Consider the following 48,951-nt stretch of genomic DNA (forward strand, 5'->3'; position numbering starts at 1 on the left):
ATCGGTCGAGGGCTTATCCTACAAGCTTTCCGAATAATTTTCGGGAGCGACTAAGGTTTGATTACCAGTGAAGATATATCTTTTAGGAGCGACTTTTGACGAAGTCAACGGAGTGAAAAAAGATATATCGGAGCGCTTTGTTTCGATCCAGTTTTCAGGGTGCAAGCCTTGAATATATTCCCTGATAGCTCAGTTGGTAGAGCACTCGACTGTTAATCGAGTTGTCACAGGTTCGAGTCCTGTTCGGGGAGCCATTATGGAGAGGTGTCCGAGTTGGCCGAAGGAGCACGATTGGAAATCGTGTAGGCGTCACAAGCGTCTCGAGGGTTCGAATCCCTCTCTCTCCGTAGAGTTTCATCATTGCAAGTATTTAATAGCATGGCCCGTTGGTCAAGGGGTTAAGACACCTCCCTTTCACGGAGGTAACAGGGGTTCGAATCCCCTACGGGTCACCATTATCCCATGGAGGCTTAGCTCAGCTGGGAGAGCATCTGCCTTACAAGCAGAGGGTCGGCGGTTCGATCCCGTCAGCCTCCACCATAAATTTACTTACTGACGCGGGGTGGAGCAGCCCGGTAGCTCGTCGGGCTCATAACCCGAAGGCCGCAGGTTCAAATCCTGCCCCCGCAACCAATTTCATTTGTGTGGAGCCGTGGTGTAGAGGCCTAACATGCCTGCCTGTCACGCAGGAGACCGCGGGTTCGAATCCCGTCGGCTCCGCCATGATTTACAATTTGCAAGAAATGCGATACAATAAATAAATACGGCTCGGTAGCTCAGTCGGTAGAGCAGAGGACTGAAAATCCTCGTGTCGGCGGTTCGATTCCGTCCCGAGCCACCACTCGCCGCTGTAGCTCAATTGGTAGAGCAACTGACTTGTAATCAGTAGGTTGGGGGTTCAAGTCCTCTCGGCGGCACCACTGCAATTTCATATGGAGGCTTAGCGAAGTGGCCAAACGCAGCAGACTGTAAATCTGTTCTCTGACGAGTTCGGTGGTTCGAATCCATCAGCCTCCACCAGTTTATAGGGGCATAGTTTAAAGGTAGAACAGCGGTCTCCAAAACCGTTAGTGTGGGTTCAATTCCTGCTGCCCCTGCCAAAAACATTTTCATACTGTGGCGGTCGTGGCGAAGTGGCTAACGCATCGGATTGTGGCTCCGACACTCGAGGGTTCAATTCCCTTCGATCGCCCCATTTACACATTTATTGGGGATTAGCCAAGCGGTAAGGCAACGGACTTTGACTCCGTCATGCCTAGGTTCGAATCCTAGATCCCCAGTTTATATGCGGAAGTGGCTCAGGGGTAGAGCATCGCCTTGCCAAGGCGAGGGTCGCGGGTTCGAATCCCGTCTTCCGCTCCATGTGGCGCCATAGCCAAGTGGTAAGGCAGAGCTCTGCAAAAGCTTTACCCCCAGTTCGAATCTGGGTGGCGCCTCCAATTTTATTTCTTCGCCGGAGTGGCGGAATCGGCAGACGCACAGGACTTAAAATCCTGCGGTAGGTGACTACCGTACCAGTTCAAGTCTGGTCTTCGGCACCACTCCAACAATTTAAAATGTGTGCCCTTAGCTCAGCCGGATAGAGCGTTTGACTACGAATCAAAAGGTCAGGAGTTCGAATCTCTTAGGGCACGCCACTTGCCGATGTGGCGGAATGGCAGACGCGCTCGACTCAAAATCGAGTCCGAAAGGGTGGAGGTTCGAGTCCTCTCATCGGTATAAATAAGCCTTAAAGATCTTTTTGGATCTTTAAGGCTTATTTTTTGTATTGAACTTGTTTATGCTTCGGGAGAATTATTTTTGTATCCTCAACATTTTTTGTCCATTCTTCACATTGTGATATACAAATCGGGTAACTTTTAGTATCGTACTAAAAGAAGAACTATATCCTAAATGTTGGAGGAATAGGGTCATGACAAAGATCGAAGATGGGGCGGTTGTCTTGTTTCAAGGAGACAGCATTACGGATTGCGGAAGAAACAGGGAGACCGGGGCGGATTTAGGCCGAGGCTACGCTTTCATCGCTTCTGCGTTATTCGCCAGCAAATATCCTGAGAAACAAGTTCATTTCATCAACCGCGGAATCAGCGGCAATCGGGTAAAGGATTTGCAGCAGCGCTGGCAGGAAGATTGCATCGATCTGAAGCCGACATGGGTTTCGATCTATATCGGTATTAACGATACATGGCGGCGTTATGATCGTAACGACCCGACTTCGGTGGAAGCGTTTGCGGAAGGGTACCGTGATCTGATTGTGCGTACCAAGGAGACGCTTAATGCGAAGCTAGTTTTAGTCGAACCGTTTGTGCTGCCGGTGCCGGAAGACCGGAAACAATGGAGAGAGGATTTGGACCCGAAAATTAACGCCGTCCGCGAGCTCGCTCGGGAATTTGAGACGCTGTACGTGCCGCTAGACGGGTTGTTCGCGGCGGCGAGTACCAAAGCACCGTCCGCCTATTGGGCGCCTGATGGCGTACACCCGTCACCGGCAGGCCACGCGCTTATTGCCAATGCTTGGCTGGAAGCTGTGCAAGCATAAAATCATGTTGCTGATACAAATAGCAATTCAAGGGATGCCCTTCAGCTGGTGCGAGGGCGTCCCTTTTTAGGTGGAACCGTTCTGATTGTTGAAGGCATAATTCAATTCAATTGCTTGGATACTTGCAATAGCTCGGGCAAGGTAACCATCTTCAGGTTGCGGGATTTTAAAGTCTGGATCACGGTCGGGAGCGCTTTGACGGTACCGTTCAAATCTTGCTCCGGCCCGCCGCCGGAATGCTGCAAAATGATGGAACCAGGCTTAACATGAGTGAGTATGTTCGAAGTTACTTTCTCTTGCCCAAGCTGCTTCCAGTCAAGCGAGTCGACATTCCAGTTCACAATGCGATAGCCGTGTTCCGATGCCCACAGCAGCTGGCTTTCGCTGATCTCGCCATAGGGTGGCCGCAACAAGCGGGGGGAATATCCAATCAGCCGCTTTAAGGCTTGCTGTGTTTGAAGCACCTGCGACTGGAACAAATCGTCGGACAGCTTGGTAAACAGCTTGTGACTGTACGAATGATTGCCGATCACATGCCCTTCGCGAACGATTCGTTTAACCATCTCCGGATGCTTCTCGGCTTGTGCGCCAACTAAGAAGAAAGTGGCGCGAACCTGATATTTTTTCAATACATCCAACACCTGCGGCGTAAATGTCGTGTCGGGGGCATCGTCAAACGTTAAGGCGACCTGCCTGGAAGCGCCTGACCCCCGCAGCAGCAGCAGTTCGGGATATTTGCGCACAAGCTGGGATAAAGAGAGCCGTTGGCTTTGCCCGGATGTTTCTTTGGACGCTTTGGTGGGTTGCGGCTTGGATTTGTGCTGCTTGTGTGCCTTGGGCTCCGCCGGCGGAACGACTGTCGGTGCGGGAGCAGGTGGTGCCGGTGCAGGTGGCGCCGAAGGGGGCGGGACCTGCTGCACAGTGGAAGGGGCCGGAGGCCCAGCCAGAGAAAGCGGACTGCCGGTGCCCGTATCTGTTGCTTTAGCCGTGTGCTGAGGTGCAGCTTCGGCAGGCCCGACCCCCGGAGGCATCGCTTGCGGCGAATTTGCGGCAGGCGTACATGCCGTTAAAGCCAAGCATAAGCTTAACCTGGACAAAGATAAACTTTTTCTGATTCGAAGCGAGATGAACCGATGAGCGGATAATAGCAAAAAAGCCGCAGGCGTTCGCTTTTTCATGGGGGCTTAATCTCCTTTGGGCAACAGGATTACGTTCCCTTAGTTTGGGATAAGGAGAGACGAATTATCCGCTCATGAAAATGATGTTACGAACGCCGCGGCGAATAGTATGGAGCTAATGAAATCAGGCAAGGACCAAGCCTTCCCAGATCATTTTGAAGGATACGATAACGAAGGTGACACGAAGTACCCAAAGCAGCTTTTTGCTGCTCAGCCGACTGGCGATTTTCGCGCCGAGCCAGCCTCCCACAATGGCGCTAGGCGCCAAACCCAGCACCATCCACAGGTTCACTTCCCCTAAGGTAAAATGCGTGAAGCTTCCCATCAGGGATGATAGCAGGATAACGAACATGGAGGTCGCTGTCGCTACATGGGGAGGATACCGAAAAAGCAGCACCATCGCCGGGACGAATAGAGAGCCGCCGCCGATCCCGAACAGCCCCGAAATGAATCCGACCAAAAGTCCGATGATCAAGGCAGGCAGTACGCTGTAGCCGTAATGATATGTATTTCCATTGCCGTCCGTATACGTGCGCTGAATGTGCCACTTCACTTTCAACGGCTTCAAATAGTCGCGCAGCACGAGCAATATGGCCATCAGCAGCATGAAGAGACCGAAGCTGAGCTGGAACGATTTGGCATTGACAAATTGTGTGGTATACGAGCCGAGCATGGCTCCCGGACCGCATGTGATGAACAAGAGCCAGCCGCTTTTGAAATCGACCCTTTTCTGCTTGACGAAGGTCAGGGTCGAAGACAATGCCGTGAAGATCAGGACAGCCAGCGATGTGCCTACCGCCGTCGATACCGAAATCGTTTCTCCGACGAACGTAGGCCCTAAGTAAACCAGAGCGGGTACAATAATAATACCGCCGCCGAGACCGACCAGACTCCCGAAGGTGGCAGCGATCAGCCCGACAGCGGTATAAAATAATATACTCATGCGCAAACCTTCTTCCGTGTCGAATAGTTACTTTATGGTAATATTAACACAGGAAGAAAATAGTTCAATACCGGGTTATCCGATATCGTTAAGAATATTTTTATTAGGCAAGTAATGAATCGATTGAATAAATCGGATCGTTTTTGTTTTTGCCCGCATGACGATCGAATGCGTTTCTGCCCGGGAGTCGGACAAGTAGCGGACACCGTTTAAAAATTCCCCGGGGGTAATGCCCGTTGCGGCAAAAATAACGTCTTCCCGGCCGATCATATCCTCCATCGTCAAAACTTTGTGCGGGTCGGCAAGTCCCATGGCGATGCAGCGGTCGTATTCTTCCTGATTGGAAGGCAGCAGCTTCCCTTGCAGCTCGCCGCCCAGACATTGCAGCGCCGCGGCCGCCAGCACGCCCTCAGGTGCGCCGCCTGAGCCCACATACATGTCAATGCCGGATTCGGATAAAGCAGGAGCCATGGCCCCTGCGACATCGCCGTCGCTAAGAAACTTGATCCGTACGCCGACTTGACGGAGGGTTTCAATTTGCTTACGGTGCCTGTCGCGGTCAAGAATCATGATCGTAAGATTGCTCAGCGGCTTATCCAAAATGTCGGCGGCCCGTTGAAGCGTCGTTTCCAGCGGGTCCGTCAAGCTGAGCTTGCCGGCGAGAGCCGGTCCGACAGCCAGTTTTTCCATATACATATCCGGCGCATGCAGCAGATTGCCTTTGTTGGCAATGGCGATGACGGCCAGCGCGTTGTTCAATCCTTTGGCAACCAGTTCCGTTCCTTCGAGCGGGTCGACGGCCACGTCCACCTCTGGACCTTGCCCGTTCCCTACTTGTTCGCCGATATACAGCATCGGCGCTTCGTCCATTTCTCCTTCTCCGATGACGACGGTCCCGCGGACGGAAACGGAATCGAACATGGCGCGCATGGCGGTCGTCGCCGCACCGTCGGCTTGAATCTTATCGCCCCGGCCCATCCATCTTGCCGCGGACAGCGCCGCCAGCTCCGTTACCCGGACGATCTCAAGTGCCAATTCCCTTTCCACCAGCTCAGCCCCCTATAAAATAAATGGTCATGTTTCAACATATATAGTATAATTAATAAATAAATAATGCGCAATAAATACTTGATCCAAATCGAGTAGTGCGCTTGATTGGAAATGGAAACATCGAATGAAAAACGGTTCTATGAGTTTCGGACTATTTTTGGTACAATTGGATTGGAATGCGGCACAGCGATAAACCGCAAAGGCTGCTTGAGTGAGGAGGGACCGGTCATCGAACTGACTGCGCGCCAACTGCAGATCGTAGAATTGGTAAAGGCACACGCGCCTATTACGGGCGAACAAATAGCGGAGATGTTAGGTCTAAGCCGCCCGACCCTCCGGTCGGATCTGGCCCTGCTTGTCATGCTCGGGCTTGTGGATGCCAAGCCGAAGGTGGGCTATACGCCGGGCTCGGCCATGACGCCGGGCTCCCAGGTTTCCCGTAAACTGCTGGGCATGAAGGTAAAGGATGTCCAATCGATCCCCGTCGTCGTCCGGGAGAATGCTTCCGTGAACGACGCGGTCGTGATGCTGTTTATGGAGAACGTCGGCAGCCTGATCGTCGTGGATGACGAGGCTTGCCTGTCCGGCGTCATTTCCCGTAAAGATTTGCTTAAATTCACGCTCGGCAATACGAATGCGGCATCCATGCCGGTCAGCATGGTCATGACCCGCGAGCCGAACGTCATTCATGTCTCTCCCGACGAATCGGTGATCGACGCGGCGCGGAAGATGATTCTTCATCAGGTCGACAGCCTGCCTGTCGTCGTGGAATCCAAAGCTGCCCAGGTGAGCGGAAGATCCCGGTGGGACGTTGTCGGACGGGTGACAAAAACGATTATGACGAATATTTTAGTCGATCTGGCGATGGACCGTTAGGGCATTCATGAACAAAGGAGAAGAAAACCGGATGAAGGAAGAGCAACAGTACGAGATCACCATATGCTCGGATTCCGTCGGGGAAACGGCAGAGGCGGTCGTCAGAGCGACTATTCGCCAGTTTGACGCCCACCAGGTGAGAACGAAGCGGATCGGCCATATAAAAACCGAGGATGAAATCCGTACCATTATGGAAGAGGCGGCCAAACGCGGCGGCTTTGTGGCGTATACGCTGGTACAGCCGGAGCTTCGGGAAATGATGAAGGAAGAGGCCGTCCGCCTCGGCGTCCGCGCGGTCGATATCATGGGTCCGATGATGCAGGCGTTCATCGATACGTGGGGCGATGCGCCGAAGCGGAAACCGGGCTTGCTTCATCAGCTCGACGAAGATTATTTCCGCCGTGTAGAGGCAATCGAATTCGCCGTCAAATGCGATGACGGACGCGATACGAGCGCCCTGTTGAAGGCGAATCTCGTCTTGATCGGAGTCTCGCGGACGTCGAAGACGCCGCTCAGTATCTTTTTGGCGCATAAAGGGATAAAAGTATCCAATCTGCCGCTTGTACCGGAGGTTAAACCGCCCAAGGAACTGTTTCTGGTGCCGGGCAACCGGATTGTCGGCTTGACGATGGATGCAGACAAGCTGTACAAAATTCGGACAGAGCGGCTGAAAGCGGTCGGTCTGCCGTTCGGGGCGAAGTACGCGGCGATGGAGCGAATCGACGAAGAGCTCCGCTACGCGCAAGCGTTGATGAAACAAGTCGGGTGCCTGGTGATCAACGTAACAGATAAAGCAATTGAAGAAACGGCCGGCATTATTATGGGGTACTTGAATTGATAGCAGACAAGAGGCTTGAACCGACGGGTTCGGGCCCTTTTTGCCTTTGGGAATAAAAAAGCCTTCCCCGGCAAACCGGAAAGCCCTCAGCATGCGTATTCTCAAGTAGACGTAAGCGAAAGGTGGCTGGGCAATGAAACCTAAACGGGTATGGACGAATTGGCTTTCCGGCGTGCCGTACGGAAAAAGGCTGGTCAAGCTCCACCGCTGGAACGCATGGCTGCTGGCGCTGCTTGCGGTGACCGGGATATTGCTGTTTATAGAGCCGGTACGGGCACTGGGAGCAGGCCGTGTGTGGCTGAAGGAAGGACATCTATGGATCGGCGCGGCCTCGATTGCGGTGATAGCTCTCTATTTGCCGCTGATCCCCCGGCATTGGAAGCAGCTGCGGACGAAACCGGCGCAGCGTTGGAATTTGGGACTCGTTCTGTTTCTGCTCGCAGGTTGGAGTGTCACCGGTGTGCTGCTCTGGCTGGTGCGAAGCTTGCCTTCCGGTTGGGGCAACGCCGCACTGCTGCTCCACGATCTGTTCACCTGGGTCGGGGTTCCTTACACGATCTACCATTCGGTATCCCGCAGCCGATGGGTCAAAGCGGCCCAAAGCCGGCCGGAAAACCGCGAGGAAGAAGAAGCGGCGGAAGCGCGCGACGTACCGTCGTCCGAGCCTGGACGAATCGTACAGATGCTCAGGAACGCTCCGATCTCCAGAGCAACGTTCCTGCGGACGGCGGCGGGCTTGCTGCTGGCGTTCGGCCTGGGACCGTCATTTTACCGGTGGCTGATGACCGCTTCCGATACGGGAGGCGCGGAGCTTGAGCGGTTGGCCCGGGAGGATGCGAACCGGATGCTGCCGCCGCCGGTACCGTCTGCAGAATCCAACCCTCCGCTCGGCGGAGGCGGACAAGGGCAGTTTCGGGTGTATACGGTGACGCCGATCCCGGCTTTTTCGAGCGAGGATTGGAAGTTCGCCCTCACCGGACTTGTCGACCGGGAATATGCGTGGAATTGGGAACAGTTTCTGGAGCTCAAACGAACGGTTCAGGTTAGCGATTTTCACTGTGTGACGGGTTGGTCGGTGTACAAGGTCACTTGGGAGGGGATCCTGCTTAAGGAGCTGCTGGAGCTGGCCAAGGTAAGGAACGAGGCGAAGTTCGTCAAATTTTATTCCGGGGACCGCATCTATACGGATTGCTTGTCGCTGGAGCAGGCGCGGATGGATGATGTCATGGTGGCGGTCTTGATGGACGGAAAACCGATTCCCCAGCAACTGGGCGGCCCGGTAAGGCTGGTCGTTCCTCAAATGTATGCGTATAAATCGGTAAAGTGGCTCCAAGGGATCGAGCTTATCGACAAAGAGCATATCGGGTACTGGGAGCAGCGGGGCTACGATAACGACGCTTGGGTGCCGAAGGGAAGAGAGCAGGCGTAGCCAGTACATCTGACATTGGAGGATGGGGCGTATTGTGGGGTTATAAGGCCGCAAAAGTAAGATAGGATAGACGGGCCGAATGATGCGGTCCGCAAAATATAGGGATGGGAGACGGAGCGCAGCAGCTTCGTCCGAGTTTGGAAGGAAGGGTTGAAGGCGATGGAGCGGTACGGCGGGCAAAGGCTTGCCATGACAGGCGTAATCTTGGCAGGCGGGCAAAATCGGCGGATGGGCGGACAAAGCAAAGCGCTGCTTATGTACGAAGGCGATACGTTTTTGGCCAGGCAGTTGGCCGAGCTTGGAAGCTTGTGCGCGGAGCTGCTTATCGTAACGCAGGAGCCGGAACGGTACGAGGCTGTCGTTCACGCGTTCTCCGGGGAGTCTCCGGTGCGGATCATTCCCGACCTGCAGCCGGGCCGGGGGCCGCTAGCCGGTTTTCAAGCGGCCATGAGAGCTGCGTCGTACGAGGAGCTTTGGATCGTCGGCTGCGATATGCCGTGGGTCGACGCCAAAGCGGCGAAGGCCCTCTCGGAGCTGCGGAGCGGCGTTGACGCAGATGCTGCGATTGCGAAGATCGACGGAAGGCTCCAACCGCTGCACGGCGTGTACCTCAAAAGCTGTCTTCCCGAGGCGGAGCGGATGTTGGCCGCGAACGATCTGCGGTTGATGGGGCTGTTGAATTCGGTCGCTCTGCAGGTGGCGGACGAATCGTTTCTGGAGCGGAAGGGGATCTCAACAAGATTTGCCCGGAATATTAACGACCCGGACGAATATGAGAGACTCACCGGCAAACGACTTAGGTTTTAGCCCCTTTTGGCATGCCTTCTATCGAATGCTTTTTGTTTATGGAAGAAGGGCCTGTTTTGTGACATAATGGTGGGTATAACCTAGAACGGAGGGCATGCAGGATGTCGCAGATATTGAAGGATCGTTTCGGCCGCATTCATGACTATCTTCGAATTTCCGTGACGGACCGGTGCAATTTGCGCTGTGTATACTGTATGCCGGAAGAAGGCATGGAATTCGAGCCGGAGGAAAAGCTCTTGACGTTCGAGGAGATCGCCGAAGTGGTGCGGGTGCTTGCCGGTTACGGAGTTCGCAAGCTGCGGCTGACCGGAGGCGAACCGCTCGTGCGCAAAAACCTGGAGCAGCTCGTGCGGATGCTGAGCGCGATCGACGGCATTGAAGACATCGCTTTGACGACGAACGCGATCCATTTCGCTTCACGGGCGGAAAAGCTGCGCGAAGCCGGGCTCACAAGAATTAACGTCAGCCTCGATTCCTTGCGGGCGGACCGGTTTGCTCTCATTACGCGCGGAGGCGATTTGATGCGCGTGCTGGCGAGTCTGGAAGCGGCATCCCGGGTCGGACTCGACCCGATCAAGCTGAACGTCGTGCTCATGAAAGGCATGAACGACGACGAAATCGAAGATTTTCTGAAGCTGACGCTGGAGCGCAGTTTGCATGTGCGCTTTATTGAATATATGCCGATCGGTCATAACGACGACGGCTGGAAAACGAAATATATTTCGCTCAACACGGTGCTGGAACGCTGCGAAAGAATAGGGTGGCAGGTGGAGACGCTGGAGCAGTCGGTTCGGGGAAACGGGCCTTCGCAAAATTTCCGGATCGCCGGGGCGGCCGGCACGTTCGGGCTGATTCATCCGGTCAGCGACCATTTCTGCGAGACGTGCAACCGGCTGCGTCTTACGGCGGACGGTAACATCAAGCCTTGCCTGTACTGGTCCGACGAGTTCAATGTGCGCCGTTATATCGGCAACGATCAGGCGCTGGCCGAGCTGTTCTTCCGAGCGCTGGACGTGAAGCCGGAAAGTCACGAGATGGCTAAAGCGCTTCTGAGCGAGCAGCAGAGTCATACGCCTACCTCCCGGCGCATGTCGCAGATCGGGGGTTGAAGCGTGAACGACTTGAAATTCGGGCGGCAGACCATCAGCCTTGAAGAGGCGCAGCGGCGTGTACTCCAGCATGTCCGATTTCAGGAGACGGAAGAGGTACCGCTATTCGAGGCTTACGGCAGGAGGCTGGCACAAAACGTTTGCGCCGGCAGCCCGCTGCCGCATTTTCGGCGATCGGGTGTCGACGGCTACGCTTTGCGTGCATCGGATACGGCGGGAGCTTCCCTTGCGACGGCGGTCTGCTTGGAGGTGGTGGAAACCGTTCCGTGCGGCTTGGTTCCGGCGAATACGATTGGCCCGGGCCAAGCGGCCAGAATTATGACCGGCGCTGCCGTTCCCGAGGGGGCGGATGCGGTTGTGATGCTGGAGATGACCAATGCGGTGCATCAGGAGATCGGTCTAGGAGGCACGGTGGCGGTTCACAAAGCGATGAATCCCGGCGACAATGTGACCCCGATAGGAGAAGAGGCTGCTGCCGGGGAGCAGCTTCTGCGGAAGGGCTGCATCATCGGACCGGGGGAAGCGGCGGTGCTGGCCACGTTCGGCCATAGCCTTGTGAAGGTGTACAAGCGGCCGAGGGTAGCGATCTTCTCTACCGGCTCCGAGCTGCTCCCTGTAGACGCGCCGCTCGCGCCAGGTAAAATCCGGGGCAGCAACGGCTATATGCTGGCCTATCAGGTACAGCAGGCGGGCGGAGTGCCGCTGCTGATGCCGTTTCTTCCCGACGAAGCCGACCGGGTGGAACGGGAACTGCTGGCCGCTGCGGAGCAGGCGGATTTGTGGATAACGACCGGAGGCGTGTCGGTAGGGGATAAGGATGTTCTGGCCGAACTGTTCGGCCGGTGGGATGGCGAGCTGCTTTTTAACAAGATCGCGATGCGGCCTGGCAGTCCGACGTCGGTCGGACTGTGGCGGGGCAAGCCGTTGTTTGCTTTGTCCGGCAACCCCGGAGCTTGCTATGTAGGATTCGAGCTGCTGGTACGCCCTTATCTGCGTGCCTCGCAAGGGTCCCCCGACCCGCTGCCCTGCGCAGCGACGGCGGTACTGGATGCCGATTACGGCAAAGGATCGGCGCATCCCCGGTATGTCCGCGGGGCTTCGCGCGTAGAACATGGGACGGTCCGCGTGAGGCCCGCCGGTCGCGACAAATCCAGCATCATGGTTTCCATGAAAGAGACCGACTGCTTAATCTGTCTTCCGGCGGGCGGGCGAGGAGCCCAACGGGGCGAGTTGGTGCGGGTTTTGACGATCGGAGATTGAAGTAAAAACCCCCTGCCAGAGCAAAGTCCATGACAGGGGGGCGGTGCATTAGATGAACAATGAACGGGAAACGATGACGAGCAGAATAAACAGCACTAGAATAACACCAGTGGAAGTAAAGCCGAATCCGCCAACGTGGCTCATGTGACATCCCCCTTTCAGAAGGCATGTTAAATGATATGAACGAATGCGGGATGCTGATTGGACGTACGCCCGATTATTCAACGAAAATACAGCTGTCTTCGAGCAGAAGACAGCACCCTGTCTGTACCGGATACGAATCAAGGGCGCATATCCGCCGTGATTTCTGTCATTTCATCCCCAGCTCCCGGTGAAAACAAGTAAAAAAGGTTTTTTCGGTAGAATTTGTTGGAAAATTGGGCTACAATGGCCGAGACAAGGTGCGAAGGCATGAGAAGCGCCGATAAGCGGAGAACCGGACGAAGTCCCCGGTCGCCGTACAAAAGCGGAGAGGATGGATACGCGTGAACCAGCAGTTGGAAATTCGCAATATTCCGAATGTGCATTTTATGGACAGCCTGCAAATGTCAGCATTCGCCTTTCAATATGAGCTTACTCCCGAAAAAGTGGAGAAGTGGATGACGCTTCTCGATTCGAACCAAATGTGGGGAGCTTATGTGGATGATACGCTCGCGGCGAAAATGACGATTTTCGATTTTCAGACCTGGATTCAAGGCAAGGCGTTCGACATGGGCGGGATCGCAGGCGTCGTCACATGGCCGGAATACCGTCGCGGCGGTCTGGTGGCCAAGCTGCTGTCGCACGGACTGCGGGTGATGCGGGAGAAAGGCCAGACGGTATCGTTCCTTCATCCTTTTCAATTCTCGTTCTACCGTAAATACGGCTGGGAGACGTATGCTGAGTATAAATCGTATGAGATCTCCGTCCAGCAGCTTCCAAAACTGGGCCCGCAGCCGGGGCGGATCGTTCGGACAGGCCACGATATCAAGCTGCTGAACGGGATCTACGAGGCTTACGCCAGCAGGTACAATGGTACGCTTATTCGAAACGAATCCTGGTGGCAGCACCGCATTTTCGGCAATACGCAAGGAACGGTAGCCGTATATTATGATGCGGAGAATCAGCCTGCGGGCTACGTATATTATCAGGTAAAGGACAATATCCTTAAGGTTCACGAGCTGGTTTATCTGCATCATGGGGCTTACTTGGCTTTATGGCGCTTCTTGGCCGATCACGACTCGATGCTGGAGAAGCTGGTGATGAAGGCGCCCGCGAACGACAAGCTGCCGTTTCTGCTCGACAATCCCCGGATCAAGCAAGAGATCGTGCCTTATTTCATGGCGCGGATTGTCGATGTTACCGGCTTTTTGACCAAGTATCCGTTCGCATCGGGGGCGGAATGGTCGCTGCAGTTGGAGGTCAAGGACGAGCAGGCGGAATGGAACAACGGCTGGTTTCTGCTGCAGGTGGACGAGTCGGGGACGGCGCGTGTGGCGCCTATCGCAAGCGCTTCGCCCGAGCTGCCGTCCGCCAACTGCACGATCCAGACGCTTGCCGCCATGCTGACAGGGTACCAACGCCCATCCTTTTTGATGGACATCGGCAGGCTAACCGGCACGACGGAGGTGTGCGAATCGCTGGAGCGGCTCATTCCCGCACGCCAGACGTATTTGCCCGACTTTTTCTAGACTTCTTCCACAGACAAGATTCAGGCCCCTTCGATATCGTTCGAAGCGGGCTTTTTTGTTGTAAGTGGGCTCAAAACAAGCAGGATTTTGAAAGGGAAACACGAATGTATATTCGTATGTTTACGGATTGGGCGGCACTGGACAGTCTGTATGAGGAGTTCCGCAGCAAGGATGTCGTGATTTCCGGCGAGCCTGCCATTTATCCGGACGGCGGTCCGTGGAAAGAATTCGTCCTTCAGGATTGCGACGGGTACGGCCTCGCTTTCGGCGGGATCGACGGTCCCAAGAAGGAAGGCTGAACCTTAGCCTCCGGGCTGGAAAGAAACCGGAGCAGACCGTGCTTCTCCAAAAACGGCCGCAGTGCCGGGTAAGAACAATCGAATACGTACAACCGATCCTCAGCGCTGAAAGCCAGCAGCTGGGGATTTTGTTTTGGAGAGGAGATCTCGGGGACAAGCACAAGTAATTCCTTGCATTGAAACGTGAGATCGTACAGCCGGACGGGGAGCAAGGGGACGAACGGGATGCGGATCACAATGCCGCTGTCCGTACCGACGCGGAATTTGCCGGACAACCCTCCGGCCTGCTCCAGCCAGCCCGCGGCTGCCTGCCGAATTTCCGCTTTGTTGGAGATCGCGAGAACGACGGCGTCCCGCCGGACTTCATAGACCAGCACGGGCGATGGCGCAGCCGCATCATCCGGAGCGGACCGGGAAGCTGCGCCAGACAGTGGAAGCATCGTTAGCCATGCGAGAAAAACTAGAAGGCTTATACCCGCTCTGTTCATCCCATCCTTCTCCTTTAACCTGGATAATCTTTCAATGCTAGGGTTTCCCGTATCGGGGAAACTCATGAGTCTGTTGAGGCGGGGTCTCCTCTTGTCCAAGGCCGGGTGGCGTACTGGACTTAGGTCCAGTTTCAAAAACCGCCGCAGGTCCGTTTTGGGAAATGGCGGATTCACCTAGAATAAAGACATAAGCAAAACGACAACAAAAACGAAAGGCGGTGAGTCAATCCATGAAAATGAACCGGCATACCGGACTCGCGTTCCTTCTGATCTTCTTCGGAGCGTTGATTCTGAGCCACAAGCTTGGCTTTCAACTCGGGCACCATATCATGAGCTTTTTGTTCCCGGCAGCTATGGTAGGGCTCGGATTCGTAGGACTGAGAAACGGAAAAACGATTATCGGGTGGGGGCTGATCATCCTTGGCGGCCTGTTCCTCTTCGGTAAATTGTCCGGACTGTTCGCCATCCTGATCGCCATCGGCTTGATCTGCTACGGCATCTCGCTGCTGCGTAACAAATCGGTATATTAAATCAAACAAACGACGGATTGAAATTCGGAGAAAAGGTGGTTGAGCAAAGCATGAGTTTAGGAAAAAGATTCCGGGATATTACGGTTGCGCACTTCAACGAAATGCTGGAAAACGCGGAAGACCCGGTTCGCCTGATCGATAAATACCTTGCGTCCCAGTCGGAGCAAATCCGCGAGTCCGAACGGCTGCTGCAGCAGTGCCTGTCTCACGCCGCTTCGCTTCGCCAGCAGTACGTATCGGCGGAGCAGCTCAAGGAGCGCCGCGAGCAGCAAGCGATGCTGGCGCTGAGAGCCGGCGAGGAAGAAGTGGCGCGCATCGCGCTTCAAGAGAAAATGCAGCAGGAGGAAAAAGCGACGCAGTACCGGGCGCTGTACGATCAAAGCAAGCTGGGAATCGTCGAGTTGGAAGAGCAGCTTCAACAGCTTAAGGCCGATTTCGACGAAATCGCCTCGAAACGCAGCTACTATATCGCGCGGCTGGAGTCCGTAAGGCTGCAGCAGCGGATGAACGAAAGGCTGCGTTCGATGGGCGCGGGTCCGAATCCGCGGATCTTCGACCGGCTGGACGAGCGGGTCTCCGATATGGAACTGACCGCGCGCACCTTGCGGGAAGTGAGGGGCCAAGTCCGCGAAGCATGGTCCGCCGTAGGCAGCGCGGCATCGCAAGCACTGGAACAAGAGCTGGCCAAGCTGCGGACGAAACTGAAACAGGAGGGCTGGGATAAATCATGAGCAAACTGTACCGTTCCCGTTCCGATCGCAAAGTGACCGGCCTGTGCGGCGGTCTCGCGGAATCGATGAACATTGATGCCACACTGCTTCGGCTGATCGTGGTGGTAACGGCTTTCTTTTCCGGAGGCGTTGTGATTCCGCTGTACTTCCTGGCAGCGTTGGTCATCCCAAGCGAGCCTTGGACCGGCGGGCCTCACGGCTACGGACCGTCCTACGGCGGCGAGGGCTGCGGACAACCTGGCGGCCACTATCCCAACTGGAGAGAGTGGAGACGCGCCGAGAAGCACTACCGCAGAGCGCAAAGACATGGCTGGGTCCCGCCGCAAGAAGGCAACCGCTATGAAGGCGAATATGCGGCCTCCTCGAATCCGAGCGGTACCGCGGGCAGCGATCTGGACGATATGATGAAAGATATCGAGAAAAAAGCGATGTGGAAAGAAATCGAAGAACTGCGCGGCAAAGTAGCGCAATACGAAAAAAACCAAAATCAGAAACCAACTAAAGGAGATGTTTAACAATGGGAGTATTTTCTAGAATTAAAGACATGACGAAGGCTTCGCTGCATGAACTGCTTGACAAGGTTGAAGATCCGATCATCATGCTGAATCAATATTTGCGCGACATGGAAGAAGAAATCGCTCAAGCCGAAGTGACGGTGGCCCGTCAAATCGCCAGCGAGCGCAAGCTGAAAGAACGTCTGGAAGAAGCGGTTCGTCTGACGGCGCAGTACGAAGGACAAGCGAAGGAAGCGCTGAAGAACGATCAGGAAGCGACGGCGCGCCAAGCTTTGGAGCAAAAGCTGTACTACGAGGGCAAAATCGCCGAGTACACGGAAATGCACGAGCAGGCCAAGGCGCAAGCGGCCGAGCTGGTTCAGCAGCTGCATGAAATGAAAGACGCGTTCTACCAAATGCGCAACAAACGCAGCGAGCTGATCTCCCGCGCTCAATTGGCGAAGGCGAAAAAGCAAATGGCCGAAGTGACGGCAACCAACGTGATCGAAGGCGGCAATGCCGTAAAAGGTTTCCGTCGCATGGAAGAGAAGATCATGTCGCTGGAAGTCGAAGCGGAAATCGCACGCAAGCCTTACGTTGGCGGTGGCTATGCCGGTTCGGTGTACAGCAACGCCGTGTCGGTCGACCCGGCGAAGCAGCAAAAAATCGACGATCAGCTGCAGCTTCTGAAAGAGAAGATGTCCAGCGAGCAGGGGAAATAATCTTCACGAAAAAGCTGTTGGAGCAAAGCGGCACTTGTGATATGCTATGTAAGGCAAAAGCCATGGACGTCCTTCCGTAAGGCGCTGTGGCTTTTGCCGGATCATCCAGAACTTACTGGGAAAGGGGGCGACACGGATGAACCGCAAACGAAACCGCAACATCGCGCTGGTCTTGATCGGCGCAGGACTTTTCCTTCTGGCGGACAATCATCTCGGATTTTTCACCGTGCTTGCCCTCTTTTTGCTTTTGCTGGGAGTGTATAAGGTACGTTCGGGCGCCGAGCGCAAAGGCTACATCATGATGGTGATCGGCCTGCTGCTCCTCGCAGGTGGCAATTTTACGCTGATCTTGGCCATTATCCTCATTTCGCTCGGCTTCTTCTACAATAAATCGCGTAAAATTCACCGCAGTGAGCACCATTACCGCAAGCAAAGCGTAATCGACAGCATCCGGTGGGGACGGGAGCCTTGGGTTCTGCGCAACATGTCGATCTGGAACGTGCTGGGGGAGCTGCAGATGGATTTGACCTATGCGATCCACGAGCAGAAGGAGACGACGATTATTTTGCAGGGAGTCATCGCCGATATCGATCTGATCGTTCCGGAGGATGTAGGTCTTACCGTTACGGCTTCCGTCTTGTTCGGGCAAACGAGCATCGGGTATGACAAAGAGGCCGGCGTGCTGAACAAGATGGTATGGCAGTCGCCCAATTACTGGACGGCGGACCGTCAGGTGAAGCTGGAAATTTCGTATATCGTAGCCGATATTGATATTAAAATCGTTTGATGCACGGAGGACGGCAGGAATGGACGGACATGACAAGCGTTTAACCAACATGATATGGCGAAGCATGGCGGAGTCCATTGGGCTCAGCCTTGTTTTGTTTGCCGTGATCGTCTATTTCCTGCAGTCGAACGGCTACTTGAACGCTTTCACAACGTGGCAGGAAGGCGTGCGCATGAGCCTGACGCTGATTGCGATCGTTGCAGCGGTCGGAGGCTCGTACGGTCTGTGGTACAGCAGCCGGATGAAGCATCGGCTGGAGACGCTGCGCGAGGTGATGCTGTCGCTGGAGAAGGGCAACCTGAGCCGTTCGGTGCCGCCGCTCGGCGAGGATGAGATCGGCCGTCTGGGCGATCAGTTGAATGCGATCACCAAAAAATGGGAAGAGCAAGTTTCCTCGCTGCAGCGCCTGTCCAGCAATAATGCCCAACTGGCGCAAAAAGCGAAATATTCGGCCATCGTGGAAGAGCGGCAGCGGTTGGCGAGGGAACTGCACGACGCCGTGAGCCAGCAACTCTTCGCGATCTCGATGACGGCGACGGCCGTCGGCCGGACGTTGGACAAAGATTTCGAGAAAGCGCAGCGGCAAATCTTCCTCATTGAGGAAATGGCTTCGGTAGCGCAGTCGGAGATGCGCGCTTTGCTGCTTCACCTGCGTCCCGTGCACCTGGAAGGCAAGCGTCTGGCCGAAGGCTTGATCGAGCTGGTGCAGGAGCTGTCTTCGAAAGTGCCGATGCAGATCGATTGCGAGCTGGCCGAAGACGTCAAGCTGCCGAACGGGATTGAGGATCACCTGTTCCGTATCGTGCAGGAGGCGTTGTCCAATGCGCTTCGGCACTCCAAAGCGACAAAGCTGGAGGTGAAGCTGACCCAGCCGTCAAGCGATGCGGTCCGCTTGCTCATTCGGGATAACGGCGTCGGCTTCGAGTTGGATATGAAAAAACAGGCTTCATACGGGCTGGTGACGATGCGGGAGCGGGTGAACGAAATCGGCGGCTCGCTCAACTTAATCACGGCGCCGGGCAAAGGAACGCGCATTGAGATTCGCATTCCGATTATGGCGGAAGGAGGACTTGAGATTGGAAGAGACGACGATTAAAGTGCTGCTGGTCGACGATCATGAAATGGTTCGCATCGGTCTTGCCGCCGTGCTGAGCACGGAGGACGATATCGAGGTGGTCGGCGAAGCGAGCGGAGGACAGGAAGGCATTCGGCTGGCATTGGAATACAAGCCGGACGTGGTGCTGATGGATTTGGTTATGGAGGGCATGGACGGCATCGAGACGACAAGGCGTCTGCTGCAGCAGCACCCGGAGTGCAAGGTGATCGTGCTGACCAGCTTTATTGACGACGAAAAGATTTACCCGGTGATTGAAGCGGGAGCGTTCAGCTACTTGCTCAAAACGTCGCGTGCTGCCGAAATCGCCCAAGCGATCCGCTCGGCCGTAAAAGGCCAGTCGGTGCTGGAATCCCAAGTCGCTTCCAAGCTGATGAATCGCTTCCGCGGGCCGAAGCAGGCTGCGCAGCCGCATGAAGAATTGACCGAACGCGAGATGGAGGTGCTCCGGCTCATTGCCGCAGGCAAGTCCAATCAGGACGTGGCCGACGAACTGTTCATCGGGGTTAAAACGGTCAAGTTTCACGTCACCAACATTTTGGCTAAGCTTGGGGTGGAGGACCGCACGCAGGCTGCCATTTATGCGTACAAGAACGGTTTAGTCGAGTAATATCTGGGTAATAAGCTCTCAAGAGGCCCCGAAGATGTTGGGATTGCCGTCTTGGGAGCTTTTTTATGTCGTATTTTGGAACCTTTTGCGATATTCAATTTTAAAGTTTTCTTAATAAATGTGAGTTTTGACACGTTTCCTGCGTCTATATAGATATAGATGTTCCATGTCGAGGAATCGGTACCGTTTGTCGGATTATAGGAAAAGTAAAATATATACGACGGATCGTGGACATCAAGGAGAGGAGATGAGAGCCGGATGAACGGATTAGCCGTTAAAAACCGGAATGAAACCAACATTCCACTAACGTTCGGGGAAAAAACGGAGCTGTTGAAGCGGTATGAAGTGTATTGCTATCAGGTCGCTTTCTATTTATTGCAGCAGGAGGCGGGAGCGCGCCTCGCGGCCGAGGAAGCGCTGCTCGCCTTATACAAGCTGGACGGGTTCTTTGCTCTGACGGAGCACGAGCGCAAGGAAAAAGTGAAGGCTGCCGCCATCCGGCACGCATTGGCGGTACGAAGCGGGCGCCAGCCTTCTTGATGCACGAACGAAGCTTCTTAATAACGAACATTCATAAGAATGCCCGTGAGCGGCGGAACAGGCCAATAGCTGTGCGGCCGTTTGCCCGGCAGTGCGGTGTAGTGGCCGAAGGCGCGGGCTCCCGCATCGTGCCTCTCCAGCAGGTCCGCCGGAGGGATGGCATGCAGGGCAGCCGCCGCCTGCGTCAGGCGCATTATCCAACCGTCGATGCCTTGAAGCACGGCGTTCGCATGTTTGTCCCCGCCGTCGAGCTGCGTCTGCAGCTTATGCTCGTCCAAGCTTAAGGTGCCGTCGGCCTGCGGGATCACGCCCAGCCGGTCAAACTCTTCCTCGGCAGGGGCGCCGAGCCCATGTTTTCTCCAAGCGGGCCGCAGAAGGACGCCGGCTTCGGACAAAGCGTTCGCCAGCTCGTTGTAGCCTCCGACAAGCCCTTCCACCAGCCGGAGCGATGCGCCGTTGCTTTGCAGGGCGGCTCTTGCGTTCTCCGCCGTTTGTTTCAAGGCGCCTGCCGCCGTGACGATGGTTCTGGCATCCCCTGCCGCCCGTTCCGCAAAGCGGTCGAACGAATAGGAGGGCTGTCCCGTTCCTTTCTGCGGTCGTCCGCGGTAACGTTTGCCTGTTAAGTCATCTTGTCTTCTGTGCCGGTCCTCCAAGGCAAACCACTGCTTATGAATTTGATACGAACGAATCACGCTCTGAATCGGAGCGATCATGCCCGATCACCTCACTGTCAATGGAACATTTTTCTTTACATTATAGCGGAAGACATTCCGTCCGTAAACGGATACATGCTTGACAGGCTGCAAAAGGATGCAGTATGATGATTTATCAATCAAAACCTGGCAAAGGAGCTCGCGTCAGCACATGAATTGGGTTCAATGGATTGTCATCGCCGCCGTTTTGCTTGTCAGCGTGCTGTTTATGATGTTTGTCGGCAAAAAGTACAAAAAGTAACGCGGCATGCTTTTTTTTCGCCTCGCGATCATTTCTTCTTAACGTTCCGCCACCGCCTGTCATACGATAAAGTACTTAAACTTTATGCGCAGAAAGGCGGTCTTAGCCATGCTCCGAAAACGCATTCCCCGGCAGGACGACGGCATGATATACGGATTGGTGGAAAAGCTGCTCCTTCCCTTTGCGCGGCAGACGGTACCCGATCTTCGCGTGAGCCGTACAGATATTCTCAAACGGTTGAAATCCTGTGTCACATACGTCGATACCGCGGCCGGACGCTTGCCGGTCGGATTTATTGCACTGCGCGTGGATCGGGATAAGCGCCTGTCCGTCGATATGCTGGCGGTGAATCCGAAGTTTCAGGGCCGCGGCATCGGCACGCGCTTGATGCGTCAGGCGGAGCGTACGGCGGGGGACCGGGGATGCCGCGAAGTGGTGTTATGGGTGGACGATGCGAATACGCAAGCTCAGACTTTCTATGTACGAAAAGGCTACGATACGGTTCACTACGACGCCAGGCTTCGCTGCTACATGATGATGAAGCGGCTGGGCTAACCGCAGATGCTGCCGACACCAAGGCTCTCCCGAACGATAGCGGGGAAAGCCTTGGTGTTTTTGCGTTATGCTGGCGGCGTTAGCTGGGCACGATCAAGGCCCCTACGCTGGCGACGTCCAATTCAAAGGGACTGCCAAACAGCTCGGAGTCCGGATACGGCACGGGGAACGCTTCGTTCGCGGCGGTTGTTGTCGGCCTGTCGGATTTTTTCGTTTGGGCGCGGGCTTTTCCCAGACTGCTGCTGTTTGCTCCGCTTCGTTTGCTTTTGGCGGACGTGCTTGCATTCGATTGAATGCCGGCCGCCGTCTCGTTCAAATAGAGCTTTCCTTTGTCCAATCGGCTGAGCGTCCCGACAAGCTCCGTACCGTCCTTCAATATAATGAAAACCGGTTGGCCGTAATACGGCCTGCATTGTTCTTCGTTAATCGGATGAATCGGTCTCACGCGAGGTCACCTCCGAAGTTGATTTCTACACTTCAGACTATGCGGCATTTGTGCCGGTTGTACGGGACAAATGTCCTGTATGCGCATGCCTATTTTCCGTGAACGCGCTTGCATTCGACAGAGTATTGAATCTCTTGTCGGTTTTCGATATGCTAAAGGGGTAAAGGGAACGGACAGGAAACAATTGCCGTTCCTTATCTCCTATTCTCTATAGAAAGAACGAGGACCTGAAGCCATGACGAGTGCCGTGTTTTTGATTTTCGGAGCGACCGGGGACTTGGCCCGGCGCAAGTTATTCCCGGCGTTTTACAGCCTGTACCGTGAGCGCAAGCTGGGCGACCGATTTGCGGTAATCGGCCTCGCGCGGCGTTCGCGCACGAACGACCAGTTCCGCGACGACGTCTACGAATCGATTCAAGAATTCGCACGCTACAACGTGACGAAGGACGAGCAATGGGATGCGTTTGCCGAGCATTTTGAATACATGTCGCTGGACATTAATAACGTTGACGGCTTCCGGCAGCTCCGCGAGCTGACCGACCGGCTCGACGTCAAATTCGACATCGGCGGCAACCGGTTGTTTTACTTGGCCTTGGCGCCGGAGCTGTTCGGCAATGTGTCGCACAATCTCAAGGCGGGCGGACTATTGGAAGGGGCCGGCTGGCACCGGCTTGTGATCGAGAAGCCGTTCGGCTACGATCTTCCGTCCGCTGAGAAGCTGAACGCCGAAATCCGCCAGGTGTTCGAGGAGCAGGACATTTACCGCATCGACCATTACCTTGGCAAGGAAATGGTGCAGAACATCAACGTCGTCCGGTTCGCGAACGCCTTTTTCGAGCCGCTTTGGAACAATAAGTACATCGCCAACATTCAAATCACGCTGAGCGAAACCGTAGGCGTGGAAGAACGCGGCGGCTATTACGAGCATTCGGGCGCACTGCGCGACATGGGACAAAACCACATGCTGCAGATGCTGGCCATCATGGCGATGGAGCCCCCGAGCCGGATGCATCCGGAGGATATCCGCGACGAGAAGGTGAAGGTGTTCCGCAGTCTGCGCGGCTTCCAGACGGCGTCGGAGGTGCGGGCCAATACGGTGCGCGGACAGTACACCGCCGGCAATATCAAAGGCGAGCAGGTGCGCGGCTACCGCGACGAAGACAAGGTCAATCCGGAGTCGACGACGGAGACGTATTTCGCCGCACGCGTATTCGTGGACAACTTCCGCTGGGCCGGCGTTCCGTTCTATATCCGGACGGGAAAACGATTGCCGGTGAAAACGACGGAAGTGGTCGTCGAGTTCAAGAACGTGCCGAACAACGTTTACTTGTCACGCAAGCACAAGCTGGAGCCGAACCTGCTCGTGTTCCGCGTCAATCCGATGGAAGGCATTTACTTCAAAATGAACGCCAAACAGCCGGGATCGGAAGGAACGATCGTTCCGGTCGCGATGGATTTCTGCCAGAGCTGCCAGGTCGGGCTGAACACGCCGGAAGCGTACGAGCGGCTGCTCTACGACGCCGCCCGCGGGGATTCCACGTATTTCACCCGCTGGGACGAGGTCGCGCTGGCATGGAAATATGTCGACAAAATCGCCTCCGCCTGGGGCGAGCGTACGGACGATTTGCACCTGTACACGGCAGGCACTTGGGGACCGGAGCAGGGACAGCAGCTCGTTGCCGAAGACGGCTTCCGCTGGTGGCCGGTCAACGGGCAGGACGAAGGCGAAGTCACTTGGGGACATACCCAAATGTAATGGATAGACGAAAGAAACCGAAAGAGCAGATCCGGTTGCGCCGGGTTCTGCTCTTTTTTGCTGGCGCATGTTGCGTCTTTTTTTCACCTCTTGAAATATGGTATGATGGAGTGTACAGTGCCGGCTAACGCAAGGGGGATCTTTACATGTCCAGACGCGCTTTTATACGCTGGATGCTCGGACTTTTGGTTATGATCGGGGCGGCGCTCGCAGGACTGATCAAGCTGCTGCAGCAATCGGTCGACCGGCAGACGGTCGGCGGGGTACAAGCGCCGGACGGCATCGTACTGCCAAAGACGGAACTGGGGACGAATCCCGATCTGGCGGCGGGGAATCCGGCAGCGCCGTTGTTCTCGTTCATGATTCTCAGCGATTTGCACGTATCGCCTGACGATCCGAATACGGTCCGGCATTTGAAGCAAGCGCTTGACGATATGAAGCAGTTCGAATCGCCGGTCGAGGCGCTGGTGCTGACGGGCGACGTGACCGACTACGGGCGGGAGAGGGACTACAAAGAGCTGAAAAAAACGTTGTCCGCTTACAAGCTGCCTCCGGTTTACGCCAACATGGGCAACCACGATTATTATGACATTTGGATCGACCGGAAAGGGGATTTCAATAAAGACACGATGCCCAACGGCAAGACCGACTGGCAATCGCGCGAGCGGTTCCAGAAGTTTTTCGGATTGTCGAAGCCTTATCACGACGCTTGGGAGAAAGGGTACCACTTGATCCTGCTGTCGCAGGAGGCCTATGTGCAGGAGAAGCCTGAGGTAGGCGAAGGGGCATGGTATTCCGACGAACAATTGGATTGGCTGAAGGAACGGCTGGCTTCGCACAAGGACGGCAAGCCCGTCTTCATCATGACCCATCAGCCGCTGCCGCCCGCCGGACAAGACGGGGGGATGCACCAATTGATTCCGGCGAAAAAATTCCGCGAGCTCTTGAAGCCTTACAAAAACGTGTTCGTGTTCTGCGGACACCGGCATCAGGATTTTCAAGGCACGGTGGAGCATTATGTCAAAGAAAGCTTTCACTATTTTCATAACTCCTCGGTCGGACGCGTGCTGAACCGCAGCTATCAAAATGCGGCCAAGGAGAAGGCGCAAGGATTGTATGTGCAGGTATACCGAGACAAAGTGACGCTGCGCGGCCGGGCGTTCGAGTCGGGAACGTGGCTGAAGGAAGCCGACTGGACCGTCAAGCTGACTTGAATAAGATTGAGGAAGGAATTAACTGATATGAGCACCGGATTATCCGAGAAATTAAAAGAAGAAGTACAGAAGCGGCGCACCTTCGCCATCATCTCCCACCCCGACGCGGGGAAGACGACCTTGACCGAGAAGCTGCTGCTGTTCGGGGGCGCGATTCGGCTGGCCGGTACGGTCAAAGGGCGCAAGGCGAACCGCCATGCGACGAGCGACTGGATGGAAATCGAGAAGCAGAGAGGGATTTCGGTCACCTCCAGTGTGATGCAGTTCGATTATGAAGGGCATCGGGTCAATATTCTCGACACCCCGGGCCACCAAGACTTCAGCGAAGACACGTATCGGACGTTAACGGCGGCGGACAGCGCCGTCATGCTGATCGACTCGGCCAAAGGGGTCGAGGCCCAGACGAAAAAGCTGTTCCAGGTATGCCGCAAGCGGGGCATTCCGATCTTCACGTTCATCAACAAGCTGGACCGTGAAGGCCAGAATCCGTTCGATCTGCTCGAAGAGCTGGAGCAGGTGCTGGGTATCCGCTCGTATCCGATGAACTGGCCGATCGGGATGGGCAAACAGTTTCACGGCGTGTACGACCGGAAGCTGACGCAGGTCGAGCTGTTCCAGGGCGACGATCACAAAGAAATCCAAGTGCGCAAAGTAAGCGGCTACGACGACCCGGTCGTGAAGGAAATCGCAGGCGAATTTTTTTACGACCAATTGGTGCAGGACTTGGAGCTGCTCGATGTGGCGGGGGACGAGTTCGACTACGAGAAGGTACAGAAGGGCGAGCTGACGCCCGTATTCTTCGGTAGTGCGATCAACAATTTCGGCGTGCAGACGTTCCTTGAGAATTTCCTGCAGCTGGCCCCGACGCCGACGCCGCGCAAAAGCAACGAAGGCATGGTCGATCCGCTGCACGAGAAGTTTTCCGGGTACATTTTCAAAATTCAGGCGAACATGAACCCGGCTCACCGCGACCGGATCGCTTTCCTGCGGATTTGCTCCGGCAAATTCGAGCGGGGCATGTCGGTGAAGCACGTGCGGGTCGGCAAAGACATCAAGCTGGCGCAGCCGCAGCAATTTCTCGCGCAGGACCGCGATATTGTCGAGGACGCTTATCCCGGCGACATTATCGGACTGTTCGACCCGGGTATTTTCCGCATCGGGGATTCGCTGTGCCAAGGCGGCGGCTTGGAATTCGACGAGCTGCCGACGTTCTCCCCGGAGTTGTTCTCCAAAGTGACGGTCAAAAACGCGCTGAAGCACAAGCAGTTCCAGAAGGGCGTGGACCAATTGACCGAGGAGGGCACCATTCAGGTGTTCAAAACGATCGGCTTCGAGGATTTGATTCTCGGCGTCGTCGGACAGCTCCAGTTCGAGGTGTTCGAATACCGGATGAAAGCGGAGTACAGCAGCGAGGTGCAGCTGTCCCGGATGACCTACCAGTTCGCGCGGTGGCTCGTCGGCGACGACATCGATCCGGCCAAGTTCCGGATCAACTCGCAGCTGGTGAAGGATAAGAAAGACAATTACGTGGCGCTGTTCGAGAACGAATATGCGCTGCGCACGGCGATGGAGAAAAATCCGAACTTGAAATTTCTGGAGACTGCGCCTTAATAGCGCCGATTTGACAAGCAGACAGCCCTTCGCGGTCTTTATAGACCGAACGAGGGCTGTTCTTTTTTTGCCGGGAGTGGCTAAGTTTGATAAAATAGGGATGCAGTGGAAGGAAAATGGGAACGGGAGGGATGCTTATTGGGGTATCTACACCCAAGCGTCTGGATCATTACCCCCGACTCATTAAAAACCCGTTCCGTTTATACGTTATCGTCTCGGTAGGATCGATGGCGGTCGCGCTTGTATATTCCTTAATCCAAAACGTATGGGCTGCCTTGAACGGAGGCTAGACACGCCACGAATTGCCGGTCGGTTGGGACGCGGAGCCCGGCCGGCCATTCACTTTTTTTGGATGGTAAGCGGAAGCGAAAATTTTACTCTTTTCTCATCGAATTTTCATCTTCGTTGTGTATAGTTAAAGCTGCGGCTAAGGGCAATAATAGGATCGATACGATTGCCGCTTTTTTACTATTTCTAGCGCAACCAGAGGGAACAGGATGAAAAAGATTCTTATCGTGGAAGACGAGCGAAATTTTGCCCGTTTTATGGAATTGGAATTGATGCACCAAGGCTATGCCGTTACCGTCGTCGGAAGCGGTCAGGAAGGTCTGGAAACCGCGACCCGCGATGCCTGGGACGCCATTCTCCTTGATGCGATGCTGCCGGGACTGCACGGCTTCGAGGTGTGCCGCGGCATTCGCCGTGCCGGCTTCGCGACGCCCGTCATTATGCTGACGGCCCGCGACAGTATCATGGATCGCGTATCGGGGCTGGACAGCGGAGCGGACGATTATCTGCCGAAACCGTTCGCGATCGAGGAATTGCTGGCGCGGATTCGGGCGGTAATCCGGCGGAGCAAGCGGGGGAGCGGCGCAGCGCAAGCGGCGTTGGCGTACCGCGATCTTCGGATTGATCCGGTTGCCGGGACTGTAAGCAAGGCCGGAATGGTTCTGGAGCTGACCAAGCGTGAATACGAGCTGCTGCTGGTACTTATGAACCATAGGGACCGGGTATTAAGCCGGGATATGCTGCTTGATCTTGTCTGGGGGCACGACTGCGAAGTCGAGACGAACGTGGTCGATGTATACGTCCGCTATTTGCGCAACAAAATCGACGACCCGGCGCAGCGGAGCTATATTCAAACCGTCCGCGGCATCGGCTACGTCATCCGGTCATGAAAAAGCTGCGAATGCGCTTCACCCGGCTGCCGATCAAATGGCAGATGACCCTATGGTCGGCTTTCATGCTGTTCGTCTTGTTTACAGTCTATAACGCCGTTCAATATATAGGCATCAACCAATGGATGAGCAGCCGCGAAGTGGAGTCGGTGCGCAAAACGATGGGCGAGCTGCAAAGTTATTTCACGGAAAAAAGCGATATACTGGATGCCGCCCAAATCGTCAGGAGCAGGCATTTTATCCAGAGCATCAATCAAAAAAATCAATTGATCCGAATTTTGGACGTCGAGGGAGCGCCGGTGCTGACGGTGCTTACGGCGCTGCCGGAGGATTGGGTGGCGCCGCGTCCGGTCACGAAGACCGAGCTTGAAAGCGTGTGGCATCAAGAGGATCATCTGCTCGTTCTGCGCGCCCCGATCGTATCGGAGAAATTCCGCGGCACGATTGAAATCGTCAGCAATCTGGAGACGTTCGACGAGCTGAAAGGGGTCGTCACGCTGGTCATGATTCTGGGCGGCGTCGGGGCGGTGCTGCTGAGCGGCCTGGGCGGCTTGCTTCTGGCCGGGCGGCTGCTGAGACCGGTCCAAAGCATAACGGAAACGATGAGAAGAATCCAGCGGAACGGACTGCAGGAGCGGGTGCCTTTTTACGACAATAAGGATGAGATTTCGGCGCTGGCCCATGTGTTCAACGAGATGATGGATCAATTGGAAACATCGTTCCGCAAGCAAAAGCAATTCGTAGAAGACGCTTCGCACGAGCTGCGGACCCCGATTGCGATCATTTCCGGACATTTGTCGATGTTGAACCGTTGGGGCAAGCGCGATCCGGCTCTCGTAGACGAATCGCTCCGCGCTTCGCTTGAGGAGCTGGAGCGTCTGAAGGGGCTCGTGCAGGAGCTGCTGGAGCTTACCCGTGCGGAAAATGCCAGTCCGGACGGTGCCATCGAGCTGTTCGATCTGGGAGAAACCATCGCTCAAATCGTGAAGAACGTCTCCGTCGTTCATCCCGAATTCGAGATTACGACGGATGTGGATGCGCTGAAAGGCGTCCAAATCCGGCTGGTTCCCAATCACATCAAACAAATCTTGTTGATTTTGTTGGATAATGCGGTGAAATATTCGACCGAAAGAAACAAAATCCACGTTTCAGCCGTCATGGTAGAAGATACTCTGCTTCGCATCGTCATCCGCGATTACGGAATGGGCATTCCGAAAGACGAAGTGGAGCATGTATTCGACCGGTTTTACCGGGTGGACAAAGCCCGCAGCCGCAAACGCGGCGGCAGCGGCCTGGGACTTTCGATCGCCAAGCGGCTCGTCGAGAAATATCATGGGGACATACGTTTGGAAAGCGAAGAAAACCAGGGAACAACGGTGACGGTACAATTGCCGTTCAGCCGTTAACGGAACGGATAACGGGAAGAGGAGAGATCGCGTATGTTATTGAAATGGGACTATGACTTATTCGAAATGATCAACGGGTTGGCTGTCGATCATACGACGCTTAACGTGTGGATGCGCTTTTTCGCGGAATATGCGGAATATTTCTTTTATTTGGGCATCCTCGTGTATTGGTTTACCCGAACACAAGAGAATCGCCGGATGGTGGCGAAAGCGCTCTGTTCCGCTGCTTTGGCGATGGGGATCGGCTCGCTGATCGGTATGTTGTTTTACCGGAACCGGCCGTTCGTCAGCCACGAGGTTCATCAGTTGATCGAGCATGCGGCCAATGCGTCGTTTCCAAGCAGCCATGCCATCGGCGCTTTCGTCATCGCCACCTCGATCTGGCTGTACCGCCGTAAGGACGGGTCCGTCTGGCTTGCGCTGGCCGCATTGATCGCTTTGTCCCGGATCTGGACAGGCGTCCATTATCCGATAGACGTAACCGTCGGAGCACTGCTTGGCATCGGCTCCGCCGTAGCCGTAAACAAGCTGTTCACCCAATGGACGCTCGCCCGGCGCTGGTTGGCCGCAGGCTTGGCTTTTTTTGAAAAAATCGAGCGCAAGCTCGGCTATAAATCGTAGAAGAGCTTTTGGAGCAGTTGCCTGCATTGCGGCAGCTGTCTTTTTTTGCGGAAAATCTCCTTACCGTCGGTGTTTGCTTGCTACGGCCGTTTATCGTAGGCCACTATACCTCACCATGCAGCGGCGGGAGGCATACACTATGATGGATGAATGAGGCAGATTTGGGCTCAGAGGAACCGGATAGCGGGAGCAGAAGGTTCGTCAAAGGCGTTGCAGAGGGAGATGGGGGAAGCTTGGTGCCAGCCGTTCTCCGGCCGAAGGAAGAAAGGTGGATGAAATGAGGAAGAGCAAACCGAATTACAGCAGCTACATCGTGAGCAAATGGGCCAAAACCCGGGTGGTGATTCCGAACCGGAAGCTGGCCAAATACATTCCCGAGACGCGCAAGCTGAACCGCGATAGCTTGCAGAATATGCTGAACCGGTACGGCATGGTTTATGTCAAGCCGAACAGCGGCACGTACGGCATCGGCGTGATGCGGGTGGAGCGGCTGGCGCGTGAAGGGAGGGCGTCTTACCGCTGTCATATCGGAAAGAAAATTCAAACCTTTACCCAATACGATGACTTATACAGGCATATCGCGGGATTGACCCGAAAACGGATGTACTTGGTGCAAAAAGGCATCCATCTGCTCAAATATAAGAAGCGGCGCTTCGATCTTCGCGTCATGGTGCAGAAGACTCCGACCGGGAGCTGGCAGACGACAGGACTGATCGGGCGCGTCGCTGCGCCGGGCAAGGTTGTGACCAATGTGCATAACGGAGGAAAGCTCAAACCCGTAGAGGTTTTGCTGCGGGGGCATGCCGGGAGCGCCAAAAAGTCAAGATTAACCTCAAAGCTGCGCACGCTCGGTACTTCCGTTGCGCGACAGCTTCGTACGAAGTATAGAGGGCTCAAGGAAATCGGGCTGGACGTCGCACTGGACGCGAAGCTGCATCCGTGGATTTTGGAGATTAACACGGCTCCCGACCCTTATATATTCCGAAAGCTGAAAGATAAGCGCATCTTCGCGAGAATTTACCGGTACGCCAAAGCATACGGACGGCTCTGAGCAGCCGTCCGTTCTTTATGAAGGAGGGGCCTTGCGCAGCTCCCGAATCGGTGTTATCCCGCTTCGCCATCCTTGGATGCGGCTCGGTCGGTTTTGGGCAGCGCGATCATGAACGAGGTGCCGATGCCGGGCGTGCTGTCCGCTCCGATCGTGCCCGCATGGGCTTCGACGAGCTGCTTGACGATGGACAGGCCAAGCCCGGTCTCGCTGTTGCTCTTGGACCGGGACGGATCGGCCTTGTAGAACCGCTCCCAGATGAGGGACAGCTCTTCCTTGGACATGCCGCGGCCGGTATCCGCGATCACGATCACGGTATGCGTTTCCGTTTCGGAGCCGGTCAGGCGAATCGTGCCGTATGCGGTAAATTGAATGCTGTTTTTGACCAAATTGATGAGAATTTGCATAAGCCGGTCGTAGTCGGCATACACCTGCAGGTCCGGCTCGCATTCGATAAGAATGTGAAGGCGCTTCTCTTCAATCAAGACTTCGAGCGACTCGTGAACGATTTCGAACAGCTCTTTGAGCGGCGTCCGTTTTTTGTTCAGCGTGATGAGGCCGCTTTCGATTTTTTCCATGTCGAGCAGCCCGTTGATGAGCCGGATCAGGCGGAACGTTTCCTTCTCGATGATGCCGTAATAGTTGGCTCGCTCCTCCGGCGAGGGGACGAGATCGTTCTTCAGCCCTTCGATGATGCCGCGGATCGAAGTAAGCGGCGTGCGCAGCTCGTGCGTCACGTCCATAATAAAATGGCGGCGCCGCGTCTCAAACTGCTGCAGCTTATGCAGGGCGAGCTCGAGCTGCCGGGCCATGGAGTTGAAGTCGCCCGCGAGCTCGCCTAGCTCGTCCGACCGGCGAACGGTGGATCGGGCGGCGTAATCTCCCGCGGCAATTTGGCGGGTCGTCCGGCGCAGCGACAGGATGCTGGCGCTCATGCTCCGGGAGAATAGCCAACTGACGGCGACGGCCAGTACGAAAATAACGACGATCATATAGATCAGCGCTTGGTTAAGCGCCTCCATCGTCTCTTGAATGCCGTGAAGCGGGGAGAAGACGAAGAGGTGAAGCTCGGTTTTTTGCGGTTTCAGCTTCGTTTGCCTGTAAACGACGACCCACGGTTCCTCGGTTCCGCGTTCGACGATAAAGCTTTCGTTGTCCTTGGTATCGGATATGTGCGACCGCAGCTCGTCCAAGAACGCCTTGCCCCGCAGCGCGCCGGGCATCTTCGGATCGCGGTAGGCGATTTCGCCGGCTTGGTCTAACAGGATGAACGACGTCCGACGCTCGGCCAGCAGGGTGCGATACGCTTGCAGCGCGCTGGTCGGGTCATCTCCGTCTTTTGCGAGCAGGCGGACGATCCCCTTGGAGACGCCGGCCAGCTCTTCCGTCTCGTTGTCGAACGTTCGCTGCTTCATGTAATAAGTAAACCCGGCCGCCAGCAGGACGAGAATAAGCATGGATAGAAGGAGATGGGACAGAAACTGCCGCTGGAAAAAAGTAAACCGGAAGCGCGGCCGCAGATGGCTCAGCTTCATCGTCATTCCTCCAGCTTGTAGCCTACGCCCCAGACAGTCACGATCAGCGGATGCTCCGGCGAAGACACTTTATTGCGCAGCCGCTTGATATGGACATCGACCGTGCGCTCTTCTCCCAAATAATCGTAGCCCCATACGCTTTCCAGCAGCTGTTCGCGGGTAAAGACGCGTTTGGGATACCGGACGAACAGCGAGAGCAGATCGAACTCCTTCGGAGTTAAGTTGCTGATCGTATTCCCGCCGACGGTGGCGGTCCTAGAGGACAGGTTGACGACAATCGTCTTGTGCTTGAGCAGCTCATGCGGATCGGCGGCCCCTTCTGCCTCAGCCCCGCCGCCTCGATGGTACCGGCGAAGCACGGCTTTCATGCGGGCGATCAGCTCCATCGGGCTGAACGGCTTGCTCACGTAATCGTCGGCTCCGAGCTCAAGCCCCATAATCCGGTCCTGCTCCTGGTCCCGTGCCGTAAGCAGGATGACCGGCGTTTCCCCTTTACGGCGTATATCTTTGCACAGGGCCAGCCCGTCCTTGCCGGGAAGCATCCAGTCCAGGATGACGAAATCCCACGTATACCGGTCAAGCTGTTCCTGAGCGCTAAGCCCGTCATGAACGAAGGTCGTATCATACTGTTCTTTTTGAAAAAACAAGTGCAGCATCTCGCAAACGGACGTATCGTCCTCCGCGACCAGCAGTTTCATTGCGGCACCTCCATCGAAGTCGGAATGGTTCGCTTAAGTCTGTTATCTCCAGCATAGAGGGTTCCAAGCGGGATAGCAAGTCAAGCGAGAGGCGTTTAGTGCGGGCTGTCGGGAGGGTTTCTGATCCACATTCGTCACCGCCTCTCTCTCCGTATTCTATTCGCTGGAGTCGGCTCCAAGTCAACACCTGGATATCGGTGAAGCCGGATATTGAACCGGGGAGCGTAAACATGCTGGTTGAGTTTGCGAGGCCAGGCTGCGGGAGGCTTTCAAAAAAGAACAGGGATCGGCTACCACAACTGTGGTTAGCGATCCCTTTCACGTAGCTTCCGGTCACGGTACATCGACAGCACACGATGTACCGAAAAGTCGCTGAATCTCCGGAATGTTCACTTTGAATTCGGTTCTTTTCGGATGCGTGATCGAGCACATATAGCGGCCGACGCGGAACGATACGGTACTATATTGGGCGAAGTTCGTGTAGCTGGTGACGATGCAGTCTTGTCTGATGTCCATATGATTGATTTCATATACGGGGAGCGGGGTCATGAGTCCGGTCTTTAAAATCTTCGACAAGGATTCCTTGGAGGTCCACAGCATCGTAAGCGCGGCCTCGTATTCGAGTGTGGTGTCTGCAATCATTTGCTTCTCGGGCGCTGTAATCTGCGATTCGATGGCACTGACGTTGGCGCCGTCGATTTTCTCCAAGTCGATACCTAATGGGTGGGCCTCCGGGAACGCAATAGCAGCCGCGATATGATCGCAATGCGTAATGGTGATCTGAAGAGGATCGGTTTGCGGAAGCATGATGACCGGCTGTTGGAACACCCCCTGCTGCACCCATATTTGTTGAAGCTGGGGTTCCGCCATACGAGCGTATGCGGAGATCGCCTGCTTCGCGCAGTAGCGGCCGAGCACAAAGCTGTGCTTCCTTTTATATTGAAGCTTCCGGAAGTAAGCCAGCTCTTGCTCATGCAGGATGCTCAATGCTTCCGTATCTTCATATGGGTATGTACGGCTGCCAAGGCACAGCTGCGCCTTGAAGCGGTTGTCAGGCCTTACTAATGCCAGTTCCTCCAAGTACAATAAGGTGTCCAACGATACCTCTCCCCTCGTCTTCGTTCGTCGATGAACGTCGTTATGTATTTAATCGTTTCTCATAATTGTGAAGCTGTCAATAGGTGAAAATGTTTACTTTTTATTGAAGTGAACTCCGGTATACAGGGTTGACATACAAAGAGAGAGCATGAGATAATGAACGCGCGTACATTATTTTGAAGGAGGTGGCTGCTATCGTAACCCGAAAGGAAGTTGCAGAGCTGGCGGGAGTATCCGAAGCGACGGTTTCCCGCGTATTCAACGACGTCGGTCCGATGAAGGAGCAGACCCGGCAGCGGGTGCTTCAGGCCGCCAAAACATTAAATTATCATCCGAACGCGATTGCCCAAAGCTTCGCCCGCCGCAGAAGCGGCAACTTGGGCGTCGTGCTGCCTTATGTGCCGAAAGTGCACATTTTCTCGACTTACTATTTCTCCGAAGTGCTTAGCGGAATCGGGGAACAGGTGAAGGCTTCAGGCTACGATATGCTGCTGAAATTTCGCGTTCCCGGAGAGGAAAGCGATTACAGCAGTATTTTTCGTTCACAGAAGGTGGATGCCTGCGTGATTCTCGGAGCGACCGATACGCCCTCGGAGCGGGCCGAGCTGAAAAAATTGGAAGACGGCGGATTCCCGTTTTGCCTGATCAACCAGCATATGAGCGGAGAGCGGTTTAATGAAGTAGATGCGGATCATGAGGGAGGAAGCTACCGCGCGGTGAGGCATCTGCTCGACTTGGGATACCGGGACATTGCATTTTTGAGCGGTTCACCCGAGTTTTCCAACAGCGGCGACCGGCTGCGGGGGTACATGCAGGCCATGCGCGAAGCGGGGCTGCTATCGGCGGATGCCAAGGCTCCGGGCGACCTGCCCGCGCATCTGTACTATGAAGGCAATTACAGCCGAACAAGCGGAATGAAAGCGGCATCGGCCATGCATCCGAACCTGAAGCGGATCGAGGCGGTGTTCGCCTCGAACGACCGGATGGCGATCGGCTTGATGCAAGGGCTCCGCGAGTACGGGCACGTTCCCGGCCGGGATTATGCGATTGTCGGCTATGACGATTCGGAGGCTGCCCGCGTAACCGTTCCTCCCCTAACGAGCGTTGCCGTACCGTTTTACGAGATGGGCCGGCTGGCGGCGGAACGGTTGCTGAGACGCGTCGGCGGGGGAAATGAGACGGGCGGCGCATCGGAGAGCTTCAGACTGAAGCTGGATACGAAGCTTGTCGTGCGGCAATCGTGCCGCATCCTGCGGTAACACTGTCGCGGCGTCCGATTCGATAAGGGATGTCGAAGGGTAATAAGCCACAGGTCCAAGGAGGGAGGAGCCGAAGATGAAACAAGTCCGCGTAGGGATGATCGGGTACAAGTTTATGGGCAAGGCGCACAGCCATGCTTACCGGGATGTACCGATGTTTTTTCCGAAGGTGCCGAAACCTGTGATGAAGACGATCTGCGGGCGCAATGCCGAAGCCGTAGCGCAAGCTGCGGAGCAGTTCGGATGGGAAAGCTGTACGACCGATTGGCGGGAGCTCCTGCAGCGCGAGGATATCGATCTGATCGATATTAATGCGCCGAGCCATGTGCATAAGGAGATCGTACTGGCCGCCGCCGCTGCGGGCAAGCACGTGTTCTGCGAGAAGCCGCTCGCTTTGACGTTAGCCGAATCCCGTGAAATGCTCAGAGCCGTGGAAGCGGCCGGCGTCAAGCATATGGTCGGCTTCAATTACCGCTTCGTTCCAGCAGTTCGGCTGGCGAAGAAGCTGATCGACGAAGGCCGTCTGGGGCAAATTTATCACTTCCGCGCCTGGTTTATGCAGGACTGGCTTATCGACCCGGAGTTCCCGCTCGTGTGGCGGCTGCGGAAGGAAGTGGCCGGCTCCGGCGCTCACGGCGATTTGGGGGCGCATCTGATCGACCTGGCGCATTACCTGATCGGAGATATGACGGAAGTCGTCGGAATGAACGAAACGTTCGTCAAGGAAAGGCCGTTCACGGAATCGGCGTCAGGTGCCGCGGCGGACGGACAACAAGCTCGCGGCCCCGTCACCGTCGACGACGCAACCTTGTTCCTTGCCCGATTCGCGGGAGGGGCGCTGGGCAGCTTCGAGGCGACGAGGACCGCAGGGGGCTGCCGCTGCAGAAATGCATTTGAAATCAACGGAAGCCAAGGCAGCGTTAAATTCGACTTCGAGCGGATGAATGAACTGCAGGTCTTTTTTGCCGATGATCCGGACGACGTGCAGGGCTTTCGGCGCGTGCTGGCAACGGACCCGTCTCATGCGTATGCGGAAGCGTGGTGGCCTCCCGGCCATACGTTCGGCTACGAGCACACCTTAATTCACGAGATGGTCGAGCTGCTGCAGGCGATTGGAGAGGATCGGCAGCCGGTCCCGAACTTCAGGGACGGCGTCAAGAGTCAGCAGGTGCTGGAAGCGGTCGATCTGTCGATCGCGAAGCGCCGCTGGGTTTCTATCCAGGAAGTGTAGAAAGGGGACATCGAGGGATGAAAAAAGCATTGATCGTCCGGGGCGGCTGGTCGGGGCATCAGCCCGAGGAAATCGCCTGCCTGTTCCGGGACCTGTTGATTGACGCGGAATTCGAAGTGGAAATGTCGGATACCCTTGAGACGTTTGCCGATGGGGGAAAGCTGAAGACGATGGATCTGATCGTGCCGGTATGGACAATGGGGGAAGCTGATCCGTCGCTCATCCGGAACGTCTCGGCTGCCGTTCAGAACGGCACCGGTCTCGCAGGCTGTCATGGCGGGATGTGCGACGCGTTCCGCACGGACGTCGAATGGCATTTTATGACAGGCGGACAATGGGTTGCCCATCCGGGAAATAACGAGGTGGATTACGAAGTCAAGCTTATCCCGAGCTCCAATCCGCTGCTGGACGGTATCGGCGATTTCCGCGTACGGAGCGAGCAGTATTATATGCACGTCGATCCTGCGGTCAACGTACTGGCGATCACGCGCTTCCCGGTCGCGATGGGACCCCATTCGCCGAATGGCGCCGTCGATATGCCTGTCATCTGGACAAAATGGTGGGGGGCAGGGAGAATATTCTATTGCTCGCTTGGTCATCTGAAGGACATTCTGGAAATACCGCAAGTGAACGAAATCATGCGGCGCGGCTTGCTGTGGGCTTCGGACGGGCGGACGGAAGCGGCCCGGAGGAGTTGACCTATGAATAAATTGAAAGCGGGTATCGTCGGCTGCGGCAAAATCAGCGGCATCTATTTACAAAATTTAACCGCGAATCCGGAGCTTGAATTGGTGGCTTGCGCCGATTTGAATGTCGCTCGGGCCCGGGCAAGCGCCGAGGCATATGGCGTCCCGAAATCTTGCACGCCTGCCGAGCTGCTGGCCGATCCGGCTATCGATATCGTGATTAATTTGACGATTCCCGTCGCGCATGCCGAAGTATGCCTGCAGGCGCTGGAGGCAGGGAAGCACGTCTACGTCGAGAAGCCGCTCGCCGTAACCCGGGAGGAAGGGCGGGCCATTCTGGGCAAGGCGGCAGAGAAAGGGCGGCTCGTCGGCAGCGCCTCGGATACGTTTCTCGGCGGCGGTATTCAGACCTGCGTCAAGCTGATCGATGACGGCTGGATCGGCGTGCCGGTAGCCGCCTCCGCGTTTATGATCGGTCGGGGCCATGAGCACTGGCACCCCGATCCCGAATTTTACTATGCGAAGGGCGGTGGCCCGATGTTTGATATGGGGCCTTATTATTTAACCGCCCTCGTGGCGATGCTCGGACCGATTCGACGGGTTACGGGCTCGGCAGGCATCTCCTATCCGCAGCGCACAATAACCAGCCAGCCCAAATTTGGCCGAACGATTAACGTGGAGACGCCGACCCATATTGCGGGCGTAATCGACTTCCGCAGCGGTGCGATCGGAACGATCATCACCTCGTTCGACGCGTTCGGGGGAACGGAACTGCCGCGGATCGAGATTTACGGAAGCGAGGGGACGCTTAGCGTACCCGACCCGAACACCTTCGGGGGTCCGGTACGGATCCGACGGCATGACGCCAAGGAATTCAGCGAAATACCGCTTACGCATGGCTATACGGATAACTGTCGCGGCCTTGGCGTACTGGATATGGCCGCAGCGATTCGACAAGAGCGGACCAACCGCGCAAACGGAGAGCTGGCTTATCACGTGCTGGAGGCCATGCATGGCTTCCATGATGCTTCTACGCATGGAAAGCACTATGTAATGGACAGCAGCTGTGAACGTCCGGCGCCATTGAAAGCCGGGCTGGTCGGCGGTATTTTCGAATCATTGCAATGACATGACGGAAAGCGCACAGGGACCGGTTCCCCGCGCGCTTTTTTGGCGTTGCTTTAAGCCAAATGCTCTTTGAGCGTCGCGACCATCTGGTTCTGCGCATCCGCTTCGCTGTGCTTCCAAATAATTTCGAACAATACTCCAAGGCCCGGCAGCACACGTTCTTCCGCATCCATCGAATCCGCAATCACTTCAAAGAGCTCTTCGTTGCTTTTGTCATGCATGCGCTGAATGATCGCTTGCCGCAAATTCAGGTTCATGGCAGTTCCTCGCTTTGTTGTCTTTTCCACTTGGTTGATGCGATTTCGCTTTTATTAATATGCTCTGCTTGGATAAGATTCATGCTTCGACACGAACTTTGGTGAACTACTGCGCTTCTTGATATAATAAAGAAATGATAAGGGGGATGAGCACGGATGAAAAAACAATTCGCCGTCATCGGCATGGGGCGCTTCGGCTCCAGCGTAGCCAAAACGTTATCGAATCTCGGCTTTGAAGTGCTGGCGATCGACAGCAGCGAGCAGCGGGCCCAGGAAGTGTCGAATATTGTGACCCACGTCGTTCAAGCCGATTCCACCGATGAAGAAGCGCTGCGCGCGCTCGGATTGCGCAATTTCGACGTCGTCATCGTCGCAATCGGACAAGATATCCAGGCAAGTATTCTCACGACAATCATTGTCAAAGAAATCGGCGTGCCGAAGGTTGTCGTCAAGGCTCAGAACGAACTTCACGGCAAGGTGCTCTGCAAGGTCGGGGCGGATAAGGTGATTTATCCGGAGCGCGATATGGGTGTTCGGGTAGCCCATCATTTGATTTCATCCAACATTATCGATTATATCGAGCTTTCGGAAGATTACAGCATCGTCGAGGTTCAAGCGTCCGGGCAAATGGTCGACCGCAATCTGAGAGAGCTCGATATTCGCGCCAAATATGGGTGCAACGTGATGGCGATCCGAACCGGGGACAAAATGAACATCGCCCCGCACGCCGAAGATATTATAAAACATAACGATATTCTTATCATCGTAGGGACGAACGAGGATTTGAAAAATTTCGAAAAGACGTTTGCGGAATAGAGGGCCAAAGAAATCGTATGAACGATAAAAAAAAGACAGTTTCCAGTGAATCGGCTATCCTAAGCTCCGTTCAAAATCCGCGGGTAAAGCAGTGGACCGAGCTGCTCAGCCGTAAAGGGAGGGACAAGCAGGGGCGCTTCCTGATCGAAGGCGTCCACCTTGTGCAGGAGGCGCTCTTGTCCGGCGATCTGGTGCCGGAGGTATTGGTTTACGCCGCCGATAAGAAGCAAGCGATTGCCGGGCTGCTGGAGGAGGCGGCGGCTAAAGGAGCGGAATGCGTGCCGGTAACGGAAGCCGTGCTGGCCAAATGCACGGACACCGAGACGCCGCAGCCTGTGTTCGCAGTCGTGCCGAAGCTGCCGTGGCGCGGAAGCGATCTGCTCGCGGCCAGTGAGCCGAACGGGCTGGTCGTCGTCATCGACGGTATCCAGGACCCCGGCAATCTGGGCACGATCATCCGCAGCGCGGATGCGGTCGGGGCCTCGGGCGTACTGCTTGGCAAAGGGACCGTCGATCTTTATAACCCGAAGACGGTGCGCTCGACGATGGGATCGCTTTTTCATCTGCCGATTGTCCAAGGCGACTTGACCGAATGGCTGCCGCGGGCGGCCGAGTCCGGCGTGCAGGTTGTCGCTACAAGCCTGCAAGGGGCGGTTAGCTGCTACGAGCACGATTTTCGCAAATCTACGTGGTTTGTCATCGGCAACGAAGGGCAAGGCGTCTCCGAGGAAGTTCGGCAGCTCGCCCGGCATCAGGTGCTTATCCCGATGAAGGGAAGCGCCGAATCGCTGAACGCGGCGATGGCCGCTACCGTCGTTCTGTTCGAGGCGATGCGGCAGCGGGGGCTGTGAGACAACTAATGTATCAAGTTGTGAGTCGCGGGCAGAGGAAACGGTCGGGGCCGCGATGGCAGCAAGCTGGCACCGGAATAGGAAATTTCCGGTGCCAGCTTGCTGGTGTTCTTAATGTGATGAAGAGCCAATGAGTTGCTCGGCAATGCTTTTGGAAAGAGGCAACGTATTATCAGAAGGCATCGCATTGATATTAAGGGTTTGTACATAATCCCCGCCGCGAGTTCCACCTGTGAACGTTGCGAATCCTGGAACGTTGCCGCCATGCCCCCAAATCGTAATACCATTCGTCAGCTTTATTCCAGCGATCCCCAAGCCGTATTCACCTGCTGGAGATTCAACCCCAGTTAACATCTGATCTAAAGTAGCTGGTTTTAATAGCTTGCCACTAAGTATAGCATGGAAGAATGTATTCATATCATCCGCTGTGGAAATCATAGATCCCGCAGCATCTGCCCAAGAGGGATTCATTTCGGTTCTGTCTATGAATTGACCGTCGAGTACGAAGTATCCTCGTGCATGTTCACCTGGAATAAACGAGTAGTCGTCGGGTACATAAGTGCTCGTTAGCTTAAGGGGAGCTATGAAACGTTTCCTAATATGTTCCCCGTATGTTTCTCCAGTAGCCTTCTTAATAATCATCCCTGCCAGTACCGTATTCGTATTGGAATAAACCCATTTCTCTCCAGGCTTAGAGATTGCCTTCATGTTCAGTCCAGTACGAACTAATTCGTCAGCAGTAAAGGAATGTAACGGGTTTGGGAGAAATTTATCGAGAAAATCCTTGTGGTCTGAATAGTCAGGAATACCGCTTGTTTGGTTTAATAGTTGCCGAATCGTGATATGATCCCCTTCATATTCAGTACCCTTAACAACATCAGGCAGCCATTTTTCTATCGTGTCATCCAGGTTCAGTTTTTGTTCATCAACAAGCTGAAGAACGACCATTGCAGTAAACGTCTTTGTTAGACTACCGATCCGGAAAGTAAAGTTCGTCTTAACCGGGTCAGTACCGTAAATGCTTGCTTCACCGGAAGCATATGCCCATTTTGATCCTTTGTTTGAGGAAGCTACAATTATGCCCGGTATATTTTGATGGTTAGCAGCTTCATCGATAAGTTGCTTGGCTTTGGTCTGCGAATTTTGACTGCAAGTAGTAACGAGGGGATCCGTCTGATTTGCAAAACCAGTTCCTGATAATGGCAGTAATAGAGTCGCGGTAATCATTGTCGATACAGTGAGCATAGAAATTTTGTTCATTTCGTTTCTCCTTTTGATTAAAGAATCGTATTATTCATTCATTTGTGATGGAGTGACCTTTTTGATATAGAAAAAGATGTCAAATGTCTTGCCGAATGCAGCGTCTACAAACAAAGGTATTTGAGGTCCCAATGTTGTTACTCCGGCAAGTAGAGGACGGGTTTCATCTAACCAAGTTTTCACCGAACCGCTTGCTTTGCGCAAGTCTACAAAAAATTGATCATGTTTGACTTGTCCGACGGTATAGTTAATGCTTTTGGGGTCATCGACTTTAACCGTTCCGTAAGGACCGAATTTGCCGCTTTCATTAACAACGTTATATGACCCTGAATGGGTTGAGGTTCCGATGGATACGTATTTGTCGCCGTAATGTTTAGCCAAATGTTGACCTGACATCTCCGGATATACGAATGGAAGAATATTGCTTTTGGCTATATGTCCGTTATGACCCCATACAATGGTTTTCCCCCATTGCTCTTGTGTCCACTTCGCATTTTCATACATTGCAATATCATGTCTTAAGAAGAACTCCGGCTGTTGTTCAGCTGCAAACATATGAATAAATTGCTCGATAATACGGGCGCTATGCAATGCCCATGCGTAATCTTCTTTTTGCTTGCCGGTATTAGCTTTATTTTTTTCTAGCAGATCAATAATAGACCGGGCATTGGAAAGATGCTTTTCTTTCTCATCTTTGGGCAGTTCCGCAAAACTTTGCTCATCTTTTGTTGCGGGAATAAGCTCTTTCATTTTGCCATTTAATTGAGAAATCAAATTCGGATGATATTGTTGGATATAGTCCGAAATTTTGTTAAACACATGTTCATCTAATTTTTGTTGATCCATCCCGATTACACGTACTTTGTTGACATGTTTGGGATTGGCATTGTAGTCACGAATCCATTCCAACATCTGTGTCTCTTCTTTATTGTTAAACACGGGGCTGAGATTTTTGCTTGGATGCCCTTCACCTGTAAGAACATAGTGATCAAGCATCAATCCGTTCCCCCAGTTCTCTTCTAAGACAAGGTTTGTAAACCCTAATTCCGTAACCATATACTGTACGATACGGTGTTTCATTGTGAAGATTTCATGCATGCCATGAGAAGCTTCGCCTAAACCAACAATAGAAGCGGATCCTATCATCTCTTTAAGTGGTTGTAAATCTTCCAAAGAAGCACGAGGCTCAGTTGTTGTTAATTTGATTGCATTCTTCTCCAGCCACTGTAATGGAGTCTGGTTGTCCTTCATGTCAGTTTCAAGTTTAGATGCAGGCGTATTGCCCGAACTGGATGGTGTTGATGGGATTTCTTCTGTGGAACAACCGGCCAAACTTATACTACATATTGTAGTAAGCGCCAGCCTCGTTAATAATTTCTTGTTCATTTTTTTCCTCCCCAGGGTTATTGTTTGACATTCGTTGCGAAGCGATTTGTCTCCCCGAGTATTGCAAAGTAATTGTCATACTGCCAAGATGCATTATGTCACCATGATGCGTATTTACTGTCATATGACGGCTTATCGCTTAATGCTTTCTGGGACCGAAGTGAGCAATTCGGCTTCACGAACAGAAGCTTATTCCTTGGATGAAGCGTTACAAGCGGCGGCAGAGGAGGCGGCGAGATCGGTCATTTTGTCGGATACCGGCGATAACCGGCGGCAGGCGCTAGCATGGATTTGACCCTCGTTCTGAAGCGGCTGCTAGAGTTGGGTTGGCGGGAGACGTTTGTTGCCGTCATCGTTGATGCGGCAGCGTGGGAGATGTGTTCGAAGCAGGTGAAGGCGGGCGTGTCGGACTCGGTCTCAGACGGTTCTATCCGACATTTGCTTGCGGTGATTCGCAGCTAGCCGTCCCGCAGAGGTCGTCATGCTGGGAACCGTTCGCGGCAAGGCATGCGCTGTCGTCCGGAGCAGTGGGCTTACCTTATATTTAATTACGAAAGAAATGACCGATCTGATTGAATGAATTCGGGTCTATAATAACAATCCAGACAATGATCAAAAAGTGCGTATCATAGGCATGTGAAAACGATTAGCGAAAATGTCTATGAATCGATCATAGAGTATGTGCAACTGCATAAACCGGAACTTGTGCCACTTTTGAATCGATAAGTTTAAAGACCTTATCCCCGAACGAAGGATGCGTACATTTACATGAATCTTTCGGAAGAAATGAAAAACAAATATCATGAAGACACCGAAGAAATTCGTAGGTTGCTCGAACAGAATACAATTGAACGGGGAATCCCCAGAATTCACCTGGATCGAACAGCATGCTGCGTTTTTACCAAAATGATGGGATACTTACCGGAGAAACCTAAAGACTTTTACAATCAGTATGATATTGCGATGTACGAAAATGCCAGATGGACGGAGGAGAAATTTGGGGAGTCGATCGTCTGGGCGCACAACGGCCACACCGCGAAAACAAATCTGCTCCCGCAAGTATATGACGAGATCGCGGGACAACATCTGGCAAAGCATTACGGCCCTAAATACGTATCGATCGGAACTTCAGTCACTACAGGCCAATATCAAGCGGAAGACGAAACGACAAAACGATCGTTCCGTTTCCAGTTAATGCGAACCACCCGGAAAGCTTTAACTACGCATTCGGCCAAGTCGAGTTCCCGCAATATGCCATCGATCTTCACACGTCAACATAGCCTTGGAACAAGCGTTCGATATTGTCGTCCATATTCAGAATGTGACGGCATCGCAGATGAACTAATGAGGATCAACCTGTCATGAGAACGTCTATCAGCTAATCGGACCATTCGTGCTTCGTATTCTCAAGTTGGACTTGAATCCATTTCGTTGACTGAATCCAAATAACTTATCATTTGACAATCCAGGACTACATTTGTAATATGTTATTTTGGATTACGCAAGTAGTTCATTTATCCAGAGAGGAGTCAACGATCCATTGAAGCATGCCGATTAAACAGCCGTTTTTTGTTTTCGGGATAATCCTCTCTTTGGAAAGTATCACATGACATTTTTACACTGGCGCAAATGACACAGGAAGCTGTACGATGCGGGTATTACTGGAGAGGAGCGATGAACCTATGAAGAACATTGTGACAGGTTTCATCCAAAATGGTTATTTTTTATTATTGACTTTTGCTACAGGTCTGTTTTACTTTTGCTTCTATCTGGTTGCTCTATCGTTTAGTTTAAGCCTTTCTTTTACAGTCATTGGCATTCCTTTAGTCACTCATGTTTTACGAACAACTGCAACGTTTATTCAATTTGAGCGAACGCAAACAAAAATTTATACCGATGTTACGATTGCCCCATACGACAAGAAAGCGACAACGGAAGGATCGGTGTGGACTCAAGCCAAATCCGAGCTGAAGGATCGTCGCAATTGGGTCGCCGTCTATTGGTTGATGCAGAAATTAGTGATTGGGCTTATCAGCCTCGTCAGTGCCGCAGCGCTCTATGTAGCTCCTTTTATGTTACTCCTGACTCCACTGCTGTATCGTTACATTGATATGAATGTTATTATTATGCGTGTAGATACTTTGGCAAAATCGCTCATTGTGATGGCGGTCGGAGCCGCATTTGCTTTGATCAGCTTCAAGCTAGCCGATCGCTTGGTGAAATCAATCGGAGGTTATACTCGCATCATGATTCGACAGTTAAGATGATAGCTATGAAAAATATCAGACGTTGGATACAGGGGTTGAAACGAATTGTTGGACATCGTTAAACGGTGGATATGGTATGACTGGATTATGTTGGCGACCCGCTTTATAAACAGCACTACGCTCATCATCACGATGATCAGTGTTCAGGAAGGTTTGACACTACCGCTTTGGATCGTTGTTTTCTGGGGAATCGCTGCCTTCTCCATTCCTTGGCTTTGCTTGCAGCTCAGTTATAAATACTACCTGTTCACGGAAATGCTGATCTATGGCGGACTGTGCATCTATTTAACTTCATTGTTCCCTGTTGCTTTCGTCTCATTTCTTGTCTCTGCGTTTCTCATCGCGGCGAATAGCGCCCACCGATCTTATCGTTGGACGGCTCCGGCCACGATCCTTATTTTCCCCGCCTTGTTCTATACGGTAGCGCAAAGCAACGATTACTGGATTACGATCAGTTATTATGGGCTTGCTTATGTGATGGGCTTCGCCTTTCATTTATTGATCGTCAATCATCGGCAAAATGAAACGATTCGTAAGCAAAACGCGGTGCTCGAGCAATATATGTCCCAGATCGAGCGCATTACGCTGACGGAAGAACGAAATAGGCTGTCGCGGGAGCTCCACGATACGGTTGGGCATGCGTATACTTCCATCATCATGGGAATGGAGACATTGCGTGCCGAGCTTGTTACCGAAACAGGCATACAAAGACTAGATTCCTTGCTTGAACTGGGCCGCAAAAGCATCGAGGAAGTGAGGGGCTATTTGCATCAAATGGGATCAGCAGAGGATTCGCTGATTCAGTCACTGCAGCTGCTTGGAGATGAATTTCAGGAGCATGCCCAGGTCAATGTCATTTTCCGAGTGTTGGGAGAGGAGTATATGTTGTCACGGCAAGCGAAAATGGCCTTGACTCGCTGTATGCAAGAGTCGCTTACAAATGCCGTTCGTCACGGCGAGGCGACGGAAATGACCGTTTCACTACAATTCGAACAGCAATTTACGAGGCTTGAGGTGCAGGACAACGGGCGAGGGATGGAAGAGTGGCGCGAGGGGTTCGGCATTAACGCGATGAAGGAACGAGCGATGAATTTGCAGGGCCAAGTATCCGTTTTTACGAAACCGGGGGACGGGACACGGGTCACTTGTACTTTGCCCCGACAAGCGGAGACGTTGGAAGAGGAGATACGCTTGCTGATTGTCGATGACCAACCGTTTATTCGAGAAAGTTTGCGGACGCTGCTGGACAAATTCCCGGATTTGGTCATAGCCGGCTTGGCTGAGGACGGCGAGCAAGCTGTCGACTTGTGCGGACGTCTTCAGCCTCACGTGGTGCTCATGGATTTGGACATGCCGCGCAAGGGTGGAGCGGAAGCGACCACGATCATCAAGGAGCAGTGGCCTCATATCCGGGTATTGATTTTCACCACGTTTCAGGATAGCGAGCAAGCGCGGGATTTACTGCGCAACGGCGCGGACGGTTTCCTGCTGAAAACGACGGAGCCGCTTGAGTTAGCCAATAAGATACGGATTATTCACCGTGGAGACACGTTGATCGAACAGGGAATGTCCCGCAAAATATTTGAAAAGCTCGATGAGAGCAGCGCATTACCGCGATCGAATACGGCCGATACCTATGATTTGACACCCAGAGAAATCGAAATATTGCAGCTTGTCGCCAAAGGTTACCGGTACAAGACGATAGCGTCCAAATTGTATTTGTCAGTCGGCACGGTCAGAAACTACGCCAGCTCAGTTAATACTAAGCTTGGCGTCAGCAACAAGGAAGAAGCTGTTATGAAAGCTTTGGAACTTGGAATCATCGAATAAACCCGGATGATAACTGCCACTGCCGAACCTGATTCCTATGTCGGGAAGCAAGCAATAAATCATAGGAGAATGCAAATGACCATTCACTTACGTAAAAGGCCTTGCCGCTTGCCCATGCTTGGTCTGGCAGCCGCATTGCTGCTGCAGCTAACCGGCTGTACGGCGCTCGGGTTTGGAGATGCCGAATCTAAGCCAATAAGCAAGAACGAGGAATTTAAGAAAGAACATTGATTTAATTGCTCCGTTGCAAAGTATTGAGAAAGTACAAGAGTTGGCATTTCGGCGACAAATAAAAGGAAGATGGGATGGTTCCAGCAATATTTATTCGGCCTCGCTTCTGTCGTCTGTACCAAATTTTCGAGGCGAGGCTAGGGGATTTATACGAGCGGCATATACAATTGGCTTCGTTTATATTTTGAAGAACGCAGTAAAAGAAAAGAGGATTATAATCAAGAACGTCTGGAAGACGACGATCTCGTGGAGTTGGCAAATGCTCACTTTCATCTCTTTGGAATGGACGAAACGGCCAATTTTCTTTTGAATTGGAAACCTCGTAATGTAATGTATCGAATCACGGGTCCATTTATTAAACGACTTGTTGATGCTGGAGAATTAGAATTAGCTCAGAGTGTATTAAAAGTAGCCTCGCGGGAACCATTTCTAGTGATTGCAACTACAAACTAACTATTAAAAGTGGGTTGTGTTCCTCATGCAGACTGTTTAGAAGAATTAATTATACTTACATCAACTCGTGTTCGTATACCGAGACCTGAATATTCGTTTAGGAGAGCAGATCGATACAAAGACCCGGTTTGTTTCCCTGTAGGGGAACAAGAATGTACAGTTATATCGATCTGTACGCGGCGAACGTTATTAATATTTGCAATTTCTTGTTCTTTAATTCCGGACAAGGAATTGCATTTTCTCTTCGCTCTTACTCCACTGTTTCTAAGGCATAAGACGGCGCCGAGCATATGAACACCGCTCCACTTCCCTTGGTTTATGCTGCCGTTCTCCCCTAACACCTAAGCCTGCCCAAATGGAAGTCGTGATCAAAATGACTAATCTTATAAAAATATAAGGTTTGTCCAATCGGATATTATAAACAGTCTCACATTGATGTTAAAAAAACAGCCTAAAATGGGCTGTTTATGTCTCAAATGATCATATAACTCACAATCAAGCTCTGGCACAGATTTGGAGTTTGTCAGTGTAAACCTGGTGAGGGGAACTCCTTTAAACATTTTTTTGTAAAGAGTTTTCCTTTTATCAGGTTTGCTCAAACAATGTTACAGAATCACTGTAACAAGAAGAAATGACTCATTTAAGCAATGGGGTATGAATCGTATCCTTTTTAGGATCATTGTGAAGTGCAAAGAAATCATCATTATGGTCGAAACGTCAAAAGCAACAGAACGATGTCTAATATGTAAAAGGAAAAAAATGTTTGTTGCTTATTATCGATTAACATGTTACATTATTATTCCGGCCGTTGAGAGGCGGTCGTGAGTCAAGCAAATAACGGATGATCTGCTTCGATTGATTCGTACTTTCGAGACGGATTGGAAGAAAAAATGCTATTGACTTTCAAGTGGTTAACATGATATATTATTTCTCGCTGCTTCGGCAGCAACGTTGAGTAAGACAACCTTGCTCTTTGAAAACTGAACAACGAGTAACGTGCGAATCTCATATTGAGATTCAAATAAGCTAGTAAACGAATTGAGCTTTAAATCAAAGATCTTCTTTAATGGAGAGTTTGATCCTGGCTCAGGACGAACGCTGGCGGCGTGCCTAATACATGCAAGTCGAGCGGACCCTTCGGGGTTAGCGGCGGACGGGTGAGT

At 53.6% G+C, this 48,951-nt stretch carries 49 protein-coding genes, 17 tRNA genes and 1 rRNA gene; 54 read left to right on the plus strand and 13 right to left on the minus strand.

Features of this window, described 5'->3' with window-relative positions:
• The first annotated feature begins 178 nt into the window (after nucleotides 1-178).
• The 18 genes from QJ48_RS12435 (at nucleotide 179) to QJ48_RS12520 (ending at nucleotide 2,539) form a co-directional block, all read left to right on the plus strand.
• Nucleotides 179-254: transfer RNA gene (locus tag QJ48_RS12435), tRNA-Asn, on the plus strand.
• Between the two features lie 4 nt (nucleotides 255-258).
• Nucleotides 259-347: transfer RNA gene (locus QJ48_RS12440), tRNA-Ser, on the plus strand.
• A gap of 33 nt (nucleotides 348-380) precedes the next feature.
• Nucleotides 381-455: transfer RNA gene (locus tag QJ48_RS12445), tRNA-Glu, on the plus strand.
• Nucleotides 456-464: 9 nt separating this feature from the next.
• Nucleotides 465-540: transfer RNA gene (locus tag QJ48_RS12450), tRNA-Val, on the plus strand.
• A 16-nt stretch (nucleotides 541-556) separates the two neighbouring features.
• Nucleotides 557-633: transfer RNA gene (locus tag QJ48_RS12455), tRNA-Met, on the plus strand.
• A 13-nt stretch (nucleotides 634-646) separates the two neighbouring features.
• A tRNA-Asp gene (locus QJ48_RS12460) sits at nucleotides 647-723 on the plus strand.
• Between the two features lie 42 nt (nucleotides 724-765).
• A tRNA-Phe gene (locus QJ48_RS12465) sits at nucleotides 766-841 on the plus strand.
• A gap of 3 nt (nucleotides 842-844) precedes the next feature.
• Nucleotides 845-920 (plus strand) — tRNA-Thr (locus tag QJ48_RS12470).
• A 14-nt stretch (nucleotides 921-934) separates the two neighbouring features.
• Nucleotides 935-1,020, plus strand: a tRNA-Tyr gene (locus QJ48_RS12475).
• A gap of 6 nt (nucleotides 1,021-1,026) precedes the next feature.
• Nucleotides 1,027-1,100: transfer RNA gene (locus QJ48_RS12480), tRNA-Trp, on the plus strand.
• 19 nt (nucleotides 1,101-1,119) lie between these two features.
• Nucleotides 1,120-1,195: transfer RNA gene (locus QJ48_RS12485), tRNA-His, on the plus strand.
• 13 nt (nucleotides 1,196-1,208) lie between these two features.
• A tRNA-Gln gene (locus tag QJ48_RS12490) sits at nucleotides 1,209-1,280 on the plus strand.
• Between the two features lie 7 nt (nucleotides 1,281-1,287).
• Nucleotides 1,288-1,362 (plus strand) — tRNA-Gly (locus QJ48_RS12495).
• Between the two features lie 3 nt (nucleotides 1,363-1,365).
• Nucleotides 1,366-1,439, plus strand: a tRNA-Cys gene (locus QJ48_RS12500).
• A gap of 13 nt (nucleotides 1,440-1,452) precedes the next feature.
• A tRNA-Leu gene (locus QJ48_RS12505) sits at nucleotides 1,453-1,541 on the plus strand.
• 19 nt (nucleotides 1,542-1,560) lie between these two features.
• Nucleotides 1,561-1,637: transfer RNA gene (locus QJ48_RS12510), tRNA-Arg, on the plus strand.
• 3 nt (nucleotides 1,638-1,640) lie between these two features.
• Nucleotides 1,641-1,719, plus strand: a tRNA-Leu gene (locus tag QJ48_RS12515).
• A 193-nt stretch (nucleotides 1,720-1,912) separates the two neighbouring features.
• Nucleotides 1,913-2,539: an SGNH/GDSL hydrolase family protein gene (locus tag QJ48_RS12520; protein WP_054973916.1), complete on the plus strand. Its 627-nt coding sequence runs from the start codon at nucleotides 1,913-1,915 to the stop codon at nucleotides 2,537-2,539.
• A 101-nt stretch (nucleotides 2,540-2,640) separates the two neighbouring features.
• Here the strand turns inward: QJ48_RS12520 and QJ48_RS12525 are convergent, their stop codons facing one another.
• The 3 genes from QJ48_RS12525 to glpX form a co-directional block, all read right to left on the minus strand.
• The gene (locus tag QJ48_RS12525) at nucleotides 2,641-3,717 is read right to left on the minus strand and encodes a polysaccharide deacetylase family protein (protein ID WP_082420480.1); all 1,077 of its coding nucleotides are present in this window, start codon (nucleotides 3,715-3,717) and stop codon (nucleotides 2,641-2,643) included.
• 124 nt (nucleotides 3,718-3,841) lie between these two features.
• Nucleotides 3,842-4,660 carry a sulfite exporter TauE/SafE family protein gene (locus QJ48_RS12530; protein ID WP_054973917.1) on the minus strand — a complete coding sequence of 273 codons (819 nt, stop codon included), beginning with the start codon at nucleotides 4,658-4,660 and terminating at the stop codon, nucleotides 3,842-3,844.
• Between the two features lie 75 nt (nucleotides 4,661-4,735).
• Nucleotides 4,736-5,707 (minus strand): class II fructose-bisphosphatase, encoded by a 972-nt coding sequence (glpX, locus tag QJ48_RS12535; RefSeq protein ID WP_054973918.1) that lies wholly within the window; start codon nucleotides 5,705-5,707, stop codon nucleotides 4,736-4,738.
• A gap of 210 nt (nucleotides 5,708-5,917) precedes the next feature.
• Between glpX and QJ48_RS12540 the strand changes: the two genes are divergently transcribed.
• From QJ48_RS12540 to glp, 6 genes are all read left to right on the plus strand, one after another.
• Nucleotides 5,918-6,586: a helix-turn-helix transcriptional regulator gene (locus QJ48_RS12540; RefSeq protein ID WP_237762885.1), complete on the plus strand. Its 669-nt coding sequence runs from the start codon at nucleotides 5,918-5,920 to the stop codon at nucleotides 6,584-6,586.
• Between the two features lie 31 nt (nucleotides 6,587-6,617).
• On the plus strand, nucleotides 6,618-7,424 hold the full coding sequence (locus QJ48_RS12545; RefSeq protein ID WP_010500068.1) for a pyruvate, water dikinase regulatory protein: 807 nt from the start codon (nucleotides 6,618-6,620) through the stop codon (nucleotides 7,422-7,424).
• Nucleotides 7,425-7,557: 133 nt separating this feature from the next.
• Entirely contained in the window at nucleotides 7,558-8,853 is a 1,296-nt protein-coding gene (locus tag QJ48_RS12550) for a molybdopterin-dependent oxidoreductase (RefSeq protein WP_054973919.1), read from the plus strand.
• A gap of 159 nt (nucleotides 8,854-9,012) precedes the next feature.
• Nucleotides 9,013-9,660 (plus strand): molybdenum cofactor guanylyltransferase, encoded by a 648-nt coding sequence (locus QJ48_RS12555; RefSeq protein WP_054973920.1) that lies wholly within the window; start codon nucleotides 9,013-9,015, stop codon nucleotides 9,658-9,660.
• A gap of 101 nt (nucleotides 9,661-9,761) precedes the next feature.
• Nucleotides 9,762-10,769, plus strand: coding sequence for a GTP 3',8-cyclase MoaA (moaA, locus tag QJ48_RS12560; protein WP_054973921.1), 1,008 nt, complete (start codon nucleotides 9,762-9,764; stop codon nucleotides 10,767-10,769).
• 3 nt (nucleotides 10,770-10,772) lie between these two features.
• A complete protein-coding gene (gene glp, locus QJ48_RS12565) occupies nucleotides 10,773-12,029 on the plus strand; it encodes a gephyrin-like molybdotransferase Glp (protein WP_054973922.1) in 1,257 nt (418 codons plus the stop codon).
• A 48-nt stretch (nucleotides 12,030-12,077) separates the two neighbouring features.
• Here the strand turns inward: glp and QJ48_RS38675 are convergent, their stop codons facing one another.
• Nucleotides 12,078-12,173, minus strand: coding sequence for a YjcZ family sporulation protein (locus tag QJ48_RS38675; protein ID WP_216798076.1), 96 nt, complete (start codon nucleotides 12,171-12,173; stop codon nucleotides 12,078-12,080).
• A 341-nt stretch (nucleotides 12,174-12,514) separates the two neighbouring features.
• Between QJ48_RS38675 and eis the strand changes: the two genes are divergently transcribed.
• Together eis and QJ48_RS35875 are read left to right on the plus strand one after the other, a co-directional pair.
• Nucleotides 12,515-13,699: an enhanced intracellular survival protein Eis gene (gene eis / locus QJ48_RS12570; protein WP_054973923.1), complete on the plus strand. Its 1,185-nt coding sequence runs from the start codon at nucleotides 12,515-12,517 to the stop codon at nucleotides 13,697-13,699.
• Between the two features lie 104 nt (nucleotides 13,700-13,803).
• The gene (locus tag QJ48_RS35875) at nucleotides 13,804-13,998 is read left to right on the plus strand and encodes a hypothetical protein (protein ID WP_237762886.1); all 195 of its coding nucleotides are present in this window, start codon (nucleotides 13,804-13,806) and stop codon (nucleotides 13,996-13,998) included.
• Here QJ48_RS35875 and QJ48_RS36850 read toward each other — a convergent pair.
• The gene (locus QJ48_RS36850) at nucleotides 13,935-14,486 is read right to left on the minus strand and encodes a hypothetical protein (protein ID WP_054973924.1); all 552 of its coding nucleotides are present in this window, start codon (nucleotides 14,484-14,486) and stop codon (nucleotides 13,935-13,937) included. The genes QJ48_RS35875 and QJ48_RS36850 overlap by 64 nt on opposite strands.
• 230 nt (nucleotides 14,487-14,716) lie before the next feature.
• On the opposite strand from QJ48_RS36850, the gene QJ48_RS12580 reads away from it, so the two are divergent.
• The 8 genes from QJ48_RS12580 to QJ48_RS12615 all read left to right on the plus strand — a co-directional run bounded on the left by QJ48_RS12580 (nucleotide 14,717) and on the right by QJ48_RS12615 (nucleotide 20,014).
• Nucleotides 14,717-15,016 carry a hypothetical protein gene (locus QJ48_RS12580; RefSeq protein WP_054973925.1) on the plus strand — a complete coding sequence of 100 codons (300 nt, stop codon included), beginning with the start codon at nucleotides 14,717-14,719 and terminating at the stop codon, nucleotides 15,014-15,016.
• Between the two features lie 50 nt (nucleotides 15,017-15,066).
• Nucleotides 15,067-15,747, plus strand: coding sequence for a PspA/IM30 family protein (locus QJ48_RS12585; RefSeq protein ID WP_054973926.1), 681 nt, complete (start codon nucleotides 15,067-15,069; stop codon nucleotides 15,745-15,747).
• Nucleotides 15,744-16,262: a PspC domain-containing protein gene (locus QJ48_RS12590; protein ID WP_054973927.1), complete on the plus strand. Its 519-nt coding sequence runs from the start codon at nucleotides 15,744-15,746 to the stop codon at nucleotides 16,260-16,262. Before QJ48_RS12585 ends, QJ48_RS12590 begins: the two co-directional genes overlap by 4 nt.
• 2 nt (nucleotides 16,263-16,264) lie before the next feature.
• Nucleotides 16,265-16,963 carry a PspA/IM30 family protein gene (locus tag QJ48_RS12595; protein WP_054973928.1) on the plus strand — a complete coding sequence of 233 codons (699 nt, stop codon included), beginning with the start codon at nucleotides 16,265-16,267 and terminating at the stop codon, nucleotides 16,961-16,963.
• A gap of 136 nt (nucleotides 16,964-17,099) precedes the next feature.
• Nucleotides 17,100-17,750 carry a cell wall-active antibiotics response protein LiaF gene (liaF, locus tag QJ48_RS12600; RefSeq protein WP_054973929.1) on the plus strand — a complete coding sequence of 217 codons (651 nt, stop codon included), beginning with the start codon at nucleotides 17,100-17,102 and terminating at the stop codon, nucleotides 17,748-17,750.
• Between the two features lie 19 nt (nucleotides 17,751-17,769).
• The gene (locus QJ48_RS12605; protein WP_054973930.1) at nucleotides 17,770-18,846 is read left to right on the plus strand and encodes a sensor histidine kinase; all 1,077 of its coding nucleotides are present in this window, start codon (nucleotides 17,770-17,772) and stop codon (nucleotides 18,844-18,846) included.
• Nucleotides 18,827-19,474, plus strand: coding sequence for a response regulator transcription factor (locus tag QJ48_RS12610; RefSeq protein WP_025847297.1), 648 nt, complete (start codon nucleotides 18,827-18,829; stop codon nucleotides 19,472-19,474). The genes QJ48_RS12605 and QJ48_RS12610 overlap by 20 nt, the downstream gene beginning before the upstream one ends.
• A 258-nt stretch (nucleotides 19,475-19,732) precedes the next feature.
• Complete coding sequence (locus tag QJ48_RS12615) at nucleotides 19,733-20,014, plus strand: hypothetical protein (protein WP_054973931.1); 282 nt, start codon at nucleotides 19,733-19,735, stop codon at nucleotides 20,012-20,014.
• A 17-nt stretch (nucleotides 20,015-20,031) separates the two neighbouring features.
• Here QJ48_RS12615 and QJ48_RS12620 read toward each other — a convergent pair whose 3' ends face one another.
• The gene (locus QJ48_RS12620) at nucleotides 20,032-20,727 is read right to left on the minus strand and encodes a hypothetical protein (protein WP_054973932.1); all 696 of its coding nucleotides are present in this window, start codon (nucleotides 20,725-20,727) and stop codon (nucleotides 20,032-20,034) included.
• Between the two features lie 349 nt (nucleotides 20,728-21,076).
• Here QJ48_RS12620 and QJ48_RS12625 point away from each other — a divergent pair, with 349 nt between their 5' ends.
• Entirely contained in the window at nucleotides 21,077-21,523 is a 447-nt protein-coding gene (locus QJ48_RS12625) for an N-acetyltransferase (RefSeq protein WP_054973933.1), read from the plus strand.
• Nucleotides 21,524-21,602: 79 nt separating this feature from the next.
• Here QJ48_RS12625 and QJ48_RS12630 read toward each other — a convergent pair whose 3' ends face one another.
• Nucleotides 21,603-21,968 carry a hypothetical protein gene (locus QJ48_RS12630; RefSeq protein ID WP_054973934.1) on the minus strand — a complete coding sequence of 122 codons (366 nt, stop codon included), beginning with the start codon at nucleotides 21,966-21,968 and terminating at the stop codon, nucleotides 21,603-21,605.
• A gap of 235 nt (nucleotides 21,969-22,203) precedes the next feature.
• On the opposite strand from QJ48_RS12630, the gene zwf reads away from it, so the two are divergent.
• The 7 genes from zwf to QJ48_RS12665 all read left to right on the plus strand — a co-directional run bounded on the left by zwf (nucleotide 22,204) and on the right by QJ48_RS12665 (nucleotide 30,805).
• A complete protein-coding gene (zwf, locus tag QJ48_RS12635; RefSeq protein ID WP_054973935.1) occupies nucleotides 22,204-23,724 on the plus strand; it encodes a glucose-6-phosphate dehydrogenase in 1,521 nt (506 codons plus the stop codon).
• Nucleotides 23,725-23,870: 146 nt separating this feature from the next.
• Nucleotides 23,871-24,938, plus strand: a complete 1,068-nt coding sequence (locus tag QJ48_RS12640; protein WP_054973936.1) for a metallophosphoesterase — start codon at nucleotides 23,871-23,873, stop codon at nucleotides 24,936-24,938.
• Nucleotides 24,939-24,965: 27 nt separating this feature from the next.
• Complete coding sequence (locus tag QJ48_RS12645) at nucleotides 24,966-26,549, plus strand: peptide chain release factor 3 (protein WP_054973937.1); 1,584 nt, start codon at nucleotides 24,966-24,968, stop codon at nucleotides 26,547-26,549.
• Nucleotides 26,550-27,046: 497 nt separating this feature from the next.
• Nucleotides 27,047-27,727, plus strand: coding sequence for a response regulator transcription factor (locus QJ48_RS12650; RefSeq protein ID WP_054973938.1), 681 nt, complete (start codon nucleotides 27,047-27,049; stop codon nucleotides 27,725-27,727).
• A complete protein-coding gene (locus tag QJ48_RS12655) occupies nucleotides 27,724-29,133 on the plus strand; it encodes a HAMP domain-containing histidine kinase (RefSeq protein WP_054973939.1) in 1,410 nt (469 codons plus the stop codon). Before QJ48_RS12650 ends, QJ48_RS12655 begins: the two co-directional genes overlap by 4 nt.
• 33 nt (nucleotides 29,134-29,166) lie before the next feature.
• Nucleotides 29,167-29,754: an undecaprenyl-diphosphatase gene (locus QJ48_RS12660; RefSeq protein ID WP_054973940.1), complete on the plus strand. Its 588-nt coding sequence runs from the start codon at nucleotides 29,167-29,169 to the stop codon at nucleotides 29,752-29,754.
• 277 nt (nucleotides 29,755-30,031) lie between these two features.
• Nucleotides 30,032-30,805, plus strand: coding sequence for a YheC/YheD family protein (locus QJ48_RS12665; RefSeq protein WP_054973941.1), 774 nt, complete (start codon nucleotides 30,032-30,034; stop codon nucleotides 30,803-30,805).
• A gap of 53 nt (nucleotides 30,806-30,858) precedes the next feature.
• Here QJ48_RS12665 and QJ48_RS12670 read toward each other — a convergent pair whose 3' ends face one another.
• The 3 genes from QJ48_RS12670 to QJ48_RS12680 all read right to left on the minus strand — a co-directional run bounded on the left by QJ48_RS12670 (nucleotide 30,859) and on the right by QJ48_RS12680 (nucleotide 34,133).
• Nucleotides 30,859-32,337 (minus strand): HAMP domain-containing sensor histidine kinase, encoded by a 1,479-nt coding sequence (locus QJ48_RS12670; protein WP_054973942.1) that lies wholly within the window; start codon nucleotides 32,335-32,337, stop codon nucleotides 30,859-30,861.
• A 2-nt stretch (nucleotides 32,338-32,339) separates the two neighbouring features.
• Nucleotides 32,340-33,035: a response regulator transcription factor gene (locus QJ48_RS12675; protein ID WP_054973943.1), complete on the minus strand. Its 696-nt coding sequence runs from the start codon at nucleotides 33,033-33,035 to the stop codon at nucleotides 32,340-32,342.
• Nucleotides 33,036-33,368: 333 nt separating this feature from the next.
• The gene (locus QJ48_RS12680; RefSeq protein ID WP_054973944.1) at nucleotides 33,369-34,133 is read right to left on the minus strand and encodes a 4'-phosphopantetheinyl transferase superfamily protein; all 765 of its coding nucleotides are present in this window, start codon (nucleotides 34,131-34,133) and stop codon (nucleotides 33,369-33,371) included.
• 185 nt (nucleotides 34,134-34,318) lie between these two features.
• Between QJ48_RS12680 and QJ48_RS12685 the strand changes: the two genes are divergently transcribed.
• From QJ48_RS12685 to QJ48_RS12700, 4 genes are all read left to right on the plus strand, one after another.
• Nucleotides 34,319-35,392 (plus strand): LacI family DNA-binding transcriptional regulator, encoded by a 1,074-nt coding sequence (locus QJ48_RS12685; protein ID WP_193394433.1) that lies wholly within the window; start codon nucleotides 34,319-34,321, stop codon nucleotides 35,390-35,392.
• A gap of 76 nt (nucleotides 35,393-35,468) precedes the next feature.
• The gene (locus tag QJ48_RS12690) at nucleotides 35,469-36,623 is read left to right on the plus strand and encodes a Gfo/Idh/MocA family protein (protein WP_054973945.1); all 1,155 of its coding nucleotides are present in this window, start codon (nucleotides 35,469-35,471) and stop codon (nucleotides 36,621-36,623) included.
• Between the two features lie 17 nt (nucleotides 36,624-36,640).
• Nucleotides 36,641-37,321, plus strand: a complete 681-nt coding sequence (locus QJ48_RS12695; protein WP_054973946.1) for a ThuA domain-containing protein — start codon at nucleotides 36,641-36,643, stop codon at nucleotides 37,319-37,321.
• 3 nt (nucleotides 37,322-37,324) lie between these two features.
• Entirely contained in the window at nucleotides 37,325-38,437 is a 1,113-nt protein-coding gene (locus QJ48_RS12700) for a Gfo/Idh/MocA family protein (protein ID WP_054973947.1), read from the plus strand.
• A gap of 53 nt (nucleotides 38,438-38,490) precedes the next feature.
• Here the strand turns inward: QJ48_RS12700 and sspI are convergent, their stop codons facing one another.
• The gene (gene sspI, locus QJ48_RS12705) at nucleotides 38,491-38,694 is read right to left on the minus strand and encodes a small acid-soluble spore protein SspI (protein ID WP_025847231.1); all 204 of its coding nucleotides are present in this window, start codon (nucleotides 38,692-38,694) and stop codon (nucleotides 38,491-38,493) included.
• Nucleotides 38,695-38,850: 156 nt separating this feature from the next.
• Between sspI and QJ48_RS12710 the strand changes: the two genes are divergently transcribed.
• Both QJ48_RS12710 and QJ48_RS12715 read left to right on the plus strand, forming a co-directional pair.
• Complete coding sequence (locus QJ48_RS12710) at nucleotides 38,851-39,510, plus strand: TrkA family potassium uptake protein (RefSeq protein ID WP_054973948.1); 660 nt, start codon at nucleotides 38,851-38,853, stop codon at nucleotides 39,508-39,510.
• Nucleotides 39,511-39,527: 17 nt separating this feature from the next.
• Complete coding sequence (locus tag QJ48_RS12715) at nucleotides 39,528-40,361, plus strand: RNA methyltransferase (RefSeq protein ID WP_054973949.1); 834 nt, start codon at nucleotides 39,528-39,530, stop codon at nucleotides 40,359-40,361.
• 111 nt (nucleotides 40,362-40,472) lie between these two features.
• Here the strand turns inward: QJ48_RS12715 and QJ48_RS12720 are convergent, their stop codons facing one another.
• Nucleotides 40,473-41,621 (minus strand): serine hydrolase, encoded by a 1,149-nt coding sequence (locus QJ48_RS12720; RefSeq protein WP_054973950.1) that lies wholly within the window; start codon nucleotides 41,619-41,621, stop codon nucleotides 40,473-40,475.
• A 30-nt stretch (nucleotides 41,622-41,651) separates the two neighbouring features.
• On the minus strand, nucleotides 41,652-43,007 hold the full coding sequence (locus QJ48_RS12725) for an erythromycin esterase family protein (protein WP_054973951.1): 1,356 nt from the start codon (nucleotides 43,005-43,007) through the stop codon (nucleotides 41,652-41,654).
• Between the two features lie 285 nt (nucleotides 43,008-43,292).
• Between QJ48_RS12725 and QJ48_RS36855 the strand changes: the two genes are divergently transcribed.
• The 6 genes from QJ48_RS36855 to QJ48_RS12750 all read left to right on the plus strand — a co-directional run.
• Nucleotides 43,293-43,469 carry a hypothetical protein gene (locus tag QJ48_RS36855; RefSeq protein ID WP_157261614.1) on the plus strand — a complete coding sequence of 59 codons (177 nt, stop codon included), beginning with the start codon at nucleotides 43,293-43,295 and terminating at the stop codon, nucleotides 43,467-43,469.
• A gap of 306 nt (nucleotides 43,470-43,775) precedes the next feature.
• Nucleotides 43,776-44,372 (plus strand): erythromycin esterase family protein, encoded by a 597-nt coding sequence (locus QJ48_RS38680; RefSeq protein ID WP_237762887.1) that lies wholly within the window; start codon nucleotides 43,776-43,778, stop codon nucleotides 44,370-44,372.
• A 326-nt stretch (nucleotides 44,373-44,698) separates the two neighbouring features.
• A complete protein-coding gene (locus tag QJ48_RS12740) occupies nucleotides 44,699-45,274 on the plus strand; it encodes a sensor domain-containing protein (RefSeq protein ID WP_054973957.1) in 576 nt (191 codons plus the stop codon).
• A gap of 45 nt (nucleotides 45,275-45,319) precedes the next feature.
• A complete protein-coding gene (locus QJ48_RS12745; RefSeq protein ID WP_054973953.1) occupies nucleotides 45,320-47,104 on the plus strand; it encodes a hybrid sensor histidine kinase/response regulator transcription factor in 1,785 nt (594 codons plus the stop codon).
• A gap of 75 nt (nucleotides 47,105-47,179) precedes the next feature.
• Entirely contained in the window at nucleotides 47,180-47,335 is a 156-nt protein-coding gene (locus QJ48_RS36860; RefSeq protein WP_157261615.1) for a hypothetical protein, read from the plus strand.
• 1,516 nt (nucleotides 47,336-48,851) lie between these two features.
• Nucleotides 48,852-48,951: ribosomal RNA gene (locus QJ48_RS12750) — 16S ribosomal RNA — on the plus strand; the annotation flags it as partial.

The organism is Paenibacillus sp. A3 (genome assembly GCF_001399685.1).
Taxonomy (GTDB): Bacteria; Bacillota; Bacilli; order Paenibacillales; family NBRC-103111; genus Paenibacillus_G.

What these genes read in the sequence shown, in the direction of transcription:
- QJ48_RS12520 (WP_054973916.1), top strand. Translation starts at nt 1,913, where the DNA reads ATGACAAAGATCGAAGATGGGGCGGTTGTCTTGTTTCAAGGAGACAGC.
- QJ48_RS12525 (WP_082420480.1), bottom strand. Translation starts at nt 3,717, where the DNA reads ATGAAAAAGCGAACGCCTGCGGCTTTTTTGCTATTATCCGCTCATCGG.
- QJ48_RS12530 (WP_054973917.1), bottom strand. Translation starts at nt 4,660, where the DNA reads ATGAGTATATTATTTTATACCGCTGTCGGGCTGATCGCTGCCACCTTC.
- QJ48_RS12545 (WP_010500068.1), top strand. Translation starts at nt 6,618, where the DNA reads ATGAAGGAAGAGCAACAGTACGAGATCACCATATGCTCGGATTCCGTC.
- QJ48_RS12550 (WP_054973919.1), top strand. Translation starts at nt 7,558, where the DNA reads ATGAAACCTAAACGGGTATGGACGAATTGGCTTTCCGGCGTGCCGTAC.
- QJ48_RS12555 (WP_054973920.1), top strand. Translation starts at nt 9,013, where the DNA reads ATGGAGCGGTACGGCGGGCAAAGGCTTGCCATGACAGGCGTAATCTTG.
- moaA (WP_054973921.1), top strand. Translation starts at nt 9,762, where the DNA reads ATGTCGCAGATATTGAAGGATCGTTTCGGCCGCATTCATGACTATCTT.
- QJ48_RS38675 (WP_216798076.1), bottom strand. Translation starts at nt 12,173, where the DNA reads ATGAGCCACGTTGGCGGATTCGGCTTTACTTCCACTGGTGTTATTCTA.
- QJ48_RS35875 (WP_237762886.1), top strand. Translation starts at nt 13,804, where the DNA reads ATGTATATTCGTATGTTTACGGATTGGGCGGCACTGGACAGTCTGTAT.
- QJ48_RS36850 (WP_054973924.1), bottom strand. Translation starts at nt 14,486, where the DNA reads ATGAACAGAGCGGGTATAAGCCTTCTAGTTTTTCTCGCATGGCTAACG.
- QJ48_RS12580 (WP_054973925.1), top strand. Translation starts at nt 14,717, where the DNA reads ATGAAAATGAACCGGCATACCGGACTCGCGTTCCTTCTGATCTTCTTC.
- QJ48_RS12585 (WP_054973926.1), top strand. Translation starts at nt 15,067, where the DNA reads ATGAGTTTAGGAAAAAGATTCCGGGATATTACGGTTGCGCACTTCAAC.
- QJ48_RS12590 (WP_054973927.1), top strand. Translation starts at nt 15,744, where the DNA reads ATGAGCAAACTGTACCGTTCCCGTTCCGATCGCAAAGTGACCGGCCTG.
- QJ48_RS12595 (WP_054973928.1), top strand. Translation starts at nt 16,265, where the DNA reads ATGGGAGTATTTTCTAGAATTAAAGACATGACGAAGGCTTCGCTGCAT.
- liaF (WP_054973929.1), top strand. Translation starts at nt 17,100, where the DNA reads ATGAACCGCAAACGAAACCGCAACATCGCGCTGGTCTTGATCGGCGCA.
- QJ48_RS12605 (WP_054973930.1), top strand. Translation starts at nt 17,770, where the DNA reads ATGGACGGACATGACAAGCGTTTAACCAACATGATATGGCGAAGCATG.
- QJ48_RS12615 (WP_054973931.1), top strand. Translation starts at nt 19,733, where the DNA reads ATGAACGGATTAGCCGTTAAAAACCGGAATGAAACCAACATTCCACTA.
- QJ48_RS12620 (WP_054973932.1), bottom strand. Translation starts at nt 20,727, where the DNA reads ATGATCGCTCCGATTCAGAGCGTGATTCGTTCGTATCAAATTCATAAG.
- QJ48_RS12625 (WP_054973933.1), top strand. Translation starts at nt 21,077, where the DNA reads ATGCTCCGAAAACGCATTCCCCGGCAGGACGACGGCATGATATACGGA.
- zwf (WP_054973935.1), top strand. Translation starts at nt 22,204, where the DNA reads ATGACGAGTGCCGTGTTTTTGATTTTCGGAGCGACCGGGGACTTGGCC.
- QJ48_RS12640 (WP_054973936.1), top strand. Translation starts at nt 23,871, where the DNA reads ATGTCCAGACGCGCTTTTATACGCTGGATGCTCGGACTTTTGGTTATG.
- QJ48_RS12645 (WP_054973937.1), top strand. Translation starts at nt 24,966, where the DNA reads ATGAGCACCGGATTATCCGAGAAATTAAAAGAAGAAGTACAGAAGCGG.
- QJ48_RS12650 (WP_054973938.1), top strand. Translation starts at nt 27,047, where the DNA reads ATGAAAAAGATTCTTATCGTGGAAGACGAGCGAAATTTTGCCCGTTTT.
- QJ48_RS12655 (WP_054973939.1), top strand. Translation starts at nt 27,724, where the DNA reads ATGAAAAAGCTGCGAATGCGCTTCACCCGGCTGCCGATCAAATGGCAG.
- QJ48_RS12660 (WP_054973940.1), top strand. Translation starts at nt 29,167, where the DNA reads ATGTTATTGAAATGGGACTATGACTTATTCGAAATGATCAACGGGTTG.
- QJ48_RS12665 (WP_054973941.1), top strand. Translation starts at nt 30,032, where the DNA reads ATGAGGAAGAGCAAACCGAATTACAGCAGCTACATCGTGAGCAAATGG.
- QJ48_RS12670 (WP_054973942.1), bottom strand. Translation starts at nt 32,337, where the DNA reads ATGAAGCTGAGCCATCTGCGGCCGCGCTTCCGGTTTACTTTTTTCCAG.
- QJ48_RS12675 (WP_054973943.1), bottom strand. Translation starts at nt 33,035, where the DNA reads ATGAAACTGCTGGTCGCGGAGGACGATACGTCCGTTTGCGAGATGCTG.
- QJ48_RS12690 (WP_054973945.1), top strand. Translation starts at nt 35,469, where the DNA reads ATGAAACAAGTCCGCGTAGGGATGATCGGGTACAAGTTTATGGGCAAG.
- QJ48_RS12695 (WP_054973946.1), top strand. Translation starts at nt 36,641, where the DNA reads ATGAAAAAAGCATTGATCGTCCGGGGCGGCTGGTCGGGGCATCAGCCC.
- QJ48_RS12700 (WP_054973947.1), top strand. Translation starts at nt 37,325, where the DNA reads ATGAATAAATTGAAAGCGGGTATCGTCGGCTGCGGCAAAATCAGCGGC.
- sspI (WP_025847231.1), bottom strand. Translation starts at nt 38,694, where the DNA reads ATGAACCTGAATTTGCGGCAAGCGATCATTCAGCGCATGCATGACAAA.
- QJ48_RS12710 (WP_054973948.1), top strand. Translation starts at nt 38,851, where the DNA reads ATGAAAAAACAATTCGCCGTCATCGGCATGGGGCGCTTCGGCTCCAGC.
- QJ48_RS12715 (WP_054973949.1), top strand. Translation starts at nt 39,528, where the DNA reads ATGAACGATAAAAAAAAGACAGTTTCCAGTGAATCGGCTATCCTAAGC.
- QJ48_RS12720 (WP_054973950.1), bottom strand. Translation starts at nt 41,621, where the DNA reads ATGAACAAAATTTCTATGCTCACTGTATCGACAATGATTACCGCGACT.
- QJ48_RS12725 (WP_054973951.1), bottom strand. Translation starts at nt 43,007, where the DNA reads ATGAACAAGAAATTATTAACGAGGCTGGCGCTTACTACAATATGTAGT.
- QJ48_RS36855 (WP_157261614.1), top strand. Translation starts at nt 43,293, where the DNA reads ATGGATTTGACCCTCGTTCTGAAGCGGCTGCTAGAGTTGGGTTGGCGG.
- QJ48_RS38680 (WP_237762887.1), top strand. Translation starts at nt 43,776, where the DNA reads ATGAATCTTTCGGAAGAAATGAAAAACAAATATCATGAAGACACCGAA.
- QJ48_RS36860 (WP_157261615.1), top strand. Translation starts at nt 47,180, where the DNA reads ATGACCATTCACTTACGTAAAAGGCCTTGCCGCTTGCCCATGCTTGGT.